The organism is Massilia sp. KIM (assembly GCF_002007115.1).
Taxonomy (GTDB): domain Bacteria; phylum Pseudomonadota; class Gammaproteobacteria; order Burkholderiales; family Burkholderiaceae_D; genus Telluria.
In genome coordinates, this window is record NZ_MVAD01000001.1 from 2330464 (window position 1) to 2387427 (window position 56964).

Consider the following 56964-nt stretch of genomic DNA (forward strand, 5'->3'; position numbering starts at 1 on the left):
GGCGTTCCATCTGCTCGTAGTCGATGTCTTCCTGCGCGGTCAGGCCGTAGGAAATGACGTTGAACCACTTGCCCGACATGTTCAGGGCCATGCCGTGGGTCAGGTGGCCGCCTTCCGCCAGCGACATGCCCATGATGGTGTCGCCCGGCTTGAGCATGGCGAAGAACACGCCCTGGTTGGCCTGCGAGCCCGAGTTCGGCTGGACGTTGGCGGCTTCGGCGCCAAACAGTTCCTTCAGGCGGTCGATCGCCAGCTGCTCGGCGACGTCGACGTATTCGCAGCCGCCGTAGTAGCGCTTGCCCGGATAGCCTTCGGCATATTTATTGGTCAGTTGCGAGCCCTGGGCCTGCATCACCGCCGGCGAGGTGTAGTTCTCGGAAGCGATCAGTTCGATGTGGTCTTGCTGGCGAACGTTTTCCTTCTGGATGGCATCCCACAGTTCCGGGTCGATGTTGGCGAGCGTATGGTTTTTTGCAAACATGTAAAACTCCAATCGATAGTAAACCAGGCAACGGGCAAGCCTTGAAGCGCGGGCGGGAGCCGGATGCAAACGGGCTGCCGCGCGACAGAGTCAAGCGCGAACCAGTTGAATGGCTGCCCAGGCGAACGGCGAGTGACGTCTCAGGTTCCCCGGTGGGACTCCACCTTGCCGGGCCAGGGCCAGGGGCCGGGGCGCACGGTGTTTCGCCAGTTACGTGAGACGTAGGGACTATGGATTGTATGTGATCTCGCCCTCTTAGGGCAAGGAAACGGCTGACACGGCCGCAGGCAGGCCGCCCCGGGCGCCACCTCGGCGGCGCCCGGCAGCGCGATGTCGTTTCGGCTACAATTTCCAGTCTTATACGCCGCAAGGGACCTTCACCATGATCGTATTTATCACTGGCGCCTCGGCCGGCTTCGGCGCAGAGATGGCGCGCGTCTTCGCCCGCAATGGCCACCGCGTCGTGCTCGCGGCGCGCCGCGCCGAGCGCATCGCCGAGCTGGCGGCCGAACTGGGCGACGCCGCCCTGCCGCTGACCCTGGACGTGACCAGCCGAGCCTCCATCGACGCCGCCCTGGCCGCGCTGCCGGCAGACTGGAAGCCGATCGACGTCCTGATCAACAATGCCGGCTTGGCCCTGAACACCGCCCCGGCCCACGAAGTGCCGCTGGAAGACTGGGAAACCATGATCGCCACCAATTGCCAGGGGCTGGTGACGATGACCCGCGCCGTGCTGCCGGACATGGTGGCGCGCGGCAGCGGCCTGGTGATCAATCTCGGTTCGGTGGCCGGCCACTACCCTTATCCGGGCGGGAACGTGTACGGGGCGACCAAGGCCTTCGTGGAGCAGTTCACGCTGAACCTGCGCGCCGACCTGGTCGGCACCGGGGTGCGCGCCACCAACCTGGCGCCCGGCCTGTGCGGCGGCACCGAGTTCTCGAACGTGCGTTTCAAGGGCGACGACGCGGCCGCGGCCAAGGTGTACGAGGGCACGGTCCCGCTGACGGCCAAGGACATCGCCGACACCGCCTACTGGATCGCCACCCTGCCGCCCCACGTCAACGTCAACCTCATCGAGCTGATGCCGACCTGCCAGGGCTTCTCCCCCTTCGCCATCAAGCGTAGCCAAGGCTAAATCTGAAGCCGTTAGCTCCAGAACGTCGTCCCGGCGAAGGCCGGGACCCAAGTTTGCGGGAGCAGCCGTGCATACAAGCTTGGGCCCCGGCCTTCGCCGGGGCGACGGTTTTTCTGCTAAGCCGGGGCGACAGCTTTTCTGCTAAGTCAACACCATTACGCTAACTGCTCCCGTGTACGTCTACGCTCCTCCACCCGCCCATGTAACGCGCGCTCTCAATTTGTGAGAAAGTGTTACAGTCATTGGTCTTCAGGCACTGTTTCACGTCTACTACTGCCCACCCATGCATGCCTGATGGCAGAGGCAGGGGCGTTTTTGTCTTTTTATGTATGTTAGCGTACATAATTCAGGCAGAAATCGCGTAAAATGTTTCCTATTTACATTTAATGGCAGGGGAAATGCCTTCAGCTTTTGACTGGCCAGTCCGGGTCTATTACGAAGACACCGACGCCGGTGGCATCGTGTTTTATGCCAATTACCTGAAGTTCTTCGAACGCGCGCGCACCGAATGGCTGCGCGCTGCCGGCATTGCCCAGCAAGCATTGCTCGACGCCGAAGGCGCCGGATTCGTGGTCAAGAGCGCGCAGCTCGACTACCACGCCCCGGCGCGCCTGGACGACGAACTGAACATCCGCACCACGGTGGAGAAACTCGGCCGCGCATCGGTCCAGTTCGCCCAACAGGCCTGGCGCGGCGACACGCTGCTGACCAGCGCCATCGTCAAGGTCGGCTGCGTCGACCTCGCCAGCATGCGTCCCCGTTCCCTGCCGGAACATGTCGCTGATAAAATGCGTGCCGCATAGTGCGCCGCCTGAACACATAAACAACATTCACCCATGACCGCGACCCAAGACCTTTCGTTTATCGCCCTGATCAGCAACGCCCACTTCCTCGTGCAACTGATCATGGCCTTACTGCTGGCCTTGTCCGTGGTGAGCTGGACCTATATCTTCCGCAAACTGTTCACGATCCGCGCCGCGCGCGCGCAGACCGAGCAGTTCGAGCGCAGCTTCTGGGCCGGCGGCAACCTGCACACCCTGCACCAGAGCGCCAGCAGCCAGCGCGACCAGAGCGGCCCCCTGGCCCGCATCTTCGAGGCCGGCATGGGCGAATTCATCAAGGGCAAGCAGGCCTCGCGCGACGCCCTCGACATGGGCGCGGTGCTGGACGGCGCCCGCCGCGCCATGCGCGCCTCCTTCCAGCGCGAACTGGACATGCTCGACACCCACCTGAACTTCCTGGCCTCGGTCGGCTCGGTCTCCCCCTACATCGGCCTGCTCGGCACCGTGTGGGGCATCATGAACGCCTTCCGTGGACTGGCCAACGTGCAACAGGCCACCCTGGCCGTGGTCGCCCCCGGCATCGCCGAGGCCCTGATCGCCACCGCGATCGGCCTGTTCGCCGCGATCCCGGCCGTGGTCGCCTACAACCGCTTCACGCACGACATCGACCGCCTCGCGAACCGCTTCGAGAGCTTCGTCGAGGAATTCTCGAACATCCTGCAGCGCCAGGCGCGCTGATCGAGGGGACCCGGGATGGCTTTCTCCAGCAGCATGCGCGGCAACCGGCGCCGCAAGTTCAAGGCCGAGATCAACGTCGTACCCTACATCGACGTGATGCTGGTGCTGCTCATCATCTTCATGGCGGTGCCGGCCAACGAGGCGCCGAGCGTGGTCAATCTGCCGCGCGCCGAGAAGTCGGCGCTGCCGCCGGATACCTATATCCAGATCCAGGTGCAGCCGGAAGGCAAGCTGTCGATCGGCGTGGGCGGCAAGCAGAAGGTCGCCAACGAGGACGTCGCCGACCGCGCCGCCCTGCTCCAGCGCCTGCGCGCCCTGCACGAGGAAAATCCCGATTACCCGGTCTTGATTGCAGGCGACCGCGACAGCAAATACGATGACGTGATCCAGCTGATTTCCGAAGCCAAGAAGATGGGCATCACCCGCGTGGGACTCGCTACCAAGTGACCTCGAGCATGAAGCCTGCAGCCGCCGGCGCGCCGTACTACGTGCCGCCCGAACCGAAACGCCTGCCATCCTTCCTGTTGGCAGTGGGCGTGCACGCGGTCTTGCTGGCTTTCCTGTACTTCGGCATCAGCTGGCAGAGCAATACGCCGGTCGCGGTCGAGGCCGAGGTCTGGGACGTCAAGGTCGAGACCGCCGCCGCGCAGGAACTGCCGCCCGAACCCGCTCCCGAGCCGCCTCCCCAGCCCGAACCCCTGCCGACCCCGCGCGCCGTCGAACCGCCGCCGGTGGAGCAGCCTGCGCCGACGCCGCCGGACATTGCCCTCGAGCGCGAGAAGCAGCGCAAGGAAGAGCTGAAGAAGCAGCAGGAACAGGAGAAGCGCGAGCTCGCCGAACAGAAGAAGCGCGAGCAGGAAGAAGCGCGCAAGAAGGAACTGGCCGAGCAGAAGAAGAAGGAAGAGGCCGAGCGCAAGGAAAAGGAACTGGCCGCCAAGAAGGAAGCCGAGGCCAAGAAGAAGGAACAAGAACAGAAGCTGGCCGAAGAGAAGAAGAAAAAGGCCGCCGCCGCGAAAGCCGAAGCCGCCAAGCTGGAGAAATTCCGCCAGGAGGAACTCAAGCGCATCGCAGGCGCCATGGGCGCCGGCGGCAATGCCGAGAAGTCGAGCGCGCCGAAGGCCGACAGCGGCTACGTCGCCGCCATCACGGCCAAGATCAAGAGCAACACGACCTACGCCGGCAACCTGGACGTGCCGGGCAACCCGAAGGCCGTGTTCAAGGTGGACCAATTGCCGACCGGCGAAATCATGTCGGTACGCCTGGCCAAGAGCAGCGGCGTGCCGGAATTCGACCGCGCGGTCGAGAACGGCATCCGCAAAGCGTCCCCACTCCCGAAGAAGAAAGATGGTACGGTAGAGCGTAACCTCGAAGTCAATTTCTCCATGAAAGACCTCGACTGAGCCGCGCTCCCATTTTCAACAGTGAACTATGAAAAAACTCCACATTCTGCTCTTTAGTGCTTCCCTGCTGATGGGCACCGCCCAGGCCCAGCTGCGCGTCGAGATCGCCGGCGTGGGCAGCAACCAGATCCCGGTCGCCGTCGCCGCCTTCGCCGACGAGGGCGTGGCCCCCGACCAGGTGTCCGCCATCATCCGCGCCGACCTCGAGCGCAGCGGCGTGTTCAAGGTCATCGACGCCCGCCAGACCATCGGCGAGAACGCCAGCATCGACCTGGCCGCCTTCAAGGCCAGCGGCGCCGACGCCCTGGTGGTCGGCAGCGTGGCGCGCCAGCCGGACGGCCGCTTCGCGATCCGCTACAAGCTGTTCGACACCGTCAAGGGCGGCGCCATCTCGCAGATGGGCGGCGAAGTCCAGCCCAAGTACACCCGCCTGCAGGCCCACCGCATCGCCGACGACGTCTACGAGAAGCTGACCGGCGTGAAAGGCATCTTCTCGACCCGCATCGCCTACGTGAAGGAAGACCGCGCCGGCCGCCAGTACAGCCTGGCCGTGGCCGACGCCGACGGCGAGAACGAGGTGGTGGCCGTGCACGGCCGCGAACCGATCATTTCCCCGGCCTGGTCGCCGGACGGCCTGAAGGTCGCCTACGTCTCGCTGGAAGACCGCAAGCCGGTGGTCTACCTGCAGGACCTGATGACCGGCCGCCGCACCAAGGTCTCCAACCAGAAGGGCAACAACTCGGCGCCGTCCTGGTCGCCGGACGGCTCGACCCTGGCGGTGGCCCTGTCCAAGGACGGCAATACCGAGATCTACACCGTCAATGCCGACGGCAGCGGCCTGCGCCGCCTGACCACCAACAACGCCATCGACACCGAGCCCCAGTACTCGGCCGACGGCCAGACGATTTACTTCACCAGCGACCGCAGCGGCGGTCCGCAGGTCTACAAGATGGGCGCATCGGGCGGCAACGCCACCCGTGTGACCTTCAACGGCAACTACAACATCAGCCCGCGCGTGTCGCCGGACGGGAAAACCCTGGCCTGGATCTCGCAACGCGATGGCGGCTTCTCCTTATACGCGATGGACCTGGCAAGCGGCCAGGAACTTCGCCTGGCCGATGGGGCCACCGAACCGAGTTTTTCGCCTAACGGCAAGTACATCATGTATGCGACCAAAGGCGGCGGGCGAACCTCGCTGGCCGTGGTCTCGGTGGATGGACGGGTCAAGCAACGCTTAACCACCAAAGCGGGAAACATTCGGGAGCCCAGCTGGGGTCCCTTCATGAAGTAACGAAGTAACGACCACAAACCTTTACCAGAACAGGAGAATAACCATGCGCAACTTCAAGAGTGTGGCCTTCATCGTCTCGGCAGCAAGCCTGCTGGCCGCTTGCTCGTCGACCAAGCTGAACGAGACCCCGGTTGTCGAAAAATCGCCGGAACCGGCACCGGTGGCTGCCCAGCCGGACACCCGTGAAGTGAAACCGGTCGAAACCGCGACCGTCGACCCGCTGAACGATCCGAAGGGCGTGCTGGCCAACCGCAGCATCTACTTCGACTTCGACAGCTTCGTCGTGCGCGACGACGGCCGTCCGGTGGTCGAGAACCACTCGGCTTACCTGACCAAGAACACCCAGCGTAAGATCCTGATCCAGGGCAACACCGACGAACGCGGCGGCACCGAGTACAACCTGGCCCTGGGCCAGAAGCGTGCCGAAGCCGTGCGTCGCGCCATGGGCACCCTGGGCGTGGCCGACGGCCAGATGGAAGCCGTCTCGCTGGGCGAAGAAAAGCCGAAGGCAACCGGCAGCAACGAAGCGGCCTGGGCTGAAAACCGCCGTGCCGACATCGTCTACCAGTAATCGCACTGTCGTTTAAGACGGTCGATTGACAGCGGGGCGGACAGCAGTGCAGACTGCTACCGCCCCGTTTTTATCTCTGCAACCGCTTTCCCGAATTCGTAGAAAGAGCAACGCCATGATCAAACTGACCCCGTCCCGTCTTGCCTGCCTGTTCCTGGCGGCCTGGATGCCGCTGCAGGCGTCCGCCGGCCTGCTCGACGACGACGAAGCGCGCAAAGCCATCCTCGACCTGCGCACTAAGGTCGACAACATCACGCGCGAGCTGCAAGGCCGCCTCGATGGCAAGGCGGACAAGAGCGCGACCCTCGAGATGCTCAACCAGCACGAGCAGACCATGCAGGAGCTGGCGCGCCTGCGCGGCCAGATCGAGGTGCTCACCAACGAGATTTCCAAGGCCCAGAACGGTCAGAAGCAGCTGTACGCCGACCTCGACGCGCGCATCAAGAAGCTCGAGCCGCGCCAGGAAACCATCGACGGCCAGACCGCCGAGGTGATGCCGGCCGAAAAAACCGCCTACGACAACGCCACCGCCCTGTTCCAGTCGGGCGACTACAAATCCGCCGCCGCCGCGCTGCAGGACTTCGTGCGCCGCTACCCGGAGTCGGCCTATGCCTCGAACGCGCAGTACTGGCTGGGCAACGCCTACTACGCGCTGGGCGATTACAAGAACGCCATCGTGGCCCAGGAAGCTCTGACCAAGAACTACGCCACCAGCGCCAAGGTGCCGGACGCCATGCTGAACATCGCCAGCAGCTATGCCCTGCTGAAGGACAACAAGAAGGCCAGGGCGGCGCTGCAGCAGCTGGTCTCCAGGTACCCGTCCTCGACCGCGGCCCAGACCGCCCGCGACCGATTGGCATCCCTGAAATAAGTTCCCTATAGGCGGGATGGGTATTTGACAGCATCGGTGCCGCCCCCTATAATCTTGCTTCTTTCGGGTCGTTAGCTCAGTTGGTAGAGCAGCGGACTTTTAATCCGTTGGTCGCTGGTTCGAGCCCAGCACGGCCTACCAGAATCAGCGAAGAAGGCGTTACGAGCGATCGTGACGCCTTTTTTGTTTTCGGGCAGCGACGCTTGCCATGAGCGCCTGATGCTGCTTCCCGCGTGGCGCTGCCGAAGCGCCGCGCCTGCGTCGCCCCGCCCCACCGTCGGCCCGGGTTGCCGATCTCGTCTATGATAACGGTCGCGCCGGCGCCCGGCCGGCCCCAGGCTCCTGGTTTTTTTCCTTATTTCGCATCCCTTCATGTTCCGCTACTTCATCCTTGGCGCCGTGCTGGTCTCGAACACGGCTTTCGCCCAGCCCAACGCTCCCGCGCCCCGCGCCAACTGGGCGGTCGCCCGTGCCGGCGACCAGGTCTACACCTTCTACGGTCTCGGCCCCGGCAAGACCCATGCCGATATCGCCCGCGACGTCCATGCCCTCGACCTGAAGAACGGGCGCTGGCGCCGGGTGGGCGAGATCCCGGTCCCCGAAGGCCGCCTGGCGGCCGCGGCGCTGACCGTGGGCGGCAAGGTCTACCTGATCGGCGGCTACACCGTCTCGCCGCGCGGCGAGGAGGTGTCCACGCCGGAAATCCTGCGCTTCCTTCCCTCCAGCGGCGGCTTCGAACAGGAAAGCCGCATGCCGGTGCCGGTCGACGACAGCGTGGCCCTGCCCTGGCGCGAGCGCTGGATCGTGCTGGTCAGCGGCTGGCACGACAAGGGCAATGTGGCGGACGTGCAGATCTACGATACCGAGACCCGCCAATGGCTGCGGGCCACGCCCTACCCCGGCACGCCGGTCTTCGGTCACGCGGGCGGCCTGGTCGGCGATACCCTGGTGGTCTGCGACGGCGTGAGCGCCGCCAAGGGCGCCGACGGCAAGAACGTGTTCGCGATGGCCGACGAATGCTGGCAGGGCAAGCTAGATCCGCAGCAGCCTGCCAGCATCGTCTGGCAGCGCCTGCCCGCGCATCCGGGGCCGCCCCTCTACCGCGCCGGCGCGGTCGGCGACGCCGGCCGCATCCTGTTCGCGGGCGGCAGCCCGCGCGCCTACAACTACAACGGCATCGGCTACGACAAGCTGCCGGCCCAGCCCTCGGATGCGGTGTTCAGCTTCGATCCGGCGCGCGGCCTGTGGCAGTCCCATGCGCCCTTGCCGGAAGCCGGCATGGACTTTCGCGGCCTCATTCCCTTGGGCGGCCAGGAATACGGGCTGTTCGGCGGCATGCGCGCCGGCCAGCAGGTCAGCGCTGGCGTGATCCGCTTCCGCCTGCATGGGGCACGCTGAGCCGACTTGCCCTGCCGCGCCCGCCCCGCGCATGCAGGGCGGGTGACGGCGGGGCTGCGAGCGCAGGGGCAGCGCGCCATACCGTTGTTAATTAGTTGTATGTCCGAAATATTTGTGGACCAGAGCACAATGCTATCGATAAACTGGTAGCTTTTTGTCCACTCCTTCGGCCGCTCTGACGGTTCCGCTCGCCTCGCTTCCATGTCCTCTTCTTTCCGTACTCTTTTCTTGCGCTGGCCTTCGGTCCTGGCGCTTTCTCTCACACTGAGCCTGGCCGCCTGCGGCGGCGGTAGTGGCGGCGCCGGCGGCGCCGGCGGCAACGGCTCCGCCGGTTCCACCCCGACCGGCGATGCCGTCAGCTTCTCGCCCGCCACCCTGAGCGGAACCGCGATGGCCGGCGAAGCCAAGCAGCTCATGCTGACCGCCACCGTCAAGCGCCCCGCCGACTTCGCCAACGCCAGCGGCGTCTACGCGGTGATCCAGGACAGCACCGGCGTGATCTCCACCCAGGTGCAACTCGGCCAGATCTCGGCCACCTCCTACCAGGTGATCCTGCAGACCTCGCCCACGGTGGCTTTCGGCCGCTACAGCGGCAACTTCACGGTGATGCTGTGCCGCGACCCCGGCTGCAGCACCCAGTTCCCCGGTTCCCCGGTCGCCCTGCCCTTCGACATCACGATCAGCGCGCCGCCGCTGGGCGCCACCGCCAGCGGCAATACGGATCCGACCGTCAACGCCGGCAAGCTCGAGCCGGCCACGGCCAGCATCGCGATCGCCGGCCCCGGCCTGAAATGGACCGCCAGCAGCAAGGCCGGCTGGATCAAGCTCAGCCCCGCAAGCGGCACCGGCCCCGCCACCGTCAACCTGAGCTACCACGCCGATGGCCTGGCGCCCGGCCTGTACACCGATACCGTCCAGATCACCACCGCCGACGGCCAGAGCAAGTCGGTGCCGGTGTCGCTGGGCGTCGCCCCGCACAAGCTGATCGCGCTCGAAACCGGCGTGGCCTTCACCGCCACCCCGGGCTGGTCGCGCCTGAGCCGCAGCGTTCCGATCCGCGACAACCTGGGCGGCAGCGTGGCCTGGACCGCCCAGTCCGACCAGCCCTGGCTGGACGTCACCCCGAGCGGCACCACCGGCGGCGCGCTGAACCTTTCGGCCCGTCCCGAATCGCTGCCGGCCAATACCATCAGCTACGCCACCGTCACCCTGCGCTCCTCCGCGCCAAGCATCAGCCGCGCCGAAACCATCCGCGTCGCGCTGTGGAAGGGCAGCGCCACGCCCTCGGCCGTCACCTCCTTCGATCAGGCCTACCAGCGCGTCATTGCCGATCCGCTACGCCCCTACGTCTATGCCCACGCGGGCGAATCGACGATCGACGTCTACCACGTCTACACCGGCCGCAAGCTGGGCGCCCTGTCGGCGCCGGGCGCGGCCTTCCGCACCATGGCGGTGGCGCCCGACGGCGGCCGCCTGTACGCCCATGACAACAACGCCGGCGTGGTGCAGGTGTTCGACCTGGCGACCTTCGCCAAGGTCGACAGCTGGCCGGCCTACAAGGACAACAACATCGACGAGCCGGCGCGCGACATGATCGTGGCCCGGCCTGACGGCGTGCAGGTGCTCATGATCGGCGGCGGCGGCGCCTGGGTGGCGGCGACCGGCAAGCGCCTCGACAGCGGCTACATCGACGCCTCGCTGAGCGCCACCGCCGACGGCCGCATGCTGTATACCCAGAACACCGGCTTCAGCCCCTCGACCGTGGAAGCCTACCGGATGGCCTTCCGCGACGTCGGCGACGGCGTCCTGAGCCTGAGCAAGCAGCCCTACGACATCTTCAGCCCCAATGTGCGCTCGCGCTCGAACGGCCAGGATATCGCCATCACCCCCGACGGCAGCCGCCTCTACATCGCCAACGGCTCGCCCTACCGCTGCGGGATGCTCGACACCGTGACGCTCGAAGACAGCGGCAGCCTGGCCGGCGGTAGCGCCTATCCCAACAACATCAAGGTGGCCAGCGACGGCCGCGTGGTTTGCGGCATCTCCGGCGTCTACGAGCCGGAAGATGTTTGGGTGCATCGCCCCGACGGCAGCATCCAGGCCAGCTTCAAGCTGGCCAGCTACGCACGCAACATCCTCACCGCTCAGATGGTGGTATCGGGCGACGGCATGATGCTCATCGCGATCACCAACGACCCGCGCCTGGTCCTCGCCCCGGTCGGTCCATGAGCGCATGAGGCGGATGCACCTCGTAGGGTAGATGGGGGCGCGCCGGGGCCGGCGCTAACATGGCATTTTTTTTCAGCGCCGCCCCCGCCATGCCCGCCATTCTCACGCTCTTCGCCACCCTGCTGTCCCTCCTGGTTTCCTTCGCCGCGGCACCCGCCCTGGCGCAAACCCCGCGCTGGGAAACCTTGCCGCTGCCAGCGCCCCTGCCCGCGCTGGCGCGGGAAGGCCGCGTCGAACGCGGCGGCGCGAGCATCTGGTTCGGCGAGATCGGCAAGGGCAAGCCGATCATCCTGCTGCACGGCGGCCGCGCCAGCAGCCTCGGCTGGGGCAATCAGGTCGATCCCCTGGTGAAGGCCGGACGCCGCGTGATCCTGGTCGACAGCCGAGGCCACGGCCGCAGCACGCTCGGTCCCCAGGCCCTCTCCTACGAGCTGATGGCTGACGACGTGCTGGCGGTGATGGACAGCCTGAAGCTGCGCCAGGCCGATGTCGCAGGCTGGAGCGACGGCGCCAACATCGGCCTGATCATCGCGATGCGGCATCCGCGGCGCGTCGGGAAGGTCTTCGCGCTGGGACCGAACATGAATGCGCGTTTCATCACGCCGCCGGTCGCCTCGCCCATCCTGCCGCTGGTCGGCCCGCGCCTGGCCAGCGACTACGCCAGCATCGCGCCGGACCCGAGCCGGTTCGAGGCCCTGAGCGCCGCCGTGCGCGCCATGCAGTCCGGCGAACCCGACTACACCGACGCCCAGCTCGCCGCCATCCGCGGTGGGCACGTCGCGATCGTGGCGCCCGACCATGACGAATTCATCAGCCGCGCGCACTCCGCCTACCTGGCGGCCACCATCCCTGGCGCCCAACTCGTGGTATTGCAGGATGTCAGCCATTTCGCCCCCTGGCAGGACCCTGCCGGCGTGAACGCCGCCCTGTTCGATTTCCTGCGCCGCTGAAGAGGGGCGCACTGCGCCGGAGAGGCCCGGCGCCTGAGCGTGGCGCGTTTGCCACACCGGTTTGACACAAGTCGACAAACTGCGGTTTTTTTTCGCGAATTTCCCTAGGGCATCTTCCGTATCTCGTTCCGCGTGCTAGGATGGACCGAACACTCCCCATGACATGGCGCCGCGCCTAACGTGCGCCTCTTGCCTTTGGACGAGTGGGATGTAAAATGCATAACACCCGAGCGCCAGCGCCAGTGTGTCGCTGCTGCTGTGCTGCCGGGCCGTCGAACCGTAGCTGAGAACTGGCACCGCATGTCACGCATTCATTCGCATCACCCCGCCCGGCGCCCGACGCGCGCCCTGGCGCGTCGACATGCCGGTCACCTCCATATCGCTAGCTACCCTGCCGTCCACGGCGGGCAGGCCCAGGCCCGGAATGCCTGAGCCCGGCGAGCGCCATCCGCGCCTTCGCCGGGCCCGCTCCACGCGCACCGAATCACGGCGCCTGCGCGCCACGAACCCTGCCAGTCTCCAACCGAGACGGCAACCAGGAGAGAACATGGAAACCGAACACCTCGAACGTCAACACGCGCATATCCATACCGCGACCGTGGACCGCAGCGATCCGCGCGCGCCGCGCCGCACCTTTGCCAAGGGTATCGTCGACAGCGGCCGCCGCCTGCGCCAGCGGGTCACCGTCGCGGCCGGACTGTGCATCGGCCTCGCGGCCCTCGTCATCGCCTTCGAGTAACAGCACGCGCCGCCTCGCGCGGCCGCCCCGACTGCCCGCCCTGCCCGGCCGTCCGGGCGCGCGCGGCCGCAAAAACGACAACGCCAACCCGTGGGTTGGCGTTCTTCATTGTGGCGCGCGCCGGCTCAGAATTCTTCCCATCCCTCCGAAGCGGTTGCGGCCTCGGCCTTCGGAGGCTTGCGCGGCGCCGCGGCCGCAGCCGCCGTCGTGGCGCGCGCCGGCCTGGCCGGCTTGGCCGGCCTGGCGGTCAGCGCCACCGCCGTGCCGGCCGGGGCCGGGGCCGCGCGCCGTGGCGCCGCCTGCACCATGCCGTCGAGCTTGAAGGTGCCCACGGTCTGGGCCAGTTCGCGGGCCTCTTCCTGCAGCGACTGGGCCGCGGCCGAGGCCTGCTCGACCAGGGCGGCGTTCTGCTGGGTCACCTGGTCCATCTGGGTGACCGCGCTGTTGATCTGCTCGATGCCGGCGGTCTGCTCCTGGCTGGCGGCCGTGATCTCGGCCATGATGTCGGTCACCCTGCCCACGCTCTGCACGATCTCGGCCATCGTCGCGCCGGCCTGGTCCACCAGGGCCGAGCCGTGATGCACCTTCTCGACCGAGTCGTCGATCAGGGCCTTGATCTCCTTGGCGGCCGCGGCGCTGCGCTGGGCCAACGATCGTACCTCGCCCGCCACCACCGCGAAGCCGCGGCCCTGCTCGCCAGCGCGGGCCGCTTCCACCGCCGCGTTCAAGGCCAGGATATTGGTCTGGAAGGCGATGCCGTCGATCACCGCGATGATGTCCACGATGCGGGTGGCCGAGGCGTTGATCGCGCCCATGGTCTGCACCACCTGCTCCACCACCGCGCCACCCTTGCCCGCCACTTCCGAGGCCGAGGTGGCCAGGGCGTTGGCCTGGCGCGCGTTGTCGGCGTTCTGCTTGACGGTGCTGGTCAGCTCTTCCATCGAGGACGCGGTCTCTTCCAGCGACCCGGCCTGCTGCTCGGTGCGCGAAGACAGGTCGAGGTTGCCCGCCGCGATCTGGCCGGAGGCGGTGGCGATGGTGTCGGTGCCGTCGCGCACCCGGCTCACGATGCGCACCAGCGAATCGTTCATGTCCTTCAGGGCCTGCAGCAGGCGGCCCGTCTCGTCCCGCGCGTCGACCTCGATGCGCTGGGTCAGGTCGCCAGCGGCGACGGCGCCGGCGATCGCCACCGCTTTCTCGATCGGCACGACGATGGCGCGCACCAGCACGACGCCCAGCACCGCCGCCATCACCAGGCCCAGGACCAGGCCAGCCAGGCAGACCATGCGCACCAGCTCGAAGGTCGATTGCGAGCGCTCGTACTCCGCCTTGGCCTCGGCCTGCAGCAGGTCCACCAGTTTCCTGCCCTGCTCCTGCATGGGCTTGAACAGCTTGACCATCGGGCCGGTCAGCAGTTGCTGCGCGGTCGCATTGTCATTGGCGCGGACGGCGGCCACGGCGGGGCGCAGGCCCTGGGCCAGGAAGGCCTTGCGCGATTCGGTGAAGGCGTCCGCAAGGGCCCGCTCCTCGCTGCTCAGCTGACCCGCCTTGTACTCGTCCCAGAACCTGGTGATCTGGGCGGCGTTGGCGTCGACCTCGGCCATCAGGCTGGTGCGCAGCGCGGCGTCCTCGACGAGCACGGCCTTGGCCACGTTCAACTGGTTGGTGGTGATCAGCTGCACCACGTTCCCGACTTGGCCGAGCGACATCAGGCGCTTGTCGTACATCTGCTTGAGTTCGGTATTCGCGATGCCGAGGTTGTAGATGCCGATGATCGCGCCGGCAATCAGTTCGAGGGCCAGGAAGCCGATGACGAAGATGAGACGCGACTTGATGCTCAGATTTTTTAACATGGCGTAGGTGGATGTTCTGGATCCATTTTGTTCAAGAAGGTTCATTGAATTATAGAAACGAGAATTCCGGTTGGGGCCCTTGGAAATGTTTCCTTTGCGATATACCTGATGTATTGCTATCGTTTCGTCGCTGCGCTGCAACAACGGCCCCCGCTGTCGGAAACGAACGGCGCATCGGGTCAGCAAGACTGTGGCAAGAGCGGTAACAGCAGTTTGCCTATAGAATGCTGCGATTGTTCTGTAGTGCTATAAAACATCGACAACATGACCCTGCCGCTGATCCTCAACCTGGCCATCGCCTTCCTCGTCTGCCTCCTGTTGTGGCGCATGCAGGTCGCCCACGTCTCCTTCACCAAGCGGGTGCTGGCCGGCCTAGGCCTGGGTGTGCTGCTCGGCGCCGGCCTGCAGGCGGTGTACGGCACGCCCTCGCCCGAGATCGCGGCCACCAATGCCTGGCTCGACGTGCTGGGCAGCGGCTACGTGAAGCTGCTGCAGATGATCGTCATCCCCCTGATCATGGTCTCGATCGTCCAGGCCATCCTCAAGCTGCGCACCGCCGGCGCGCTCGGGAAGATCAGCTTCCTCACCATCGGCATCCTGCTCGTCACCACCGTGGTCGCGGCCGCGATCGGCGTCCTGATGGCGCGCCTCTTCGACCTGTCCGCCGTGGGCCTGACCGCCTCGGCGGCCGAGGTGGCGCGTGGCGAGTACCTGCAGGGCAACCTGGCGGCGGCGAAGGAGATTTCGCTGCCCTCGATGCTGCTGTCCTTCATCCCGGCCAATCCCTTCCTCGACATGACCGGCGCACGCAAGACCTCGACCATCGCCGTGGTCGTGTTCTCGATCTTCATCGGCATCTCGGCCACCGGCATCGCCGGCAAGAAGCCCGAGGTGTTCGCCTCCTTCAGCCAGTTCGTGCACGTGGCCCACGTGATCGTGATGCGCATGGTGACCCTCGTGCTGCGCCTGACCCCGTTCGGCGTGTTCGCGCTGATGGCGAAGGTGGTGGCCGGCTCCAGCCTCGACACCATCCTCAACCTGCTCGGCTTCGTGGTCGCCTCCTACTGCGCGCTGGCCCTGATGTTCTGCGTCCACCTCCTGATGGTCGGCGCGGCCGGCTTCAATCCACGCCGCTACCTGACCAAGATCTTCCCGGTGCTGGCCTTCGCCTTCACCTCGCGCACCAGCGCCGGCGCGATCCCGATGAGCGTGGCGACCCAGACCGCGCGCCTGGGCACGCCGGAAGGCGTGGCCAACTTCGCCGCCTCCTTCGGCGCCACCATCGGCCAGAACGGCTGCGCCGGCATCTACCCGGCCATGCTGGCGGTGATGATCGCGCCCACGGTCGGCATCGATCCGATGTCCGCCTCCTTCCTGCTGCCGCTGCTGGCGGTGATCGCCTTCGGCTCGATCGGCGTGGCCGGGGTCGGCGGCGGCGCCACCTTCGCGGCCCTGATTGTGCTGTCGGCGATGGACCTGCCGGTGGCGCTGGCCGGCCTCCTGATCTCGGTCGAACCGCTGATCGACATGGGCCGCACCGCGCTCAATGTGAGCGGCTCGATCGCGGCCGGCACGGTCACCAGCCGGGTCCTCGGCGAGACCGACATGCGGGTGTTTCATAGCGACGCGGAAATCAATCTGGACAGCGAAGAACAAGCGGTCTAGAAACTGCTGAGCACGCATAAGTGCTTGTTTTCAATAGGATGTAAGAGCAGGCCGACATCGTGAAGAGCCTGTCTGGAAAGGCCGCAATCGTGCGCTGACGCGCCGCAGAATCCGTCTATGATGACGCCATGTCAATATCAACGACGGGCTGGTGATGGAACAAAAGTGGCCGCAGGAAATCTGGCTGGTCAGGCATGGACAGAGCGCCGGCAATGTCGCGCGTGAGCTGGCGGAAGCCGCCGCCGGCCATCACATCGACATCGCCGAACGCGACGTCGACGTGCCCCTGTCCGAGCTGGGCATGCGCCAGTCCGAGGCCCTGGCGTCGTGGTTCGCCGCGCTGCCGCCGCAGCAGCGGCCCAACGTGGTCCTGCACTCTCCCTACCGGCGCGCGCGCGAAACCGCCGACATCCTGCTGCAGCGCCTGGAGCGCGGCCGCATGCTCGAGGTGCAGGCCGACGAGCGCCTGCGCGAAAAGGAATTCGGCATCCTCGACCGCCTCACGACGCACGGCATCGCCCACCATTATCCCGACCTGTATGAGCAGCGCCGCCACGTCGGCAAGTTCTATTTCCGCCCGCCGGGCGGCGAGAGCTGGTGCGACGTGATCCTGCGCCTGCGCAGCGTGATGGATACCATGGAACGCGAGTTCTGCCGCGAGCGCGTGCTGATCGTCGCCCACCAGGTGACGGTGAACTGCTTCCGATACCTGTTCGAGCACCTGGATGAGGCCACCATCCTCGAACACGACCGTGCCGGCGACGTGCCCAACTGCTCGGTCACCTCGTACAGCTTCGACCCGGCCGCCGGCAAGCGCGGCGACCTGGTGCTACGCCTGGTCAACTTCGTCGCCCCGCTGGAAGCCGCAGGGACCCCGATCACCGCCGGCAAGGACCTGCCCGCCGCACCGAAGGCATGAGGCCATTCCCATGGATCCGACCGTTCGCGCCCTCGCCGTGCACGACATCGACGCCGCCCTGCTGGCGCGCTGGCCCCTGCCCTGGCCCGACGCCGAGGGCGACAAGGAATTGCGCGGCCACGTGCTGGTGCTGGGCGGCTCGTCCGAGATGCCGGGCGCCGTCATCCTCGCGGCCACGGCCGCGCTGCGCGCCGGCGCCGGCAAGCTGACCGTGGCCACCGGGGCCAGCGTGGCCCAGCTGGTGGCACTGGCCATGCCCGAGTCGCGCGTGATCGCGCTCGAGGAGCACGCCAGCGACGGCTTCAGCCTCGACGCCGTCGCGCGCCTGGATCCGCTGGCCGAGCGCATCGACGCCATCCTGATCGGGCCGGGCATGCGCGACGAGCCCTGCACGGCCAGGCTGGTGCACGCCCTGCTGCCGCGCATGGACGCGGCGAGGGTCGGCGTCGTGCTGGACGCCTGCGCCATGGGCGCGCTGCGCCATCCGCCGCCCGGCTGGCCGCCCGGGCGTCCCTACCGGTTCGAGCGCCCGGTGGTGCTGACCCCGCACGCCGGCGAGATGGCCCACCTGACCGGCGCTGACAAGGCCGACATCGTGGCGCATCCCGACCCGCTGGCCCTGGCCTGCGCGCGCGACTGGAACGCGGTGCTGGCGCTCAAGGGCGCGCGCACGGTGGTCGCCGCGCCCGACGGCAGCTTCTGGCAGCACGAAGGCGCGGGCAACATCGGCCTGGCCATCTCCGGCTCGGGCGACGTGCTGGCGGGCATCATCGCCGGGCTGGTGGCGCGCGGCGCGCCGCTGGAACAGGCGACCTGCTGGGGCGTGGCCCTGCACGCGCGCGCCGGCGACCGCCTGGCCGAGCGCATGGGCACGCTTGGATACCTGGCGCGGGAAATTTCGCAGGAAATTCCCGCGCTGCTGGAACAGACCGGCGGGCAAACCGCCGCCGGCGACAAGACCATCCGGCCAGTGCCGGGAGGGCAGGAGGCGGCGCCTGGCGTCGTCTCCTGACGAGTTCCGCATGCGGTAGTGCGGAAAAAGCAGAAGTGTGCAATCCGGCGAACTGGCCGCCTGGCGGTCAGTCTAAATTCCACGCTGGATTCGTGCACTGACCGGGGCCGCGTATTGCGTCGGTTCCCTGATGGTTCCACCGCCGGGCATGTCGCCCATGGAGGAACTGAACTGGCGCCGTTGTCCCTCCAGCGCCTCACCTGGAGGCTTCGGCACAAGATAGACGTGAACGAGGAGTATAAACAATGAAAGCTTTGACCAAGGCACCAAAAATCCTGCTGACTGCAGCTCTCCTGGCTACCATGCTGGGCGCCTGCAAGAAGAACGACACCGCTGGTACCGCTGGCGACACCTCGGCGACTTCGCCGAGCTCGACCTCGGGCACCGCCGGCACCACGGGTGACACCGGCACCGGCGCCACCGGCACCGGCACCACCGGCGCGACCGGCGACATGGGCACTGGCGCCACCGGCACGACTGGCACCACCGGCACCACCGGCACCGATGCCACCGGCACCGGCGCAACTGGCACTGGCGCAACCGGCACCGGCACCGACGCTACCGGCACGGGCACTGGCACTGGCACCGGTACTGGCACTGGCACCGGGACTGGCACCGGCACCTCGGGCAGCTCGGGCACCGGCACCACCGGCTCGGGCACCGGCACCACCGGCGGCACCACCGGCGGCTAAGCCGCCGAACGCAAACGGGCGGGGCCTGCCCTTGCTGGCCCCGCCACCGCGTTCCCCGAACGCGTCTGCGTGTTTCTCACCCGACAGGGTCGATTGCCAGTCCGGCAGGGCTGGCTTTGGGCCGAGGTTCGGGTTTTTGGCGTTGGACGTCGGCGCTTGATTGAAATGGGTCGTCACGTCGGCGCACCGGCGCATCGGCGCATCGGCGCATCGCCGCATCGCCGCATCGCCGCATCGGCGCGTCCGGCATCGACAGCGCCTGCATTCACGCTCTACAAAACAACGTCATTCCGGCGAAGGCCGGAATCCAAGTTTCCTCGCGTTGCAACCAACTTCAAACGCAGTCGGTACGCGACGAACTTGGATTCCGGCCTTCGCCGGAATGACGTTGGTGGGGTTCGCCGCAGGAGCAAGCGGCGTGACTTCGGTTGCTTGCCCCCCCTGTGTTTTCCCTCTCCCCTAGTGCTCTTCCTTCTTCCTGCTACTCACCGCAAAACCTAGGCTCTTCCTTCTTCCTGCTCCTCACAGCAAAACCTAGGCACTTCCTTCTTCCTGCTCCTCACCGCAGAACCTAGGCTCTTCCTTCTTCCTGCTCCTCACAGAAAAAAAAGCGGCCAGCCCGCAGGCTGGCCGTCCGGAAAACGACAGGCGGGCCGGAGCCCGCCTGGGCATCATGCGGGCTGAGGCGTGCCGCGGCCGCGGCCGGTCGCCATGCCGACCAGGCGCATGATCATGCGGAACACGAAGCGCACCATGACGATGGTCAGGACCGCCTCGACGAAGGTCATGATGAAGGCGAAGGCCGGGTTCATGCGCTCGGCGCGGCGGCCGAACTTGGCCAGCATGCGGTCGCGCGCGATCTCGATGCTGTCATAGAAGGTCGGCACCACCAGCAGGGTCAGGAAGGTCGAGGTGATCGTCCCGCCGATGATCGCGATCGCCAGCGGCTGGTAGAACTGGCCGGCATCGCCCAGGGCCAGCGCCACCGGCAGCATGCCGGCGATCAGCGCGAAGGTCGTCATCAGGATAGGACGCAGACGCTTGCGGCCCGCTTGCATCAGCGCTTCCTCGCGGTCCATGCCCTCCTTCTCCAGCGCGCGGGCGGCGTCCAGCAGCAGGATCGCATTCTTGGCCACCAGGCCCATCAGCATGATGACGCCAATCAGGCTCATCAGGTTGAGGGTGTTCTTGGTCAGCATCAGGGCCAGCACCACGCCGATCAGCGACAGCGGCAGCGACAGCATCACGCCCATCGGCGCCGTGAAGGAACCGAACTGCATCACCAGGATCAGGTACATCAGGCCGATGCCCGAAACCAGGGCGATGCCCATCTCGGTGAACACTTCCTGCTGGTCTTCACCGGCGCCGCCCAGCGACAGGCCATAGCCCGGCGGGAAGTCGAAGCTGCGCGCCAGCTTGAGCGCGTCGGCGGTCACTTCGCCCGGCGAACGGCCCTCGGCGTTGGCCGACACGGTGATCATGCGCTCGCCGTTCTTGTGGCGGATCGCCGACGGGCCCTTGCCCATGGTGATGCTGGCGATCTGCTCCAGCGGCACCATCATGCCGGTGCCCGACACCGCGATCGGCAGGCGCTCGATGCTGTCGGTGTTGACGCGGTCGTCCGGGTGCAGGCGCACCGCGACGTCGCGGGTCTCGCTGCTCGGGTCGACCCAGTCGCCGACCTCGATGCCGGCGAAGGCCACGCGCAGCGACTGGGCGGCGTCGTTGATCGAGATGCCCATCGCATTGGCCAGGCCACGGTCGAGCACGATCTGCAGCTCGTTCTTCGGATCCTGCTCCGACAGGGTGACGTCGACCGCGCCCGGCACTTCGGCGCGCAGGCGCTCCATGTAGGCATTGGTCAGTTCCATCAGCTTGCGCGAATCCGGGCCCATGAACTCGATCTGCACCGGCTTGCCGTTGCCGTTCAGGTCGTCGATCACGGTGTACTCGGCGCCCACCAGGCGGCTCACGCGCTGGCGCAGGTCGGCGGCGATCTCGGCGGCGCCGCGCTTGCGGGTGCTGCGCTTGCCGATGTCGACGTAGACACGGCCGCCGCTCAGGTTGACGTTGCTGTTGGTGTCCTCGGTCTCGGGGATCTGGCGCGCCAGCTCGGCGGCCGCCTCGACCTTGCGGCGCGAGTATTCCAGGCTCGACGAGGCCGGGGTGCGCACTTCGACCATGATGGTGCCGTAGTCAGATTTCGGCAGGAAGCTCGAACCGCCGAACTTGGCGTGCAGCACGATCGCGCCCACGAAGCTGGCGACGGCGATCGCGGCCATCCACTTGCGGTGGTGCAGCGCCCAGGCGATCACGTTGCCGTAGCGGTCGGCCTGGTGGTCGAACCAGTGGTTGAAGCGGTCCAGCGCCTTGCCGATGCCCTTCTTGGGCGCGTTGTGGTGGCCCGGCGGGTCGCCCCAGTAGGCCGACAGCATCGGGTCGAGGGTGAAGGAAATGAACAGCGACACGATCACCGAGCAGGTCACGGTCAGGGCGAAGGGCGCGAACCACTCGCCCGAGATGCCCGGCATGAAGGCCACCGGAATGAACACGGCCATGATCGAGAAGGTGGTCGCGGCCACGGCCATGCCGATCTCGGCGGTGCCTTCGAGGGCCGCGGTGCGGCGGTCGGAACCCAGTTCCATGTGACGCACGATGTTTTCACGCACCACAATCGCATCGTCGATCAGCACGCCGATCGCCAGCGACAGGCCCAGCAGGGTCATGAAGTTCAGGGTGAAACCGCACAGCCAGACGGCGATGAAGGCGGCCAGCACCGAGGTCGGCAGCGAGAGCGCGGTGATCAGGGTCGAACGCCAGGAATTCAGGAAGGCGTACACCACGAAGATGGTCAGGATCGCGCCCAGCACCAGGGCCTCGATCACGTTGTTCAGGCTGCTCTGGGCGTCTTCGCCGCCGTCGCGCACCACTTCCAGCTCGGTGCCCTTGGGCAGTTCCTTGTTGGCTTCCTTGACCACCTCGTGGACCTTCTTGGCCAGCGACACGGTCGAGGCGTCGCGCGACCGCGAGATCTGCAGGCCGACGTTCGGCTTGCCGCTGCGCATGGACAGGCTGTTGATGTCGGCGTAGCCGTCACGGATCTCGGCGACCTGGTTCAGGCGCACGATCTGGTCGCCGTTGCGCTTGACCACCACCTGGGAAAAGTCTTCCGGACGCTCGATGCGGCCGACCAGGCGGATGCCCTTCTCGTCCAGCTCGCTACGCAGCTTGCCCACCGGGGCGTTGGTGTTCTGGGTGCGCAGGGCGTTGGTGACGTCGGCCACCGACACGTTGAATTCGCGCAGCTTTTCGGCGCGCAGCAGGACCGACAGTTCGCGGCGCAGGGCGCCGTTGACGTTCACGGTCGAGACACCGTCGATGGCGCGGAACTTGTCGGCCAGCACGTCCTCGGCATAGCGCGAGATCTCGGCGTGGCTCTGGGTGCTGGACGACAGGGCCAGCGACATCACCGGCTCGGCCGAGGGGTCGATGCGGCGCAGGATAGGCTCGCGCATCTCGACCGGCAGCTTGTAGCGCACCGCCGCGATGGCGTTGCGCACGTCGTCCGAGGCTTCGATCAGGTTGCGGTTGAAGTCGAATTCCATCCAGATCGAAGCGCCGCCTTCGTAGGAGTTGGAATTGACTTCGGTCACGCCCTGGATCGCCTGCATCTGCTTTTCCAGGCGGTTGGTGATCTCGCGCTCAGAGGTCTCGGGCGAGGCGCCCGGATACGGGATGTCGACCACGATGATCGGCACCTCGACGTCCGGGTTCTGGTTGACCTTCAGCTTGGACAGGGCCAGCAGGCCGAAGGCCATCATCGCCACGATCATGACGACCGTCGCGACCGGGTTCTTGACACTGAAATTGGAGAGGAACATGTTCTTATTTTCCTTGTACCGGAGCGGCGCTGGCGACGCGCGCCGAGGCCAGGTCGACCTTCTGGCCGTCCTTCAGGTTCGAGGTCGGCGAGCGCAGCACGACGTCGCCGGCGGCCAGGCCCTGCTTGACTTCGAAGTTGCCGGTGCGCTGGTCGCGCGCGCCGATCACCAGGTCGACCTTGCTCAGGGTCTTGTCCTTGACGCGCCAGGTATAGGTCTTGTCGCCGGCCTTCACCAGGGCCGCCTCGGGCAGCATCAGGGCCGCGCTCGAGACCGCGTCGACGCGGCCTTCGGCGTACAGGCCGGCCACTTTCGGCTGGGCCTTGTCGGCGAACTCGACCAGCACCTCGACCTGGCGGGTCACGGCGTTGGCGGCCGGGTCGATGCGCTTGACGACGCCGGCGAACTGCTGCTCGCCGTAGCCGTTGACGCGGAAGTTGACCTTCTGGCCGACCTTCACGGTGGCGATCGAGTCGGCCGAGACGCGGCCCTCGAAGCGCATGCTGTTCGGGTCGATGACCTTGACCAGTTCCTTGCCGATGTTGGCGGTGTCGCCGTTGGATACCTTGCGGTCCGAGACGATGCCGTCGAAGGGCGCGCGCACCACGGTGCGCGCCAGTTGCTGGCGGGCGCTGGCGACGCGGCTCTTGGCGGCCGACAGCTCGCTGAGGGCGTTGTTGCGCGCCATTTCGGCGTCGTCCAGGGCCTTCACCGAGGTCATGCCCGAGGCGCGCAGGGTTTTCAGGCGCTCGAGCTGGCGGTTGGCCTGCTCCAGCGACAGGTTGGCGGCGCGCTGGGCCTCCTCGGCCGACAGCATGGTGTCGCGGATCGCGGTTTCGTCCAGGCGCACCAGCACGTCGCCGCGGCGCACCGGCTCGCCGTTCTCCTTGAGCACCTGGAGCACGATGGCCGAGACCTCGGCGCGCAGGTCGGCGCGGCGCTCGGGCTGGATCGAACCGGTGATCACCGGACCCGAGGAAATCGAGTCGGTCTGGACGGTGAGCACGTCCTCCGGGGCCACGGTGAGCTGCGTGGGCTTGTTGTCCTTCGCCTGGGCTCCGGGGCCCTTGGCGGGTTCCTTGCCGCAGGCAACGAGCGCCGAAGCGATGGCTAGAACGAGTAGTGGTTTGCGCAGCATGTTGTGGTTCTCCGGAAATGGACTCGGTAAGCTTTGTAAAAATTAGAATATATACAGCCAGCGCGCAGTATTCAGGAGTGCCCCTCCCCCGTCAATTGACGAACCTGCGACTTGCGGAATTCGTGGGATGAAATGCGTTTTTTGGCGATGAGCTGCATTCCAGCCCGCTTGAAACGACCCCGGTTTTACCCCTTGGCGGACGGTTTTCGGACAGCCGGACGTCCGCCCGGCCCCTCCCCCACCCGCTTGTCTCCTCGGTTCTCCCCGGAGGGCTTGCCTCAGCCGCCCAGGACGGCGTTGATCAGGAAGCCCATGCCGATGCCGGTGGCGATGCCGCCGCCGATCTCGACCAGGGTATGGCCCATGCGCTCGCGCAGGATCACGTAGTCGGTCTTGCCCTCATGCAGGCGATTGATGGCCACCGCGTGGCGTCCCACGTGCTGGCGCAGGCTGTTGGCGTCGATCATCACGATGAAGGCCAGGGTCACCGCCACCCCGAACGCCGGATGGCCCATCCCCTCGCGCAGGGCGATCAGGGTGGCCATGCTGGTCACGACCGAGCTGTGATTGCTCGGAAAGCCCCCGTTCCCGACCAGGTTGAACGCCCAGCGGCGCTGGCGTGCGCTGGTGATGAGAAACTTGATCGGACCGACCACCATCCAGGTCAGTACCGGGGTCACGAGGTAGATAAATTCCATAAATTTCCAGATAACGAATTTCGTGCGAAAATGCCACGCGGAATTATCTCAGATGCAAGCCTCCGCGGCGACCTTCCGATGCGCCTGCGTTGTGTCTGGAGCAGTAATATTCCTCTACTCGAACAACACAGACAAGGGGATCCAATGCAGCATTTCCGGTGGTCGATCATCGTCACGGTGGTCCTGATGGCAGTGGCCGGCTGGTGGGGCTTCGAGCGCAATGGGATGGCAGGTCTGCTCCAGGCGCTATGGATCACCGCCATTCTCGGCGTACTGGAAGTGTCGCTTTCCTTCGACAATGCCGTCGTCAATGCGTCTGTTCTGCGCAACTGGAACGAGTTCTGGCGCAAGCTTTTCCTTACCGTCGGCATTCTGGTGGCCGTGTTCGGCATGCGCCTGCTCTTCCCCCTGGTCATCGTCGCGGTCGCCACCGGCCTGGGCCTGCTCGACGTCTGGCAGATGGCCCTGAATACCCCGGATGAATATTCGCGTCACCTGACCGAGCACCACGCCGAGGTTGCGGCCTTCGGCGGCGCCTTCCTGGCCCTGGTCTTCCTGAACTTCCTGTTCGACGAGGAAAAGGAATTGCACTGGCTCGGCTGGATCGAGGAAAAGGTCGGCAAGTACGGCAGCGAGGGCCTGGCCATCCTGCTGACCCTGCTCGGCGTGCTGTTCTCGATGAGCCTGATGCCGGAGGCGCGCAAGCTGGCGGTGCTGCTGGCCGGCGTGGTGGGGGTCCTGATCTACATCGGCGTGCAATGGCTGAGCGGCCTGCTCGAGAGCAAGGAAGAAGATCCCACGGTCGGGACCATGATCTCCCAGGGCAGCATCGGCGGCTTCCTGTATCTGGAAGTCTTGGACGCCTCGTTCAGCTTCGACGGCGTGATCGGCGCCTTCGCCATCACCACCGACGTGGTCATCATCATGCTGGGCCTGGCGATCGGCGCCATGTTCGTGCGCTCGATGACCGTGTTCCTGGTCTATAAAGGCACCTTGCAGCAGTTCGTGTTCCTGGAGCATGGGGCGCACTATGCGATCGGCATCCTGGCCATGATCATGTTCGCCAGCGTGCACTACCACATCCCGGAGTGGTTCACGGGGCTGTCGGGCCTGGCCTTCATCATGGTGTCGCTGTGGTCCTCGGTCCGCTACCGGCGCCGCATGGAAGCCGAGGAACTCGCCCACCCGGCCGGCTGACGCGCACGTTTGGTGTCCGCGCTCGTCCATGGCAGAATGGGCGCGGCAACCATGCTGCCATCCTGACAATCCTTACTGGACCTTCGTATTTCGACCATGACCATGCCCAAGCGCGCTACCGCCATCCTGCTGTCCGTCATCGCCACCCTGCTCGTGCTGTTCGCGCTCTACACCTGGTTCACCCTGAGCTGGTCGTATTCGGAAGGCGAGCGCGCCGGCTACCTGCAGAAATTCTCCAAGAAGGGCTGGCTGTGCAAGACCTGGGAAGGCGAGATTTTGCTGTCGAGCATGCCGGGGGCGATTCCGGAGCGCTTTGCGTTCACTGTGCGGGAAGAGGCGGTGGTCAAGCAGTTGCAGAACGCGATCGGGCAGCGGGTGCAGATCACGTATGAACAGCACCGTGGGGTGCCGACCAGCTGCTTTGGGGAAACCGAGTATTTCGCGACCAAGGCCTCGACCGGACCCGTGAATCCGGTGTCGCCGAGCGAGGCGCCGGCGGCGCAGTAAGCCGACCGTTAGGGTGCGGTCGGCAGTCGGCAGTCCGCAGTCCGTAGTCCGCAGTCCGCAGTCCGCAGTCCGCAGTCAGCAGTCAGCAGTCAGCAGTCAGCAGTCAGCAGTCCGCAGTCGGCAGTCCGCAGTCGGCAGTCCGCAGTCAACAGTAAACATTCGCCACCAGCCCCAAAACCGTCATTCCGGCGAAGGCCGGAATCCAAGTTTGCGTGCGGGGCCACTTCGGCGTCCTTTAGCTCTGTGCGAAGAAACTTGGATTCCGGCCTTCGCCGGAATGACGGTTTTGGGGCTGGTGGAATGACGGGTTAAAGCCGGTGGAATGACGGGTTAAAGCCGGTGGAGTGACGGACTAAAGCTGGCGAAATGATGTTGAATCAGCACTGGCCAGCCCGCCCGTCGCCGCCCTACTCCTTGAACCCGCGCTGCTGCGCGATCGCATCCGCCAGCCGGGCCGCCGCCTCGGTCGCCGAGGACGGCGCCGACGGTTGCTTCAGGCGCCCCAGCACTTCGCGCGTCAGGTCGGCCGACACCGAACGGTAGCTCGCCTCCTGCTTGCGCTCGCCGATGGTGCGCTGAGTCGCCGCCAGTTCAGCCGCCTGCTCCTCATGGTGCTTGCTCTCCAAGTTCAACAGATGCTTGCGCGCATCGGCCATCTGGCGGGTCGCCTGGGCCGCCTTGCGCTGCATCTCGGCATGCGCCTGCGCGTGCTCGAGCAAGGCGCGCTGGGCCTCGCGCTTCTCCACCGCCGCCTGCATCGCCGCCGCTTCGGCCAGCTCACGCTCGCGCGCGATCCTGGCCTGCTCTTCCTCGGCGCGGGCGCGCGCCTCGGCCGCCTGGGCGGCGGCATGCTCCGAGGCCAGGCGCGCGGCCGCCGCCTCGTTGGCGCGGGTGTCGGCCTGGGCCTGCTGGCGCTGGGCCGCCAGCTTGCGCTCGACCAGGGCCAGCGATTCGCGCGCAGCCTGGGTCGCGGCGCGCTCGGCCACGATCGCTTCCTCGGTCACCTCTTGCTGGCGCCGCTCGACCTCGGCCCGCTCGGCCTGGGCCTGGGCCAGTTCTGCCGCCCGGCGCGCCTGTTCCTGCTGGGCGCCGGCGGCCTCCTCGGCCTGCTCGGCTTCCTCGATCGCTGCGCGTGCCTGGGCCTGCTGGGCTTCCCAGGCCGCGCGGCCGGCCGCCTCCAGCCGACGCTCGGCGTCCAACTGGATGCGCAATTGCTCGGACGCCTCCGTTTCATGCTGCATCCGAACCCGGGCCGTCTCGGCCAGCTCCCGTTCCAGCGCCAGCTTCTCCTGCAACTGGGCCAGGGCCGCTTCCTCGGCCTGGGCGCGCTCGCGCTCTGCCTCGGCCAGGCGCACGGCTTCCTCCGCGCGGCGGGCGGCGGCATCGGCCGCCTGGCGCTGCAGATCCGCCTGCTCGGCCAGGGCGGCCACCGCCGCCGCTTCGGCCGCGTTGGCGGCCGCGCGCGCGTCAAGCTCGGCCTGGATGTGGGCTTCGCGTTCCTCTGCCAGCGCGCGCTGGCGCCGTTCTTCCTCGGCCTGGCGCTGGGCCGCCCGCGATGCGGCCTCGTCCGCCGCGGCGCGCTCGCGCGCGGCCTGGGCGGCCAGCTCCTCGGCTTCCAACCGGGCCTGCGCCTGCTGGCTGGCTTCTTCCTCGGCGCGCGCGCGGTCCTCGGACACCTCGCGCAGCTTGCGGTCGGCTTCGATGCGCGCCTCGGTCGCGGCCAGGATGCGCGTTTCGGCCTCGCGCCGGGCCTCGGCGCTGGCGGCGGCCATCTGCTCCAGGCGCTCGCGGTGGGTGGCGGCGTCGCGCAATTCCTTTTCGGTCTGCAGGCGCATGCGCAGCGACTGGGCCGCCACGCGTTCGGATTCGGCCTGGGCCAGCGCGATCGCCTCGCGCTCCTGTTCGATATGGGCCAGGGCGCGCGCCTCTTCCAGCGCGCGCGCCTCGGCCGCTGCACGCGCGAAGGCCGAGGCCAGGGCAACCTGATCGGCGCGCTCGCGCTGCAGGGTCAGTTCGAGGGCCTCGGCCTCGGCCTGGGCCAGCTTCTCGGCAGTGGCGCGGGCGGCGCGCTCGGCACGCTCGCGCTCGCGCGCCAGGATTGCCACCCGGGCGTCGGCGCTGGCGTTGTGCAGGACCTCTTCCGTGGCCGCTTCCACCGCCGCCATGCGCTCGGCCGCCTGCAGGCGCGCCTGCTCGGTCTGGGCCAGCAGCTCGTCGGCCGCGCGCGCGGCCTTGGCGGCCAGCTCGTTCTCGGCCTCGATGTGCTGGGTGGCGCGGCGCCGCGCCTCTTCCTCGGAACGGGAGCGTGCCTCGGCGGCAAGGCGGATCTCGGTCTCGGTGCGGACCCGTTCACGCAGTTCGGCGGTTTCCTGGCGGATCGCTTCGAGCCGCTCGGCCGAAGCCTGGGCGGCCGCGCGCAGGGATTCCAGGCGGTCGCGGTTGGCCGCGATCGCCTCTTCCGAAGCCTGGGCATTGGCCAGCGCCGCCGCCGCGGCGGCGGCGTCCATCGCGGCGCGCTCTTCGGCCAGGGTGCGGGCGCGGTTCTCGGCATGGGCGCGGCTCTCGGCCGCCACGTTGGCCTTGGCCTCGGCTTCCACCCGCGCGATCGCTTCCTGGATCTCGCGCATCTCGAGCGGCCCCCTCCTTGCTGCTGCCTGGGGCGCCCCCTGGGCCGGCGCGGGCTCGGCCGGCGCATCCGGCGCGGGCGCCGGGCTGGCGGCGTGCGACAGGTCGATCAAAAAGTCGGCATCGTCAGGTTTGGGAGTGAGGGGTTCCATGGTCTTTCTCGCAGCGGTCCCGGAGGCGGGAGGGGTCCCGGCCATTATCCGGGAAATCTCCCGCGCGTGCCACGCGGAACTGGACCGGGAAAACGCCCCAGTTCTTCCTTACAACGACCAGTCGCCGTCGAACAGATACTGCTGGGCGCAGGGCTGGCCCTTGCAGCGCGCCGGCTTGTAGCGCTCGTTCATCATGACCGAAGCGACGTACCGGGTAACGCGCTCGTCCGGGGTGGCGTAGACCTGGGCAGAGGTGGCCTTACCCTCGGCATTGACCTCCACGATGATGCGCACGTGACCGTGCACGCGCATGAGGTCGCTGGCCTTGACGAAGGCGTTCCAGATCTTCTTGGTGCCGTTGAGCGGATACGGAGGCTCGTCCCCCGGCCCCATGGATTCGTAGGGCGCCATGATCTCGGCCTGCTGCTCGCGGCTGAGCTTTTCCCAGGGCTGATCGAAGGGAATGGAGGACTTGGCGCCGGCGACGCGCATGCGCGAGCCGGTGGGCGGGGTGTCGCGTTTCAGTTCGTATTCGGTCTGCTGGGCCTGCGCCAGACCGCAGGCCGCCAGCAGCATGAAAGTGATGATGGTGCGCATGGGCCTCCCGTAAAAGCCGCCACCTTAACAGGGGCATAGCCATTCGAGATACGCGGATCCTCACCTTTGCATGCAAACATGCGCATTGCATGAGCGCCGTAGCGCAAGCGACACGCTGTAGGCTAGACCGGCCACAGCGGCGGCTCGTCCATCAGCGCCACCTGCTCGCGCAACTCGAGGATACGGTCTTGCCAATAACGTTGCGTATTAAACCAAGGAAAAGCCGCCGGGAAAGCGGGATCGTCCCAGCGCGCCGCCAGCCAGGCCGAGTAATGGATCAGGCGCAGGGTACGCAGGGCCTCGACCAGGTAGAGCTGGCGCGGGTGGAACTCGCAGAAGTCCTCGTAGCCGGCCAGCACATCGCTCATCTGGCCCACCATCTCCTGGCGCTCGCCCGAGAGCAGCATCCACAGATCCTGGACCGCCGGGCCCATGCGGCTGTCGTCGAAGTCGACGAAGTGCGGGCCGTCGTCGGTCCAGAGCACGTTGCCGCCGTGGCAGTCGCCGTGCAGGCGCAGCAGGGGCAGCTCGCCGGCCCGCTCGTAGCAGCGCGCCACGCCATCCAGGGCCTGCTCGGCCACGCTGCACCAGGTCGCCTTCAGCTCGGGCGGCAGGAAGTCGCGTTCGCGCAGCCACTCGTAGGGCGTGCGGCCGAAGCTGGCCGGATCGAGCGCCGGCCGCTGGGTGAAGGGCCGCACCGCGCCGACCGCATGAATGCGGCCGATGAAGCGGCCGATCCATTCCAGCACCCGGGGGTCGCCCAGCTCAGGCGCGCGCCCGCCGCGGCGCGGGAAGACCGCGAAACGAAAGCCGGCGTGGGTGTGCAGGCTGGCGCCGGCGATCGTCAGGGCCGGCACCACCGGCACCTCGGCCGCTTCCAGCTCGGCCACGAAGGCGTGTTCCTCGAGGATGGCGGCATCGCTCCAGCGTTCGGGACGGTAGAACTTGACGACCACCGGCGGCCCCTCCTCCATGCCCACCTGGTAGACCCGGTTCTCATAGCTGTTGAGCGCCAGCAGGCGGCCGTCGCCGTACAGGCCGACGCTTTCCAGCGCCTCCAGCACTAGTTGCGGATCGAGACGCGAGAAAGGATGAGAAGCAAGGGAATCGGGTTTGTCCATGCACGCATTGTAAGCGGCGGCGAGCGAACGTGCCGGGCACGATTTTTCCGCCGCCGCGGGCCGCAGGCGTTACACTGGCGGCTTCAACGCAACAAGAGTCCCCCATGCATCTCGAACAACCCCTTTCCGACAAAGAGTTCGACGAACTCGACCGTTTCCTGCTGTCCGACCGCTGCGCCGACGACGCGATGACGATGGACACCCTGCACGGCTACCTGACCGCCATCGCCATCGGCCCCGAATCCATCATGCCGGCCGAGTGGCTGCCGCGGGTCTGGGGCGAGGACGGCAAGAGCGCGCCCAAGTGGAAGAACGCCAAGGAAGAAGAACGCGTGATCAACCAGATCATGCGCTTCATGAACGAAATCCTGATCACCTTCGAGGTGGCGCCCAAGGATTTCGAGCCCTTGTTCGTTGAGCACGAGGTCGAGGGCAAGAGCCTGATCGACGCCGAGGCCTGGTGCTGGGGCTTTTGCGAGGGCATGGAACTGCGCCCGGGTTCCTGGGACGAGGTCTGGGAATCCGAGATCGGCGAGTTGATGCGTCCGCTCTACCTGCTGGGCGCCGACGAGATCGAAGAAGAGGAACTGGCCGAGGTCGAAGACCCCTTCAAGGCCCACCAGCTGGCGCTGCAGGTCGAAGCCAACCTGCCGGCCATCCACCGCTACTGGCTGACGCGCCGCAAGGCGCCGGTCGAGACCGTGCGCCGCGAGGAGCCCAAGGTCGGCCGCAACGACGACTGCCCCTGCGGCAGCGGCAAGAAGTACAAGAAGTGCTGCGGGGCCGAGAACGCCTGAGCGGCTTCAAGCCACCTGTTCCATCCCCAGGCCGTGCAGGGCCGCCAGCAGCTCGGCCGGCCCGGTCATGCCGGCCAGCCGGCCTTTCGCATCCACCACCGGCACCCGCGCCAGTCCGTGGCGCGCGGCCAGGGCCGCCGCCTCGGACGCCGGGCGCGCGGCGTCCACCGCCACCCCCGAGGTCATCAGGTCGCCCACGCAACGGCCGGCGCGCTTGCCGCCCAGGGACGCCAGCGCCAGCCGGGCGCGCGCGCCCATGCTGCGCGCCTCGCTTTCCGAGGCCGCGCGCAGCAGCTGGCTCTGGGTCAGCAGGCCCAGCAGGCGGCCTTCGCGGTCCACCACCGGCAGCGCCGGCACCCCATGCCTGAGCAGCTGTTCTCGCGCCGTCTCCAGGCTTTGCTCGGGCGCCAGGCGCGCCACCGGCGGCGAGGCCACTTCGCCCGCACACAGGCCGCGCGCCCGGCGCCCGGCTGCATGCTGCTCGACCTCGCTGACGATGGTCGCCAGGTCGGCCCGGCTGACGTCGAGCGCTTCGCCGAACTGCTCCAGGGCGGCGTCGATGTCCTCGTCGGCCACCGTCGAAGGCTGGGCCGGCGCGTGCGCGTGGTGGGCGCCGGTGAGGCGGTTGTAGGCCAGCGCCGCCGCCGTCAGCAGCACCGCGTTCAGCCCGACCGGCGCCAGCGCGAAGGCAAAACCGGCCTCTTGCACGGCGGCCCCGCCCAGCACCGCGGTCATGGCCACCGCCCCGCCCGGCGGGTGGAGACAGCGCAGCAGGAACATCGCCACGATCGACAGGCCGCCGGCCAGCGGCGCCGCCAGCATCGTGTCCGGCACCAGCTGGGCGCAGGCGACGCCGGTCAAAGCCGAGACCATGCTGCCGCCGATCACCGGCCAGGGCTGGGCCAGCGGGCTGGCCGGCACGCAGAACAGCAGCACGGCCGAGGCGGCCATCGGGGCGATCAGCCAGGCGATGTGGGCGCCGGGCGCGGCATAGGTCAGGGCCAGCTGGCTCAGCACGCCGGACAGGAGCAGGCCCAGCAGCGCGCCGAAGGCGGCGCGCGCCTGGCCCTGCGGCGGCAAGGCGACGGGATGCGGCGGAGGACGGCGCAGGCGGCGGAGGAAGTCGTCGAGCATCGCGCAAATGATGGATGTCAAAGGTTTCTATTACATCATATTTGCACATACTTGGTGCGGACTCGTCCAATTCGGTGCAGGATGCTCCGGACAGGTGCGCGCATGGCTCCTCTGGGTGATAGCCTGATTCCAGTATTCCGCCGGGCAATCATGTAAGATCCACAACATTCACAGTTTGCGCAACGATCAAGACAAGGACTTCACGATGACCCGTTTCAAGCGCACCGCCACCTCCCTCCTGGTTGCCGCCCTGGCCGGCGCCTGCTTCTCCGGCGCGGCCCTGGCCGCAGCGCCGATGGCCAAGAGCCCGGCGCCGGGCTGGTACCGCATCATGCTGGGCGACTTCGAGGTCACCCCGCTGTCCGACGGCACGGTCGACCTGCCGGTCGAGCAGCTGCTGGCCGACAAGCAGGACAAGACCAAGGCGACCCTGGCCAAGCACTTCCTCAAGACCCCGCTGGAAACCTCGGACAATGCCTTCCTGGTCAACACCGGCAGCAAGCTGGTGCTGATCGACACCGGCGCCGGCAGCTTCTTCGGCCCGACCCTGGGCCGGCTGGTGGCCAACATGAAGGCGGCCGGCTACAGCCCGGAACAGGTGGACGAGATCTACATTACCCACTTCCACGGCGACCACGTCGGCGGCCTGGTGAACAACAGCCAGATCGTGTTCCCGAACGCGGTCCTGCGCGCCAGCAAGCGCGAGGCCGACTACTGGCTGAGCCAGGCAAACATGGACAAGTCGGAGGACAAGGGCGGCTTCCAGGCCGCGATGGCCGCGATCCAGCCCTACGTCAAGGCCGGCAAGTTCAAGGCCATCGAGGGTGACGTGGAACTGCTGCCGGGCATCCGCGCCCAGGGCACGGGCGCGCACACGCCGGGGCACATGACCTATGTGGTGGAGAGCAAGGGCGAGAAGCTGGTCCTGATCGGCGACCTGATCCACGTGGCGGCGGTGCAGATGGCCGAGCCGGGCGTGACGATTTCCTTCGACAGCGACCAGAAGGCCTCGGCGCAGGCGCGCAAGCGGGCCTTCGATGCGGCGGTCAAGGGCAAGTACCTCATCGGCGGGGCGCACCTGGCGTTTCCGGGCCTGGGGCACCTGCGCAGCGAAGGCAAGGGTTATCGCTTCGTGCCAGTGAATTACACGCAGATGCGCTGACGTTGCCGCGAAGGCCGGAACCCAACTTATCTCGTCGTACGCGCCACTGGCGCCTACGACTTCCCGCGAAGGCGGGAACGACGTGATATAGCAAAGGGATGCCTATGCCGTAATGTCGTTAAGTTAGCGCCCGCACGTCGTCCCGGCGGAGGCCGGGACCCAATTTGCATGCGCGTCTGCGCAGGAGAACTTGGGCCCCGGCCTTCGCCGGGGCGACGTTTTTTCTGCTAACTGAACACCATCAGGGCCTACGCCGCCGATTGCCCCTCACGCACGCTGTCCAGCACCTGCAGCAGGTGATCGAAATTGACCGGCTTGACCAGGTGGTGCTGGAAGCCGGCCGCGAAGGCCTCTTCGCGGTCTTCCGGCCGCCCGTAGCCGGTCACCGCCACCAGCAGCGCCTCGCGCGTTTCGCTCTGCTGCCGCAGGCGGCGCGCCAGTTCCTTGCCGTCCATCTCGGGCAGGCCGATGTCGAGCAGGCAGACGTCGGGCCTGACACTGCGCGCCCGCTCCAGCGCGCGCAGCGAATCGTGTTCGATCACCACCTCATGACCCTGGGACGCGAGCAGCATGCCCAGCATCTCGGCGGCGTCGGCATTGTCGTCCACCACCAGCACCTTCAGCCGCCCAGCAACGGGCACGCTCGGCGCGGACGGCAAGTCCTCGGCCAAGACCGCGTCGTGCTCCAGGGGCAGCGTGATCACGAAGGTGCTGCCCTTCCCCAGGCCCGGGCTGGAACAGCCCACCGTGCCGCCGTGCAGCTCGACCAGGTGCTTGACCAGCGCCAGCCCCAGGCCCAGCCCGCCCTGCGAGCGGTCCGACGAGCGCTCTGCCTGGGTGAACAGGTCGAACACCCGGCCGGTGAGCTCGCGGTCCATGCCGATGCCTTCATCGCGCACCGACAGCACCAGGCGCGGGCCCAGCGCCTCGGCGCGCAGGTCGATGCGCCGCCCTTCCGGCGTGTACTTGCTGGCGTTGCCCAGCACGTTGGCCACCACCTGCACCAGGCGCGCCTTGTCGCCCAGCACCACCGCGCCATGCGGCGGATGGCGCACCGTCAGCTGCTGGGCGCGCGCGTCGATCATCGGCCGCACCTGCTCGACCGCCTCGTCCACCACCACGCGCGCGTCCACCGCCACCCGCGCCAGGGTGATCAGGCCGCGGGTCACCCGCGACACGTCCAGCAGGTCGTCCACCAGGCGCGTCATGTGGCGCACCTGGCGCCCGATGATGGTGCTGTTCTGGTGCACCCGCTGCTCGTCCAGCGCGCCCAGCTTGAGCAGCTCGGCGGCGGCGCTGATCGGCGCCAGCGGGTTGCGCAGCTCGTGGGCCAGCATGGCCAGGAACTCGTCCTTGCGGCGGTCGGCCTCCATCAGCTTGTCCTCGGCCAGCTTGCGGTCGGTGATGTCGCGGAAGAAGGAGGCGATGCCGCCGTCCCGGGTCGGGTAGGCGCGGATCTCGGTCCACACCCGGCGCCCGCCCTCCAACACGCGACAGTCCTCGACGCTGCCGGCCGCCCGGCTGCGCATCACCTCGCGGTACATGCGTCCGCCTTCGGTGTCGGTCGAGTCGGGGAACAGTTCCCAGTGGTTGCGGCCGATTACCTGGCCCGCCTCCAGGCCGCAGATGCGCAAGCCTTCGGCATTCATCTGCAGGATGGTCCAGTTGCGGTCGAACAGGGCGAAGCCCTCGGTGATGGCGTCGAAGATGTAGCGGCTGCGGTCGCGCTCCTCGCGCAGCTCGGCCTGGGCACGCGCGGCCTCGGCCGCCGACCAGGTGCGCTCGGCGACGTCGCGCGCCAGGCGGGTGTCGTGGTCGCTCCAGTGGCGCGGGTGCGGGGTGTGGATCGCCAGGCAGGCGATCAGGCGGCCGCGCTTGACCAGCGGGACGGTGAGCAGCGCGCCGATGCGCTCGGCCACGTAGGCGCTGCGAAAACCGGCGATGCGCACGTCGCGGGCGCTGTCGTCGATCCGCACCACGCTGCCGGCGCGCAGCTCGGCGGCGATGGCGGGGCCGAAGTCGTCGAGCTGGAATTGGGGCCGCAACTGGGGACGCCGGCCGTCCTGGGTCCAGAGGCGCGGCACCGAGAAGCTCCCGCTGGCGTCGCTCATTTCGGCGTACAGCACGCGCGCGGCGCGCAGCTCGCGCCCGAGCAGGCCGCTGGCGGTCTCGATCACCTCTTCCGGATCCAGCAGCGGCCGGATCGCGTCCGACACCCGCAGCTCGAAGGCCGCGCGGCGCTCGGCCAGCACCCGGGCCGTGGTCTCGATGCAGGTGCAGAACAGCCCGCCCACATCGCCGCCCGCCAGGTGCAGCGGGGCGAAGGAGAAGGTGACGGTGGCGCGCTCGACATAGCCGCGCCGGCGCAGGCTCAGCTCCATGTCTTCGTGGTAGACCGGCTTGCCCGACAGGGCGCGATCGACCATCGGCACCAGGTATTGCCAGATCTCGGGCCAGACCTCGGACAGGCGGGCGCCGAGGGCGGCCGGATGGCGCTCGCCCAGCAAGGGAATGGTGGCGTCGTTGTAGAGGAAGACGAGCTCGGGTCCCCAGGCGACAAACATGGGGAAGGACGAGTGCAGCATCATGTCGGCCGCCGTCTTGAGGGCAGGCGGCCAGGTAGAGGGCGGTCCGAGCGCGCTGGACGACCAGTCATGGCTGCGCAGCAGCCCAGGCATCTGGCTGTCGCCCGCGGAACCAGAAGTGAACGGGGCCATGGTCCCGATTGTCGCATAACTCCCGGACAATGCCCTGCCCTTTTTTTATGCATGTAGGGCAGAGTTATCGCTAACCGGCGCGCGCAGCGGTTCAAGACTACGGCGCAGCCGGCCGGTTACGCCCCTGCTTACAGCTTGATGAAGTGCTCGCGGTAGTAGCGCAGCTCCTCGATCGACTCGAGGATGTCGGCCAGCGCGGTGTGCTTCTGGTGCTTCTTGAAGCCCGAGGCGAGCTCCGGCTTCCAGCGGCGGCACAGTTCCTTGAGGGTCGAGACGTCCAGGTTACGGTAGTGGAAGAAGGCTTCCAGCTTGGGCATGCCGCGCGCCATGAAGCGGCGGTCCTGGCAGATCGAATTGCCGCACATCGGCGACTTACCGGCCGGGACGTACTGCTTCAGGAAGGCGATCAGCTCGGTTTCGGCCTGGGCCTCGTCCACGGTCGAAGCCTTGACGCGGTCGATCAGGCCCGACTTGCCGTGGGTGCCCTTGTTCCAGTTATCCATCTTGTCCAGGGTCTCGTCGCTCTGGTGCACGGCGAACACCGGACCTTCGGCGATCACGTTCAGGTCGGCGTCGGTGACGACCACCGCGACCTCGATGATGCGGTCGTTGTCCGGATCGAGGCCGGTCATCTCCATGTCGACCCAGACCAGGTTGAACTCGTTCGGGCGCTGGGCAGGGACAGGTGCGGCGTTTTGGGTGGCTTGTGACATAATTCTCTCTTTGCTACTTTGCTGGATGATTTGGCAATTTAATCCTGCATTTTCTCACAGGCACACATGTCTTCACTCGGGTTTTCGGTTTTGTTCGTCGTTTTTCTGTTGCTCACGCTCGGCTTGCGCTTCTGGCTGGCCAACCGCCACATCCGCCACGTGCTGCGCCACCGCGCCAGCGTGCCGGCCGAATTCGCCGAGAAGGTGCCGCTGCGGGCGCACCAGAAGGCGGCCGACTACACCGTGGCCAAGACCAGCCTGGGCATCGTGAACATGTTCTGGAGCGGGGTGATCCTGGTCGGCTTCACCCTGCTGGGCGGCCTGCAGCTGCTGTCGGTGGTCCTGCTGCAGTGGACCGGCCCGGGGATCGTACACCAGATGGCGCTGGTGATCGCGTTCGCCATCCTTTCCGGCCTGCTCGACCTGCCGCTCGACTGGTACCGCCAGTTCGTGCTCGAGGAGCGCTTCGGCTTCAACAAGATGACGCCGCGCCTGTGGTGGTCTGACCAGCTCAAGGGCGCCCTGGTCGGCGCCGTGATCGGCCTGCCGCTGCTGTGGGTCATCCTCACCCTGATGGAAAAGAGCGGCGAACTGTGGTGGTTCTACACCTGGCTGGTGTGGAGCGGCTTCCAGCTCCTGATGATGGTGCTCTACCCGACCGTCATCGCGCCGCTGTTCAACAAGTTCACCCCGCTCACCGACATGAGCCTCAAGGAGCGCATCGAGGGCCTGATGGCGCGCGTCGGCTTCGCCTCCAAGGGCTTGTTCGTGATGGACGGCAGCAAGCGCAGCGCCCACGGCAACGCCTATTTCTCGGGCTTCGGCGAGAACAAGCGCATCGTCTTCTTCGACACCCTGCTGTCCCGCCTCGAGCCGCAGGAGATCGAGGCGGTGCTGGCCCACGAGCTCGGCCACTTCAAGCTGCGCCACATCCTCAAGCGCATCGTGGTCATGTTCGCGCTTTCGCTGGCCTTCCTGGCCCTGCTCGGCTACCTCAAGGGCCAGGTCTGGTTCTATACCGGCCTGGGCGTGCAGCCCTTCATGAACGCCTCCAACGACGGCATGGCCCTGATCCTGTTCGCGCTGGTGCTGCCGGTGTTCACCTTCGTGCTGGCGCCGCTCAACTCGATCACTTCGCGCAAGCACGAGTTCGAGGCCGACGCCTTCGCGGCGAAACACACCGATTACCGCCACCTGGTCTCGGCCCTGGTCAAGATGTACGAGGATAATGCCTCGACCCTGACCCCGGACCCGCTGCACTCGGCCTTCTACGATTCGCATCCGCCGGCCTCGGTGCGGGTGAAGCACCTGACCATGGCGGCCGCATGAAGCTCGCCGACAGCCACTGCGTTTGCAACGCACAAGCCCTGGAGCCCGCCGCCATCGAGGCCTTGCTGCCCCAGGTTCCCGACTGGCGCGTGGCCGGCGGCAGCCTGGAGCGCGAGTACGCCTTCCCGAACTTCCGCGCCACCATCGCCTTCGTCAACGCGGTCGCGACCATGGCCGACGGCCAGCACCACCATCCCGAGCTGCGGGTCGGCTACGGCCGCTGCGGCGTGAGCTGGACCACCCACTCGGCCGGCAACGCGATCACGAAGAACGACCTGATCTGCGCGGCCCGCTGCGATGCCCTGTACCGCGCGGGAGCTTCGGCATGAGCGCGCTGACCGGCACCATCATCGCGGCCCACGGCCGCCACTACCTGGCCGACGCCGATGGCGAAAAGCTGCAATGCGTCACACGCGGTAAGAAGACCAATGTCGCCGTGGGCGACGTGGTGATCCTCAAGAAGACCTCGGACGACCAGGCCGTGATCGAGCGCATCGCCGACCGCAGCACCCTGCTCTACCGCTCCGACCAGTACAAGTCGAAGCTGCTGGCGGCCAACATCTCGCGCCTCTTCATCGTGGTCGCCACCGAGCCCAGCTTCGCGGACGACCTGGTGTCGCGCGCCCTGGTGGCCTGCGAGGCGGCCGGGATCGAGGCCCACCTGATCCTCAACAAGGTCGACGTCGAGGACAACCTGGCGCGGGCGCGCGAACGCGCCGGCGTGTACGCCGGGCTCGGCTATCCCCTGCACGAGGTCTCGGCCAAGGCCAGGCCCGAGGAAACCGTGGCGGCCTTGAGGCCGCTGCTGGACGGCCACTCTTCGATCTTCATCGGCCAGTCGGGCATGGGCAAGTCCTCGCTGATCAACCTGCTGGTGCCGGACGCCGACATCGCGGTGCGCGAAATCTCGGAAGCCCTCGACACCGGCAAGCACACCACCACCTTCACCCGCCTCTACTGGCTGGACGGCCCGGGCGAGGGACGCGCCTCGATCATCGATTCGCCGGGCTTCCAGGAATTCGGGCTCTACCACCTGACCGAGGGCATGCTGGAGCGCGCCTTCGTCGAGTTCAAGCCCTACCTGGGCGGCTGCAAGTACTACAACTGCCGCCACCTGGCCGAGCCCCAGTGCGCGGTGTTGACCGCGGTGGCCGAGGGCAAGATCGCGAAGATGCGCCACGAGCTCTACGCCCAACTGCTGCACGAGTCGTCCCAGACCCTGTACTGAGCCCATGTATTGACCGGATGAATGGACATCAAACATCCATTCATTGGCGAAATAATCCGGTATGCTTGCCGATTTGTCCCACTTTCCCTAACGGCAAGCAAAACCCTTATAATCCAAGGGATAACAGCGAGCAGATACCATCATGCCAGGCACCACTCCGATCAAGCATTTCCTGCAGTTCTCCGATTTCACGCGCGACGAGTTCGAATACGTGATCAAGCGCGCCGAGGTCATCAAGCGCAAGTTCAAGAACTACGAGGTCTACCACCCGCTGGTCGACCGCACCCTGGTGATGGTGTTCGAGAAGAGCTCGACCCGCACCCGCCTCTCCTTCGAGGCCGGCATGCACCAGCTGGGCGGCGCCGCGATCTACCTGAACACCCGCGACAGCCAGCTCGGCCGCGGCGAGCCGGTCGAGGACGCTGGCCAGGTGATGTCGCGCATGTGCGACATCATCATGGTGCGCACCTTCGGCCAGGACATCATTGAGCGCTTCGCCGCCCATTCGCGGGTGCCGGTCATCAACGGCCTGACCAACGAGCACCATCCCTGCCAGGTGCTGGCCGACGTCTTCACCTACTACGAGCACCGCGGTCCGATCAGCGGCAAGACCGTGGCCTGGATCGGCGACGCCAACAACATGCTGTACTCCTGGCTGCAGGCGGCCGAAGTGTTCGGTTTCCACCTGAACATCTCGACCCCCAAGGGCTACGAGCTGGACCCGAAACTGGTCTCGACCTCGCGCTACACCCTGTTCGACAACCCGTCCGACGCCTGCGAAGGCGCGCACCTGGTCAGCACCGACGTCTGGACCAGCATGGGCTACGAAAAGGAAAACGCGGAGCGCCTCAAGGCCTTCGACGGCTTCATCGTGGACGGCGCCAAGATGGCGCGCGCCGCGCCCGACGCCCTGTTCATGCACTGCCTGCCCGCCCACCGCGGCGAGGAAGTGGCGGCCGAGGTCATCGACGGCCCGCAGTCGGTGGTCTGGGACGAGGCCGAGAACCGCCTGCACGTGCAAAAAGCCCTGATCGAGTACCTGCTGCTCGGCCGTATCGAGGATAATTAAGCTTTCTTTTACCACCCCCGAGTTTGATCGTTGGCCGTCCGTCCCGCCCGCGGGACGGTCCCAAGCGGCCAGCTGACCATCTATACCACCACCTCCCCCTTCATCACTGGAACTCCCATGAGCGACATCAAAAAAGTAGTTCTCGCCTACTCCGGCGGCCTCGACACCTCGGTCATCCTGAAATGGCTGCAGGACAATTACAAGTGCGAAATCGTCACCTTCACCGCCGACCTGGGCCAGGGTGAAGAGCTGGAGCCGGCGCGCGCCAAGGCGCTCAAGTTCGGCATCAAGCCGGAGAACATCTACATCGACGACGTGCGCGAGGAGTTCGTGCGCGACTTCGTGTTCCCGATGTTCCGCGCCAACACCGTGTATGAAGGCGAGTACCTGCTGGGCACCTCGATCGCGCGTCCGCTGATCGCCAAGCGCCTGATCGAGATCGCCAACGAGACCGGCGCCGACGCCGTCTCGCACGGCGCGACCGGCAAGGGCAACGACCAGGTGCGCTTCGAGCTGGGCGCCTATGCGCTCAAGCCGGACGTCAAGATCATCGCCCCGTGGCGCGAGTGGGACCTGCTGTCGCGCGAGAAGCTGCTGAAGTACGCGGAAGAAGCCGGCATCGAGATCGACATGAAGCACAAGAACGGCGGCGCGCCGTACTCGATGGACGCCAACCTGCTGCACATTTCCTTCGAGGGCCGCCACCTGGAGAACCCGAGTGCGGAAGCCGAGGAATCGATGTGGCGCTGGACCGTGAGCCCGGAGCAGGCGCCGAACGAAGCCGAGTACCTGGACATCGAATTCGAGCAGGGCGACATCGTGGCCCTGAACGGCAAGCGCCTGTCGCCGGCAGCCGTCCTGACCGAGCTGAACCGCCTGGGCGGCAAGCACGGCATCGGCCGCCTGGACCTGGTGGAGAACCGCTACGTCGGCATGAAGTCGCGCGGCTGCTACGAGACCCCGGGCGGCACCATCATGCTGCGCGCCCACCGCGCGATCGAGTCGATCACCCTGGACCGCGAAGTGGCGCACCTGAAGGACGACCTGATGCCGCGTTACGCTTCGCTGATCTATAACGGCTACTGGTGGGCGCCGGAGCGCGTGGCGCTGCAGACCCTGATCGACCACACCCAGAAGGGCGTCAACGGCTGGGTGCGCGTGAAGCTGTACAAGGGCAATGTGATCGTGGTGTCGCGCGATTCGAAGACCGATTCGCTGTTCGACATGAACATCGCGACCTTCGACGAGGACGGCGGTGCGTACAACCAGGCGGATGCGGGCGGCTTCATCAAGCTGAACGCGCTGCGCATGCGGATCGCGGCGAAGGCGCGGGCCAAACGTGGGCAGTAAGCGGGCTGCGAGGCCGTGAGAGAGAGCCGCCTTCGGGCGGCTTTTTTAATCAGTACGCGGGCTGTGAGGCCGTGAGAGAGAGCCGCCTTCGGGCGGCTTTTTTATTGCGGTTTTTTTCGGTATGCGAAGGGTCGGGGTCGGGGTCGACAGTGCCGGTATGCGACCGACTTGGGTCCCGGCCTTCGCCGGGACGACGCTGGGGAAGTACTGCTACCGTCCGTGGCCCTGCAATCCGTCCCATCTAGGGAACAGCGAACGATATTCCATTGTTGGACGTAGAACGTCGTCCCGGCGAAGGCCGGGACCCAAGTTTGTTTGCGCCCCCGCAGCCCCTCCACCATCTGGCGGCGCCACCATACCACTATGGAAAAAACTTCCTTCGTCTACATCCTCGCCAGCCGCCCCTACGGCACGCTCTACGTCGGCGTCACCTCCGACCTGATCAAACGCATCTGGCAACACAAAAGCGGCTTCGTCCCGGGCTTCACGAAGAAGTACAAGGTCCACACCCTGGTCTGGTACGAAACACACGCCGACATCACCGCGGCGATCACCCGCGAAAAGCAGATCAAGGAATGGCCGCGCGCCTGGAAAATCAAGCTCATCCAATCCACCAACCCCGCCTGGCAAGACCTCTACCTCACCCTGGTCTAGCCTCCTGCGCGCCCCTTCCCCACCCCACACGCCCACGCTACAATCGGCGTCCATGAACGCTCCCGTGGACAATCCCTGCCTGGCCTGCGGCGCCTGCTGCAAGAGCTACCGCGTGTCCTTCTACTGGACCGAAGCGCTCCCCCTGCCCGACACCTATACCGAGCAGCTCACCGCCCATCTCTCCTGCATGAAGGGCACCAACGCCGCGCGCCCGCACTGCATCGCCCTCGGCCGTGGCGAAGCCGGCCCGATGGCCTGCGGCGTCTACGAACAGCGCCCCCAGCCCTGCCGCGAAGTCGAGATCGGCGACGACAAATGCCGGCGCGCGCGCCAGCTGCACGGGCTGGCTGCGCTGCCGGACCAACTGCCCGCCTAGCTACCCGCCCAACTGCCCGCCTAACTGACCGCCCTACTGCCCGCCTAGCGCCCCGCCCTGTTACGCAGATCGTCCACCGGCTCGCCGCCGAAGCCGGGCGCCAGCAGGTAGTCCACCAGCGCACGCGCGCACACGGGCGGCGAGACCAGCACCCCGCTGTCCTTCATGTCCACGAAGCGCTGGCGCAGCGGAAAGCGCTGGTCCGGCGTGGCGCGAATCTCGGCCTGCATGTCGGTGTCGACCACGCCCGGCGCCAGGCTGACGGCGCGCACCTTCGGATCGTTGTCGAGGGCGATGGCGCGCGCATGCTGGTCGAGCGCGGCCTTGGTGGCGCAGTAGACGCTCCAGCCCGGATAGGCGCTGCGCCCCGCCCCGCTGGACACGTGCAGGATGCGGTGCTCGGCCCCCGGCGCCGCGCGCACCACGGCCGCGCTCAGGGCCAGCGGCGCGCCGACGTTGAGGGTGGCCGCGCGCAAGGCCTGCAGCGGATCCTGTTCGGCCAGGGGGCCGACCGGGTTGACCGTGCCCGCGTTGTTGACCAGCAGGACGGTATCGGCGCCGGCCAGGAAAGCGCGCAGCGCCTCGCCCTCCAGCCAGGCCGCCAGCGCGGCCGGATCGGCGAGGTCGAGCGCGACCTGCTCCACACCGGCATCAGGCGCATGGGCGCGCGCCAGGCCCAGCACGGTCACGCCGCGCCGCACCAGTTCGGCCGCCACCGCGGCGCCCAGTCCGCGCGTGTGGCCGGTAACAATCGCCTTCATCATGAGCTGTCCCCTAGACGAATACCGGTTCCGGCTCCAACCTTACCCCGTAGCGCTGTTCGACGTCGCGCTGGATCGCCTCGGCCAGGCGCACCACGTCCTCGCCGCGCGCCCCGCCCAGGTTGACCAGCACCAGCGCCTGCTTCGGATACACCCCGGCCGCGCCCATGCTGCGACCCTTCCAGCCGCACTGGTCGATCAGCCAGCCCGCCGCCAGCTTCTCGCTGCCGTCCGGCTGGGCATGGTGCACCAGGTTCGGATACGTCTCCAGCAGGCGCGCGCAGTGCTCGCGCGAGACCACCGGGTTCTTGAAGAAGCTCCCGGCGTTGCCGATCTCGGCCGGGTCGGGCAGCTTGCGGCGGCGGATCGCCTCCACCAGCGCGCCGACCTGGCGCGGGCTCGGCTGCTCCAGCCCGGCCTCGCGCGCGGCCTGGGCCAGCTCGGCGTAGCGCAGGTTCGGAGTCCAGTCCTTGGGCAGCGCGAAGGTCACGTCCAGCACCACCAGCTCACGCCCCTCCGGGTGCTTGAAAATGCTGTCGCGGTAGGCGAAACGGCAGTCGGCGGCGCTCAAGGTGCGCAGCTCGCCGCTGGCCATGTCGTAGGCGCTCAGGCTGTGGAACACGTCCTTGGTCTCGACCCCGTAGGCGCCCACGTTCTGGATCGGGGCCGCGCCCACCGTGCCCGGGATCAGGGACAAATTCTCCAGCCCGCCCAGGCCCTGCTCCAGCGTGTACTGCACGAAGCCGTGCCAGTTCTCGCCGGCCTGGGCGCGCACCAGCACCCTGCCGTCCTGTTCGCCCAGCACCTCCCGCCCCTGCCCCGTCATGTGCAGCACCACGCCCTCGACGTCGCGCGTGAGCAGGAGATTGCTGCCGCCGCCCAGCACCAGGCGCGGCATGGCGGCAAGGAACGGATCGGCGCGCAGCAAATCGAGCTGCCGCGCGCCCGTCACCCGGATGTAATGACGCGCGCGCGCCGGAATGCGGAAGGTGTTGAGGGCGTCGAGCGGCTGGTCGTGGAGGAGAGGCAGGTCTGGATGCATGGCGGAATGGTGTTTTTTCGCCTCATTATAGTGGCACAAGAACCGCACAAGCCGCCTTACCTTGCCTGACTGGCAAATCGGCTCGCCGCTGAGCAGGGTTGTCGGCTAAAATAGAGGGATTCGTCTAATTGCATTACAGAAAAAGGAACAGCCATGCCATCGTTTGATGTGGTCTGCGAAGCAGACATGGTCGAAGTCAAGAACGCCGTCGAACAGTCGAACAAGGAGATCACCACCCGCTTCGACTTCAAGGGCAGCTCGGCCAAGGTCGAGCAGAAGGAACGCGAACTGACCCTGTTCGCCGACTCCGACTTCCAGCTCGGCCAGGTGCGCGACGTGCTCATCAACAAAATGTCCAAGCGCAAGGTCGACGTGCGCTTCCTGGACGAAGGCAAGGTCGAGAAGATCGGCGGCGACAAGGTCAAGCAGGTCATCAAGGTGCGCAACGGCATCGAGACCGAGGACGCCAAGAAGATCACCAAGGTCATCAAGGAAAGCAAGATGAAGGTCCAGGCCAGCATTCAGGGCGAGTCGGTGCGCGTCACCGGCGCCAAGCGCGACGACCTGCAGGCCGCCATGGCCCTGCTGCGCAAGGACGTGCAGGAACTGCCGCTGGCGTTCAACAACTTCCGCGACTGAGTCGCCCACGCCGGTTGGCGCCGGCTAGACGCCGTCTGTACGGGACAATATCCCGTGGCGACTCGCGCCATGCGGCTTTTCGCTGGGGTAGAATGGAGGGCGTGTGCACACGTCTTTCTACCCTGTGCCCGACGCGGTACCCCGTAGAGATCAGGTAGTCTAAGGATAGCAATGAAACGTGTAGATGATTTCCGCTTACGACTGGGCAACAAGGAATACGTGCCCATCATGATCGGCGGAATGGGCGTGGATATCTCGACGTCCGAACTGGCGCTGGAAGCGGCGCGCCTTGGTGGCATCGGCCATATTTCCGACGCCATGGTGCAGGACGTGTCCGACCGCAAGTTCGACACCACCTTCGTCAAAGACAAGACGAAGCTCTACAAGTTCAACATCAACAACATGAACAAGGCGGTGGTGCAGTTCGACCTCGACCGCCTGGCCGAGGCGACCCGCCTCCACGTCGGCGCCACCATGGAAGCGAAGAAGGGCGACGGCCTGGTCTTCGTGAACTGCATGGAAAAGCTGACCATGAACGCGCCCAAGGAAACCCTGCGCGTGCGCCTGGCTTCGGCGCTCGACGCCGGCATCGACGGCATCACCCTGTCGGCCGGCCTGCACCTGGGCTCCTTCGAGCTGATCAAGGACCACCCGCGCTTCCGCGACGCCAAGCTGGGCATCATCGTGTCCTCCGTGCGCGCGCTGCAGCTCTTCCTGCGCAAGGTCTCGCGCCTGGATCGCCTGCCCGACTACATCATCGTCGAGGGCCCGCTGGCCGGCGGCCACCTGGGCTTCGGCATCGATGACTGGAAGCAGTACGACCTGCACACCATCATGGACGAGATCCATGCCTTCATGCGCGCCGAGCAGCTCGACATCCCGATCATCGCGGCCGGCGGCGTGTTCACCGGCAGCGACGCCGCGGGCTTCCTCGAAAAGGGCGCGGGCGGCGTGCAGGTGGCGACCCGCTTCACCGTCACCCACGAATGCGGCCTGCCGGACAACGTCAAGCAGGAATACTTCCGCGCCAGCGAAGAAGACATTGAGGTCAACGGCCTGTCGCCGACCGGCTATCCGATGCGCATGCTCAAGAACACCCCGGCGATCGGCTCGGGCATCCGTCCGGGCTGCGAATCCTACGGCTACCTGCTCGACGCCACCGGCAACTGCGCCTACATCAACTCCTACAACCGCGAAGTGCAGGCCAATCCGGACTCGAAGCACATCGTGGTGATGGACAAGACCTGCCTGTGCACCCACATGCGCAACTTCAACTGCTGGACCTGCGGGCACTATACCTATCGCCTGAAGGACACCACGCACCGCCTGGCGGACGGCAACTACCAGATCCTGTCGGCGGAGCACGTGTTCAAGGATTACCAGTTCAGCGTCAACAACGAAATCGCGCTGCCGCCCAAGCAGGACATCGTCGCGGCCTGATCGCCCCCTGCCCTCGCCCCGCCACGGCGGGGCGACGGGCCCAGCATAGCCACCATCCCACGTGCAGCCGCCGCGTCCAGTTCGACGCGGCCGCTGGCCCTCTCTCTCCTTCTGCGCTACTATTTCGGCATCCCCCGCCGACACCGCCCAGATCACGGAGACGCCCATGACCCCGAAGCTCGCCCACCCCCAGCGCCCCATCGGCGCCGACCTCCTGCGCGTGGCCCTGGTCACCGCCTGCCTGCTGCTGTTGCCCCTGGTGGCCATGCAGTTCACGCGCGAGATGAACTGGGGCCCCGGCGACTTCCTGGCCGCCGGCCTGCTGCTGGGCGGCGCCGGGTCCGCCTGGGTCCTGCTGTCGCGCCTGGTCCGCGCGCCGCGCCAGCGCAAGCTGCTCGGCGCCGCGCTGCTCGGCGCCCTGCTCCTGACCTGGGCCGAGCTCGCCGTCGGCATCCTCCACTAGTGCAGACTGCGGCAGTGCGCCGCACGCCCGCGCAACGCGGCCCTGTCAAAACCGGTGTAAGCTGGCCTCTCCACGCCCTCCGTGCGAGAGGTGACACATGCCGAGCCTCGATGTCTCCGAGCAGGTCAGCTTCCTTACCGACGACGCGGGCCGCGTCAGCGCCTGGAATCCCGCCTGCGAAGCCCTGTTCGGGATCAACGCGGACGAGGCCGTCGGCCAGCCGCTGACGCGCCTGCTGGCCGGCGGCAGCCCCGGCTGGGGCCAGCTCGCCGCCAGCCATGGCGGCGAGGTCCTGCTGCACACGGGCGGCGGCGGACGGCGCTGGGCCGTCCTGCGGCTCACCGGCCTGTACGCCGGCAGCGCCGCGCCGCGCGCCTGGGTCGCCAGCGCGCTGCCGGCTCCGGTCGCCCTCACCGAAGAAAGCGAAAGAATCGGCCTGACGCCGCTCGCGAGCGTGGTCGAACTGCTGCCGGGCACCTTCTACGCCATCAACCGCGACGGCCGGCTGGTGCTGTGGAACCATAATCTCGAGCGCCTGTGCGAGATGATGCCCAACGAAGTCGCCGCTACCCAGGTCCTCGACATGTTCGAGCTGCGTGACCGCTCGCGCGCCGCCGAGAACATCCGGCGTGTGTTCGACGAGGGCCACGAGGTGTCGATGGAGGCCGACTACGTCTCGCGCAGCGGGCGCCTGACGCCCATGCTGCTGGGCGGGGCGCGCATCTCCTGCGGCGGGCGCGACTACCTGTTCGGCATGGGCATCGACATCTCGAAGCGGCGCGACCGCGAGCGCCGCATGCGCCTCTACGAGCGCGCCCTGCACGCGGCCAGCAACGGCATCGTGATCACCGGCTGCATCGGCGCGGAACACCCGATCGAATACGTCAATCCGGCCTACGAGCGCATCACCGGCTACCGCCTCGACGAGATCAAGGGCCGCGACTCGCGCTTCATGGCCGCGCCCGGCCTCGACATGGACGAGCGCGCCCAGATCGGGCTGGCGCTGAAGGAACTGCGTTCCGTGAAAGTGGTGCTGCGCAACCAGCGCAAGAACGGCGAGCTGTTCTGGAACGACCTGAGCATCACGCCGGTGCACAATGAGCACGGCGAGGTGGCCCATTTCATCGGCATCATCAACGACGTGACCGCCGCCCGGCAGCGCACCCAGCACCTGGAACACGAAGTCAACCACGACGCCCTGACCGGCCTGGCCAACCGCAACCTGCTGTGGGACCGCCTCGGCCACGCCCTGCACCTGGCCCAGCGCCACCAGACCATGGTGGCGGTGGTGCTGGTCGACCTGGACAAGTTCAAGGCCATCAACGACGGCTTCGGCCATGACGCCGGCGACGTGGTGCTCAAGGTGGTGGCGCGGCGCCTGCTATCGGCGGTGCGCGACAGCGACACGGTGGCGCGCCTGTCGGGCGACGAATTCGTGCTGGTGCTGGTGGACCAGCCTTCGCTGCGCTTCACCCTGCGCATGGTCGAACGCCTGCGGCGCGCGCTGGTGATGCCGGTTTCCTTCAGCGGCAACGAGATCCCGGTCGGCGCCAGCCTGGGCGTGGCCGGCTTCCCGGCCGACGGCCACACCCCCGCCGAACTGGTGCGCGCCGCCGACATGGCCATGTACCAGGCCAAGCACCATGGCGGCGGGGTGCACTTCTACTCCAGCGAGATGAGCCTGGCGAGCCAGGCGCGCGCGGCCCTGGCCGACAGCATGCGCGAGGCGCTCGATCGCGAGGAACTGTTCCTGCTGTTCCAGCCGCGCATGGACGCCCGCAACGGCAAGGTGCGCGGCTTCGAGGCCCTGCTGCGCTGGCGCCACCCGGCGCACGGCGTGATGCTGCCCGCCAGCTTCCTGGGCGAGGCCGAGGAAAGCGGGCGCATCGTCGAGATCGGCAACTGGGTGCTGGACCGCGCCGGCGCCTTCGGGCGCCAGTTGCGCGACGCCGGCTTCCCCGGCTTGCCGGTGGCGGTCAACGTCTCGCACCGCGAATACAGCCGCCCCGGCTTCATCGCGGGCATCGCCGCCTGCATGGAGCGCCACGGCCTGCCGGCGGGCAGCCTGGAGATCGAGATCCCCGAGGCCGACCTGATCCGCAACCCGGGCATCGGACGCGAGCTGGCGAGCCGCCTGCGCGAGGTCGGGGCACTGCTCTCGGTGGACGAGTTCGGGCGCGGCCTGTCCGACATCTCCTTCCTGCAGCAGCTCTCGGTGCGGCAGGTGAAGCTGGCCAAGGCCGCGGTGCACGGGATCGGGGGCGATGCCGGGGCTTCGCTGGCCAAGACCCTGATCGACATCGGGCACAACCTGGAGATGAAGGTGGTGGGGGAAGCGGTCGAGACCGAGGCCCAGGTGGCCTTCCTGAGGGCGAACGGGTGCGATCAGTTGCAGGGCATGTGGTTCAGCGAGCCGCTGGCGCCGGAGGCGGCGCAGCAGATGCTGGCGCAAAGGGCCTGAGCCTTCCCGCTGCGGTGCGGTGCGGGCCGGGGGCCGGGACCCGCGGACCGCGGACCGCGGCAAGGCCGGTCGCGCCTGCCGCGTTTCTCAGCCTTCGCTGGTGATCCTCTGGATCAGGGCGCCCAGCACCTCGTCCGCCATCTCGTTCGACACCTGGCAGGTGCCCGCGTTCTCGTGTCCGCCTCCGCCGTATTCCAGCATCAGCGCCCCGATATTGGTCCTGGAGCTGCGGTTCAGGATCGACTTGCCGGTCGCGAACACCGTGTTCTGCTGCTTCACGCCCCACAGCACGTGGATCGAGATGTTCGTCTCCGGGAACAGCGCATAGATGATGAAGCGGTTGCCCGCATAGATCACCTCTTCGTCGCGCAGGTCCAGCACGACCAGGTTGCCATGCACCCGTGCGCAGCGGCGGATCTGTTCCTTGCACAGCTCGCTATGCTCGAAGTACAGCGCGGTCCGCTCGCGCACGTCCGGCAAGGCCATGATCTCGGGGATCGTGTGGGTGGCGCAGTGGTCGATCAGCGCCATCATGAGCTGGTAGTTCGAAATGCGGAAGTTGTGGAAGCGTCCCAGCCCGGTACGGGCGTCCATCAGGAAGTTGAGCAGGTTCCAGCCCTGCGGGTCGAGCACTTCCGCGCGCGAGAAGCGCGCCGCGTCGCCCTTGTCGACCGCCTCCATCATGTCGGCCCAGGCGGGCGGGAAGCTGGCCGCGCCGCCGTAGTGGTCGTACACCACCCGCGCCGCCGAGGGCGCCTCGGGGTGGATGATGTGGTTGTCGCGCCGGCCGCTGTTGCGCAGGGTCTCGGACAGGTGGTGGTCGAACACCAGGTGGGCCGCCGCCACGTAAGGCAGGTTGGTCGTGATGTCGCGCCCCGTGATGGCGATCTTGCCGTCTTGCATATCCTTGGGGTGGACGAACAGGATGTCGTCGATCAGGTCGAGATGCTTGAGCAGGACCGCGCACACCAGGCCGTCGAAGTCGCTGCGGGTAACGAGGCGGAATTTTCCAGGAACTGCGGACATCGGCACACCCTTTCATCATCGGTGGAAGACTGGGTCCGGCACTGTCGGCCGGAACCGCGTGGACGGGCGGAATCATCATACCTTGCAATGTTTCCAAAAGGTAGCTATTGAGCCAACTCATTCCGCCGGGGTTGCGCCGTCCATTCCCCGATTCCTGCAGACTGTCGCAGGAGTGTGGCGGACAGGGCGGCCTGGGGGTAAAGTTGCAACATCCCAACAGTCGGATTGGCGAGGAAAGGGCTTTTCCTAATGCCAACAGTGCGCCAGGCGCTACACTCATCCTTTGGCGGTCGCCGCGAGGCGCCAAGTGCGGGACGCACAGTAAGAGAAAACGACCACGATATGCAATCACGCAGCACCAACCAGCATCCATTTTCGAGCATCCTGACCTGGCTGTACCGCTGCTTCGACGCCGTGGCCACCTGGGTCACGCAGTTGTCGTGGTGGAAATTCTTCCTGTTCGCCGCCCTGACCCTGACCGCCGGCGGCATCCTGCAGGAAGAATTGTTCAACCGCCCGGCCGCGGAGGAGATCGCGCGCGCCGAACGCGACGCCGGCCGCCGCAGCGACGCCAGCATCATGATCGACGAGAGCGGCATCCACTTCAATCCGCGCAAGTCGCGTCCCGGCGCCGCGCCGGAAGCGCCGGCCGCCCCGCAAGCGCCGGAGGCGCCCGCATCCCCGGAATCGCCGGTGTCTCCCCCGTCGCCGCCCTCGCCCACCCAGGCCGGCGTGCATCCGAACGGCGATTCGGTCCACATCGAGCTGCCGCCGCAGATCGGCGAAGAGCTCTCCAACGCGATCGAGGCCGCGGTCGAGGACGCGGCCGAGCAGAAGGTGTCGCGCTACCACAAGCAGGCCTCGACCTGGTTCATGAATTTCGTCCTGCTGCTGGTGCTGGCCCTGTTCGGCACCAAGGCCCTGGTCGGCGGCAAGAAGCGCGCCGAGGCCCAGTCCCAGGTCGCCAATGCCGCCGCCGAGCGCGAGGCGATGCAGCGCCAGCTGTCCGAGACCAAGATGCAGATGATGCAGGCCCAGGTCGAGCCCCACTTCCTGTTCAACACCCTGGCCTCGGTCGAGCACCTGATCACGGTCGACCCGCCGCGCGCCTCGGCCATGCAGCGCAGCCTGATCCAGTACCTGCGCGCCGTGCTGCCGCAGATGCGCGACAACGCCGTGGTCACCGGGCTGGGACGCGAAGTCGACATGGTCAAGGCCTACCTCAACCTGCTCAAGATGCGCATGGAGGAACGCCTCACGGTCGACCTCCAGATCCCCGAGGGCCTGCGCAGCGCCGCCTTCCCGCCCATGATGCTGCAGTCGATGGTGGAGAACGCCATCAAGCACGGCCTCGAGTGCAAGCCCGAGGGCGGCACCCTCAAGATTGTCGCCGACGTGGTGGACAGCAAGCTGCGCGTGACGGTGACCGACGACGGGGTCGGCTTCGGCGTGGTGCCCAGCGACGGCACCGGCCTGGGCCTGGCGACCATCCGCGAGCGCCTCAAGCTGCTGCACGGCGACGCCGCCAGCCTGCACATCGGCGCCAACAGCCCGAGCGGCGTGATCGCCACCATCGAGGTGCCCTACCAGCTGTCGAAGTAAGGCCGGGGACGAGCTTGCCTGTCTCCCGGATTCGTTGAATAATTGTCACCCCAAGAGAGCGACGAGAAGACCATGCCTACTGCGATTATTGCCGATGACGAAAGACTGATGCGCGACCAGCTGCGCATGCGCCTGTCCGAGGTGTGGCCGGACCTGCAGATCCTGGGGGAAGCCAAGAACGGCGAGGAGGCGGTGGAGCTGGTGGACCAGCTCAGGCCCGACCTGACCTTCCTCGACATCCGCATGCCCGGCAAGACCGGCATGGAAGCGGCGCGCGAGATCGGCGAGCGCAGCCAGATCGTGTTCGTCACCGCCTACGACCAGTACGCCGTGGAAGCCTTCGAGCGCGGCGCGATCGACTATGTGCTCAAGCCGACCGAGCCGGAGCGCCTGAAGATCACGGTGGAACGCCTCAAGGAACGTCTCGAGAAACCGGGCGCGAGCGTGAACGACAGCGTGACCGCCATGCTGTCCCAGCTGGCCGAGAAGATCGCCGCGCCCAAGCCCAAGCACCTGCAATGGATCCAGGCCAGCATCGGCCAGGACCTGCGCATGATCCCCGTGGAGGACATCCTGTTCTTTCGCTCGGACGAGAAATACACCTGCGTGCAGACGGCCTCCTTCGAGGCCCTGATCCGCAAGCCGGTGCGCGACCTGGCCGAGGAGCTCGATCCTTCGCTGTTCTGGCAGATCCACCGGGCGACCCTGGTGAACGTGAATGCGATCGAAGGGGTGACGCGGGATATCCGCGGCCGGCATTTGGTCCAGATCAAAGGCCGGCCAGAGAAGTTGGAAGTCAGCCGGAGTTTCCTGCACCTGTTCAAGCAGATGTGAGGCTTGCGGCGTCGCGTCAGCGGCGCGCATGCAAACCTGTATTCGGACCTGCGCCGGCAGCCATTCCGGACGATGTCGGGAATGGCGGTTTCACTGCTGCGCACCAATGCTTTTGCGGCTGCGTGCCGACCGGCTGCGTATGACGCGCTCGCCCGGCTAGCCTCCGACGGCGCGTCCGCGCAACTTTCAGCCGGCGGGTCGCGGCCGGCTTTCATCACGCTACCCTAGCCCGTCGTTCCGGCGGAGGCCTGGTCGGCCACGCCGGAACCCAAGTTCGCCGCACACCCGCGCGCGTCCTCTCCCCCCAAGCCTTAGCCCCCCTCAACACCTTCGCCGATCTTCCCCGGTACTGTAGAGGCCCACCCCCACGTCTTTCCGGGCCACGCATGGGCAGAATCCGCAGCACCCCGCTCCCCACCTACCGCCGGCGCGCCCCGCGCCAGGCGGCCCTGGTCGCCGGTTTCCTCGGCGGCTATTGTGCCGGCCATCTGGCCGCCGCCATGCGCCGCGTGCGCGCCCGGCGCAAGGGCACGCCGACCTTCGACGAGACCCGCGTCAACGGCCGCCGCATCCTCCAGAACGCCAGCGACGCCATCCTCTCGATCGACGAGCACAACGTGATCCTGCTGGCCAACCCGGCCGCGGCCGCCATGTTCGCCACCAGCGTGGGCGCCATGCAGGGCAGCCCGCTGGAGCGCTACATCCAGCCGCCGGTCCCGGCCGCCCGCACCCCGCTCGATTACTTCCCCGCCGGCAGCGGACGCGCCGGCCGGCGCGCCACCGACTACGCCGTCACCGGCATCCGCGCCAACGGCCACCTGTTCCCGATCGAAGGCTCGATCTCCAGCGTGCGCCACGACGGCCAGGACATCTACACCGTGATCCTGCGCGACGTCTCCGAGCGCCACCTGGTCCAGCAGACCCTGGCGCGCTCGCACGACCAGTTGCGCCAGCTCTCGGCCGCCCTGCAGACCATCCGCGAGGAAGAACGCACCCACATCGCACGCGAGCTGCACGACGACCTCGGCCAGCTGCTGGCCTCGCTGCGCATGGACCTGACCCTGCTGGGCCGCACCGTCGACCTGCCCGAGCCGGGGGCCCGCCTGGTCCTCGGCATGGAGGCCAACCTCCTCACCGCCATCGCCTCGCTGCGCCGCATCGCCACCAACCTGCGGCCGCGCGCCCTCGACGAAGGCGGCCTCTATTTCGCGCTGCAGGGCCTGCGCGAGGACTTCGTCGAACGCCACGGCATCGCCTGCACCCTGCTGGCCGACGAATCCGAACTGCGCCTGGACGACGCCGCCAGCACGGCGGTGTTCCGCATCGTCCAGGAAGCGCTGACCAATGTGGCCCGCCACGCCCAGGCCGCCAACGTGCTGCTCAACCTCTACCGCTCCAACGACGAGCTCCTGGTCACCATCCGCGACGACGGCCGCGGCATCCGCGACGAAGACATGGACAAGGCGCAGTCGCTGGGCCTGGTCGGCATGCGCGAACGGGTGTGGAACATGGGCGGCGAGATCGCGATCAGCGGCGACGAGCCGCCCGGCACCCGCATCGACATCGTGCTGCCGGTCGCCGGCCACCTGGTGTGAGACGCACGCAAGGCAGGAAAAAACTTGCTATTGCGAAATAACAACATGGACTGAATGTCATCAAGCAGACATATTGCCTCGATAAGATCCCGGTCGATCTGAGTTGACTTGCCAACTCAACATCTTGTCCAAACCAAACTGGAGATCTTCATGAAGTATAAATTCCTGGCCGCCGCACTGGTGTCGTCCTTCCCGCTGTTCGCTCAAGCCCAGACCAACGTTCAGGTCTATGGCGTGATGGACGCCGCCATTGCCGTCGAGGATACCGATGCACCGGGCGAAGACCGCCGCACCGTCATCAACTCGGGCAACCAGTCGAGCAGCCGTATCGGCTTCCGCGGTACTGAAGATCTGGGCAACGGCCTGAAGGCACTGTTCAACATCGAAGCCGGCGTCGCCCTGGACACCGGCGCCGCCGATTCCTCGCTGTTCGGCCGCCGCGCCGTGGTCGGCCTGCAGGGCAACTTCGGTACCGTGACCGTCGGTCGCGAGTACAGCCCGATCGCCGCCGTGGCTGCCGCCACCGACATCCTGGGCCAGGGCATGTTCGGCTCCAACCTGTCGGCCTTCGCCACCAACCGCCTGACCCGCCGCCTGGCCAACTCGGTCAACTACAAGAGCAACAGCCTGGCCGGCTTCACCGTCAACGCCGCCTACTCGGCCGGCGAGCGCACCGTCGATCCGTCGGGCGACCTGAGCGGCGTGTCGGTCGAGTACAAGAACGGCGGCTTCTACGTCGGCGGCGGCTACCACGTCCTGGAGCGCCTGGCGACCGGCGACGACAAGGAATGGGGCGTTGGCGCGGGCCTGTCCTTCGGCGACTTCGAGATCAAGGGTAACTACCTGGTGGCCGACCAGACCGGCGCCAACAACGAGTACAAGAACGCCAACATCGGCGCTTCCTACGCGACCGGCCCGAACAAGTTCTTCATCAACTTCCAGCAGCAGAAGATCGAGACCGGCGCCAAGGGCAACACCGTGTCGCTGGCCTACACCTACTCGCTGTCGAAGCGCACCAACATCTACACCACCTACGCCCAGCTGCGCAATAACAACCGCGGCGTGTTCGGCATCAGCTCCTCGTCGACCGCGGTGACCCCGCCGGCGACCGCCCTGGGCGCCGATCCGTCGGTGTTCACCGTGGGTGTGCGTCACTCGTTCTAAGAACGGTCCACCGGACGCGCGGCCTGCGTTGCGCGTCACGGGCACCGCAGGCTCGCCCGTCCGGGCGGGCCGCTCAGATGCCGGCTGCGCCGGCATTTTTTTTGGCGCTGCTCGCCGAATCAGACCGAGCTTGGGTAGATCAAATCCTCGATGCGGCAGTGCGCGAGCAGCAGTTCCTTCATCGACTTCCAGACCTCGGCCTGCTCCGCCCCCACGTCCCGCACCGCCTGCGCCAGCGCGGCGCACGCGCCCTGCGTACCGATGTCGAAACGCTGGTAGCGCAGCAGCGGCCCCGGATCGTGGATGCGTCCGCGCGGCGCCGGGTCGGCCACCAGCACGGTGCGCTCCAGCACGGCGCCATCGGGCGTCGCCCTGCCCGTCGCGTAGTCGCTGCGCAAGCTCTGGTACCACTCGCTCTTCGGCTGCAGGTGCGCGCGCAGGCGCTCGCGCAGGGCCGCGTCCTCGAGGTGGCACAGGGTATTGCGCGACACTTGCCACAGGCGGTGGATGAGCGAGGTCAGCGCCGGGCCGAGGGGCGAACAAGCCTCCTCCACCCAGTCGGCGCGCTCACGCTGGGTCAGCGTTTGAGCGTCGCCGCCCGCCAGCGCGAGCGGCTCCGCCTCCAGGCTGCCGGCGATACGCTCGAGCAGCCCGGAGAGCTGGTCGAGGTCGACGTACAGCAGATAGAAGGTCGGCCAGTGCCAGCGCACCGTCTGCGGCGTGGCGACCAGCTCGCGCACCCATCCGTGCACGGCGCGGACCTCGG

The 56964-nt window shown here is 67.0% G+C and carries 50 protein-coding genes, 1 tRNA gene and 1 riboswitch (2 of these 52 cut by a window edge); of the genes, 36 read left to right on the forward strand and 15 right to left on the reverse strand.

Features of this window, described 5'->3' with window-relative positions; all coding sequences use genetic code 11:
* Window positions 1-481, reverse strand: the start of a protein-coding gene (glyA, locus tag B0920_RS10130) for a serine hydroxymethyltransferase (protein WP_078032376.1). 767 nt of this gene lie to the left of the window's left edge; 481 of the gene's 1248 nt are visible here — the first part of the coding sequence; it begins with the start codon at window positions 479-481; the stop codon falls past the left edge of the window.
* Window positions 482-589: 108 nt separating this feature from the next.
* Window positions 590-705: riboswitch (ZMP/ZTP riboswitch) on the reverse strand.
* A 158-nt stretch (window positions 706-863) separates the two neighbouring features.
* Here glyA and B0920_RS10135 point away from each other — a divergent pair.
* From B0920_RS10135 to B0920_RS10195, 13 genes are all read left to right on the forward strand, one after another.
* Window positions 864-1616 (forward strand): SDR family NAD(P)-dependent oxidoreductase, encoded by a 753-nt coding sequence (locus B0920_RS10135; RefSeq protein ID WP_078032377.1) that lies wholly within the window; start codon window positions 864-866, stop codon window positions 1614-1616.
* Between the two features lie 398 nt (window positions 1617-2014).
* Window positions 2015-2419, forward strand: a complete 405-nt coding sequence (gene ybgC, locus B0920_RS10140) for a tol-pal system-associated acyl-CoA thioesterase (protein ID WP_078032378.1) — start codon at window positions 2015-2017, stop codon at window positions 2417-2419.
* 33 nt (window positions 2420-2452) lie between these two features.
* Entirely contained in the window at window positions 2453-3136 is a 684-nt protein-coding gene (tolQ, locus tag B0920_RS10145; protein ID WP_078032379.1) for a protein TolQ, read from the forward strand.
* A 15-nt stretch (window positions 3137-3151) separates the two neighbouring features.
* Window positions 3152-3583 carry an ExbD/TolR family protein gene (locus B0920_RS10150; protein WP_078032380.1) on the forward strand — a complete coding sequence of 144 codons (432 nt, stop codon included), beginning with the start codon at window positions 3152-3154 and terminating at the stop codon, window positions 3581-3583.
* 8 nt (window positions 3584-3591) lie between these two features.
* Window positions 3592-4536, forward strand: coding sequence for a cell envelope integrity protein TolA (tolA, locus tag B0920_RS10155; protein WP_078033371.1), 945 nt, complete (start codon window positions 3592-3594; stop codon window positions 4534-4536).
* A gap of 28 nt (window positions 4537-4564) precedes the next feature.
* Window positions 4565-5827 (forward strand): Tol-Pal system beta propeller repeat protein TolB, encoded by a 1263-nt coding sequence (tolB, locus tag B0920_RS10160; RefSeq protein WP_078032381.1) that lies wholly within the window; start codon window positions 4565-4567, stop codon window positions 5825-5827.
* Between the two features lie 43 nt (window positions 5828-5870).
* Window positions 5871-6398, forward strand: a complete 528-nt coding sequence (pal, locus tag B0920_RS10165; RefSeq protein WP_078032382.1) for a peptidoglycan-associated lipoprotein Pal — start codon at window positions 5871-5873, stop codon at window positions 6396-6398.
* A 115-nt stretch (window positions 6399-6513) separates the two neighbouring features.
* Window positions 6514-7269, forward strand: coding sequence for a tol-pal system protein YbgF (gene ybgF, locus B0920_RS10170; protein WP_078032383.1), 756 nt, complete (start codon window positions 6514-6516; stop codon window positions 7267-7269).
* A 65-nt stretch (window positions 7270-7334) separates the two neighbouring features.
* Window positions 7335-7410, forward strand: a tRNA-Lys gene (locus tag B0920_RS10175).
* Between the two features lie 231 nt (window positions 7411-7641).
* The gene (locus B0920_RS10180; protein WP_078032384.1) at window positions 7642-8667 is read left to right on the forward strand and encodes a hypothetical protein; all 1026 of its coding nucleotides are present in this window, start codon (window positions 7642-7644) and stop codon (window positions 8665-8667) included.
* A gap of 228 nt (window positions 8668-8895) precedes the next feature.
* Window positions 8896-10896, forward strand: coding sequence for a BACON domain-containing protein (locus B0920_RS10185; protein ID WP_078032385.1), 2001 nt, complete (start codon window positions 8896-8898; stop codon window positions 10894-10896).
* 59 nt (window positions 10897-10955) lie between these two features.
* Window positions 10956-11846, forward strand: a complete 891-nt coding sequence (locus B0920_RS10190) for an alpha/beta fold hydrolase (RefSeq protein WP_229455342.1) — start codon at window positions 10956-10958, stop codon at window positions 11844-11846.
* 547 nt (window positions 11847-12393) lie between these two features.
* Window positions 12394-12585 carry a hypothetical protein gene (locus B0920_RS10195; protein ID WP_078032386.1) on the forward strand — a complete coding sequence of 64 codons (192 nt, stop codon included), beginning with the start codon at window positions 12394-12396 and terminating at the stop codon, window positions 12583-12585.
* Window positions 12586-12710: 125 nt separating this feature from the next.
* Here B0920_RS10195 and B0920_RS10200 read toward each other — a convergent pair whose 3' ends face one another.
* The gene (locus B0920_RS10200; RefSeq protein WP_078032387.1) at window positions 12711-14438 is read right to left on the reverse strand and encodes a methyl-accepting chemotaxis protein; all 1728 of its coding nucleotides are present in this window, start codon (window positions 14436-14438) and stop codon (window positions 12711-12713) included.
* A gap of 264 nt (window positions 14439-14702) precedes the next feature.
* Here B0920_RS10200 and B0920_RS10205 point away from each other — a divergent pair, with 264 nt between their 5' ends.
* The 4 genes from B0920_RS10205 to B0920_RS10220 all read left to right on the forward strand — a co-directional run bounded on the left by B0920_RS10205 (window position 14703) and on the right by B0920_RS10220 (window position 18726).
* A complete protein-coding gene (locus B0920_RS10205) occupies window positions 14703-16103 on the forward strand; it encodes an L-cystine transporter (RefSeq protein ID WP_078032388.1) in 1401 nt (466 codons plus the stop codon).
* Between the two features lie 154 nt (window positions 16104-16257).
* Complete coding sequence (locus tag B0920_RS10210; RefSeq protein WP_078032389.1) at window positions 16258-17022, forward strand: histidine phosphatase family protein; 765 nt, start codon at window positions 16258-16260, stop codon at window positions 17020-17022.
* A gap of 10 nt (window positions 17023-17032) precedes the next feature.
* Window positions 17033-18034, forward strand: a complete 1002-nt coding sequence (locus tag B0920_RS10215) for an NAD(P)H-hydrate dehydratase (RefSeq protein WP_078032390.1) — start codon at window positions 17033-17035, stop codon at window positions 18032-18034.
* 245 nt (window positions 18035-18279) lie between these two features.
* Window positions 18280-18726, forward strand: a complete 447-nt coding sequence (locus B0920_RS10220; protein ID WP_078032391.1) for a hypothetical protein — start codon at window positions 18280-18282, stop codon at window positions 18724-18726.
* A gap of 671 nt (window positions 18727-19397) precedes the next feature.
* Here the strand turns inward: B0920_RS10220 and B0920_RS10225 are convergent.
* The 3 genes from B0920_RS10225 to B0920_RS10235 form a co-directional block, all read right to left on the reverse strand.
* Window positions 19398-22607 (reverse strand): efflux RND transporter permease subunit, encoded by a 3210-nt coding sequence (locus tag B0920_RS10225; protein ID WP_078032392.1) that lies wholly within the window; start codon window positions 22605-22607, stop codon window positions 19398-19400.
* A gap of 4 nt (window positions 22608-22611) precedes the next feature.
* Window positions 22612-23745, reverse strand: a complete 1134-nt coding sequence (locus tag B0920_RS10230) for an efflux RND transporter periplasmic adaptor subunit (protein WP_078032393.1) — start codon at window positions 23743-23745, stop codon at window positions 22612-22614.
* A gap of 278 nt (window positions 23746-24023) precedes the next feature.
* Window positions 24024-24443, reverse strand: a complete 420-nt coding sequence (locus B0920_RS10235; RefSeq protein WP_078032394.1) for a divergent PAP2 family protein — start codon at window positions 24441-24443, stop codon at window positions 24024-24026.
* 144 nt (window positions 24444-24587) lie between these two features.
* On the opposite strand from B0920_RS10235, the gene B0920_RS10240 reads away from it, so the two are divergent.
* Together B0920_RS10240 and B0920_RS10245 are read left to right on the forward strand one after the other, a co-directional pair.
* Window positions 24588-25640, forward strand: a complete 1053-nt coding sequence (locus B0920_RS10240) for a DUF475 domain-containing protein (RefSeq protein WP_078032395.1) — start codon at window positions 24588-24590, stop codon at window positions 25638-25640.
* 96 nt (window positions 25641-25736) lie between these two features.
* Window positions 25737-26147 (forward strand): hypothetical protein, encoded by a 411-nt coding sequence (locus B0920_RS10245; RefSeq protein ID WP_373887880.1) that lies wholly within the window; start codon window positions 25737-25739, stop codon window positions 26145-26147.
* A gap of 407 nt (window positions 26148-26554) precedes the next feature.
* Here the strand turns inward: B0920_RS10245 and B0920_RS10255 are convergent, their stop codons facing one another.
* The 3 genes from B0920_RS10255 to B0920_RS10265 form a co-directional block, all read right to left on the reverse strand.
* Window positions 26555-28924: a hypothetical protein gene (locus B0920_RS10255; RefSeq protein WP_078032396.1), complete on the reverse strand. Its 2370-nt coding sequence runs from the start codon at window positions 28922-28924 to the stop codon at window positions 26555-26557.
* 108 nt (window positions 28925-29032) lie between these two features.
* Window positions 29033-29521, reverse strand: coding sequence for an energy transducer TonB (locus B0920_RS10260; protein ID WP_078032397.1), 489 nt, complete (start codon window positions 29519-29521; stop codon window positions 29033-29035).
* 122 nt (window positions 29522-29643) lie between these two features.
* Complete coding sequence (locus B0920_RS10265; RefSeq protein ID WP_078032398.1) at window positions 29644-30642, reverse strand: serine/threonine protein kinase; 999 nt, start codon at window positions 30640-30642, stop codon at window positions 29644-29646.
* A 104-nt stretch (window positions 30643-30746) separates the two neighbouring features.
* Between B0920_RS10265 and B0920_RS10270 the strand changes: the two genes are divergently transcribed.
* A complete protein-coding gene (locus B0920_RS10270; RefSeq protein ID WP_078032399.1) occupies window positions 30747-31439 on the forward strand; it encodes a UPF0149 family protein in 693 nt (230 codons plus the stop codon).
* 6 nt (window positions 31440-31445) lie between these two features.
* Here B0920_RS10270 and B0920_RS10275 read toward each other — a convergent pair whose 3' ends face one another.
* Entirely contained in the window at window positions 31446-32594 is a 1149-nt protein-coding gene (locus tag B0920_RS10275; RefSeq protein ID WP_267873364.1) for an HPP family protein, read from the reverse strand.
* 184 nt (window positions 32595-32778) lie between these two features.
* Between B0920_RS10275 and B0920_RS10280 the strand changes: the two genes are divergently transcribed.
* A complete protein-coding gene (locus tag B0920_RS10280; protein ID WP_078032401.1) occupies window positions 32779-33735 on the forward strand; it encodes an MBL fold metallo-hydrolase in 957 nt (318 codons plus the stop codon).
* A gap of 248 nt (window positions 33736-33983) precedes the next feature.
* Here B0920_RS10280 and B0920_RS10285 read toward each other — a convergent pair whose 3' ends face one another.
* Window positions 33984-36413: an ATP-binding protein gene (locus B0920_RS10285; RefSeq protein WP_078033374.1), complete on the reverse strand. Its 2430-nt coding sequence runs from the start codon at window positions 36411-36413 to the stop codon at window positions 33984-33986.
* Between the two features lie 167 nt (window positions 36414-36580).
* The gene (orn, locus tag B0920_RS10290) at window positions 36581-37165 is read right to left on the reverse strand and encodes an oligoribonuclease (RefSeq protein WP_078032402.1); all 585 of its coding nucleotides are present in this window, start codon (window positions 37163-37165) and stop codon (window positions 36581-36583) included.
* Window positions 37166-37231: 66 nt separating this feature from the next.
* On the opposite strand from orn, the gene B0920_RS10295 reads away from it, so the two are divergent.
* The 7 genes from B0920_RS10295 to B0920_RS10325 all read left to right on the forward strand — a co-directional run bounded on the left by B0920_RS10295 (window position 37232) and on the right by B0920_RS10325 (window position 43171).
* The gene (locus tag B0920_RS10295) at window positions 37232-38494 is read left to right on the forward strand and encodes a M48 family metallopeptidase (protein WP_078032403.1); all 1263 of its coding nucleotides are present in this window, start codon (window positions 37232-37234) and stop codon (window positions 38492-38494) included.
* Window positions 38491-38823, forward strand: a complete 333-nt coding sequence (locus tag B0920_RS10300; RefSeq protein ID WP_078032404.1) for a 4a-hydroxytetrahydrobiopterin dehydratase — start codon at window positions 38491-38493, stop codon at window positions 38821-38823. Before B0920_RS10295 ends, B0920_RS10300 begins: the two co-directional genes overlap by 4 nt.
* Window positions 38820-39722: a ribosome small subunit-dependent GTPase A gene (gene rsgA, locus B0920_RS10305; protein ID WP_078032405.1), complete on the forward strand. Its 903-nt coding sequence runs from the start codon at window positions 38820-38822 to the stop codon at window positions 39720-39722. Before B0920_RS10300 ends, rsgA begins: the two co-directional genes overlap by 4 nt.
* 142 nt (window positions 39723-39864) lie before the next feature.
* Window positions 39865-40791, forward strand: a complete 927-nt coding sequence (gene argF, locus B0920_RS10310; RefSeq protein ID WP_078032406.1) for an ornithine carbamoyltransferase — start codon at window positions 39865-39867, stop codon at window positions 40789-40791.
* A gap of 117 nt (window positions 40792-40908) precedes the next feature.
* Complete coding sequence (locus B0920_RS10315) at window positions 40909-42141, forward strand: argininosuccinate synthase (RefSeq protein ID WP_078032407.1); 1233 nt, start codon at window positions 40909-40911, stop codon at window positions 42139-42141.
* A 363-nt stretch (window positions 42142-42504) separates the two neighbouring features.
* Complete coding sequence (locus B0920_RS10320; RefSeq protein WP_078032408.1) at window positions 42505-42795, forward strand: GIY-YIG nuclease family protein; 291 nt, start codon at window positions 42505-42507, stop codon at window positions 42793-42795.
* 52 nt (window positions 42796-42847) lie between these two features.
* A complete protein-coding gene (locus B0920_RS10325) occupies window positions 42848-43171 on the forward strand; it encodes a YkgJ family cysteine cluster protein (RefSeq protein ID WP_078032409.1) in 324 nt (107 codons plus the stop codon).
* Window positions 43172-43215: 44 nt separating this feature from the next.
* Here B0920_RS10325 and B0920_RS10330 read toward each other — a convergent pair whose 3' ends face one another.
* Window positions 43216-43935, reverse strand: coding sequence for an SDR family oxidoreductase (locus tag B0920_RS10330; RefSeq protein ID WP_078032410.1), 720 nt, complete (start codon window positions 43933-43935; stop codon window positions 43216-43218).
* A 10-nt stretch (window positions 43936-43945) separates the two neighbouring features.
* Window positions 43946-44974, reverse strand: a complete 1029-nt coding sequence (gene murB / locus B0920_RS10335) for a UDP-N-acetylmuramate dehydrogenase (RefSeq protein WP_078032411.1) — start codon at window positions 44972-44974, stop codon at window positions 43946-43948.
* Window positions 44975-45127: 153 nt separating this feature from the next.
* Here murB and B0920_RS10340 point away from each other — a divergent pair, with 153 nt between their 5' ends.
* The 4 genes from B0920_RS10340 (at window position 45128) to B0920_RS10355 (ending at window position 49977) form a co-directional block, all read left to right on the forward strand.
* On the forward strand, window positions 45128-45613 hold the full coding sequence (locus B0920_RS10340) for a YajQ family cyclic di-GMP-binding protein (protein WP_078032412.1): 486 nt from the start codon (window positions 45128-45130) through the stop codon (window positions 45611-45613).
* Between the two features lie 171 nt (window positions 45614-45784).
* Complete coding sequence (locus tag B0920_RS10345) at window positions 45785-47053, forward strand: nitronate monooxygenase (protein ID WP_078032413.1); 1269 nt, start codon at window positions 45785-45787, stop codon at window positions 47051-47053.
* Window positions 47054-47219: 166 nt separating this feature from the next.
* A complete protein-coding gene (locus B0920_RS10350) occupies window positions 47220-47516 on the forward strand; it encodes a hypothetical protein (RefSeq protein WP_078032414.1) in 297 nt (98 codons plus the stop codon).
* A 97-nt stretch (window positions 47517-47613) separates the two neighbouring features.
* Window positions 47614-49977, forward strand: coding sequence for an EAL domain-containing protein (locus B0920_RS10355; protein ID WP_078032415.1), 2364 nt, complete (start codon window positions 47614-47616; stop codon window positions 49975-49977).
* Between the two features lie 87 nt (window positions 49978-50064).
* Here B0920_RS10355 and B0920_RS10360 read toward each other — a convergent pair whose 3' ends face one another.
* Window positions 50065-51003: an exopolyphosphatase gene (locus tag B0920_RS10360; protein WP_078032416.1), complete on the reverse strand. Its 939-nt coding sequence runs from the start codon at window positions 51001-51003 to the stop codon at window positions 50065-50067.
* Between the two features lie 342 nt (window positions 51004-51345).
* On the opposite strand from B0920_RS10360, the gene B0920_RS10365 reads away from it, so the two are divergent.
* From B0920_RS10365 to B0920_RS10380, 4 genes are all read left to right on the forward strand, one after another.
* Window positions 51346-52605, forward strand: coding sequence for a sensor histidine kinase (locus B0920_RS10365; RefSeq protein ID WP_078032417.1), 1260 nt, complete (start codon window positions 51346-51348; stop codon window positions 52603-52605).
* A 72-nt stretch (window positions 52606-52677) separates the two neighbouring features.
* The gene (locus B0920_RS10370) at window positions 52678-53439 is read left to right on the forward strand and encodes a LytTR family DNA-binding domain-containing protein (RefSeq protein ID WP_078032418.1); all 762 of its coding nucleotides are present in this window, start codon (window positions 52678-52680) and stop codon (window positions 53437-53439) included.
* Between the two features lie 386 nt (window positions 53440-53825).
* Complete coding sequence (locus B0920_RS10375; protein WP_078032419.1) at window positions 53826-55034, forward strand: sensor histidine kinase; 1209 nt, start codon at window positions 53826-53828, stop codon at window positions 55032-55034.
* Between the two features lie 150 nt (window positions 55035-55184).
* Window positions 55185-56198, forward strand: a complete 1014-nt coding sequence (locus B0920_RS10380; protein WP_078032420.1) for a porin — start codon at window positions 55185-55187, stop codon at window positions 56196-56198.
* A 119-nt stretch (window positions 56199-56317) separates the two neighbouring features.
* Here B0920_RS10380 and B0920_RS10385 read toward each other — a convergent pair whose 3' ends face one another.
* A protein-coding gene (locus B0920_RS10385) for a hypothetical protein (RefSeq protein ID WP_078032421.1) crosses the window boundary here: on the reverse strand, window positions 56318-56964 show its 3' portion. Its footprint extends 40 nt past the window's final position; 647 of the gene's 687 nt are visible here — the last part of the coding sequence; its start codon lies beyond the right edge, outside the window; its stop codon occupies window positions 56318-56320.

Coding starts and splice junctions, on each gene's coding strand:
- ybgF (WP_078032383.1), top strand. CDS start 6,514: ATGATCAAACTGACCCCGTCCCGTCTTGCCTGCCTGTTCCTGGCGGCC.
- B0920_RS10150 (WP_078032380.1), top strand. CDS start 3,152: ATGGCTTTCTCCAGCAGCATGCGCGGCAACCGGCGCCGCAAGTTCAAG.
- B0920_RS10235 (WP_078032394.1), bottom strand. CDS start 24,443: ATGGAATTTATCTACCTCGTGACCCCGGTACTGACCTGGATGGTGGTC.
- ybgC (WP_078032378.1), top strand. CDS start 2,015: ATGCCTTCAGCTTTTGACTGGCCAGTCCGGGTCTATTACGAAGACACC.
- argF (WP_078032406.1), top strand. CDS start 39,865: ATGCCAGGCACCACTCCGATCAAGCATTTCCTGCAGTTCTCCGATTTC.
- rsgA (WP_078032405.1), top strand. CDS start 38,820: ATGAGCGCGCTGACCGGCACCATCATCGCGGCCCACGGCCGCCACTAC.
- B0920_RS10340 (WP_078032412.1), top strand. CDS start 45,128: ATGCCATCGTTTGATGTGGTCTGCGAAGCAGACATGGTCGAAGTCAAG.
- B0920_RS10225 (WP_078032392.1), bottom strand. CDS start 22,607: ATGTTCCTCTCCAATTTCAGTGTCAAGAACCCGGTCGCGACGGTCGTC.
- B0920_RS10370 (WP_078032418.1), top strand. CDS start 52,678: ATGCCTACTGCGATTATTGCCGATGACGAAAGACTGATGCGCGACCAG.
- B0920_RS10350 (WP_078032414.1), top strand. CDS start 47,220: ATGACCCCGAAGCTCGCCCACCCCCAGCGCCCCATCGGCGCCGACCTC.
- B0920_RS10210 (WP_078032389.1), top strand. CDS start 16,258: ATGGAACAAAAGTGGCCGCAGGAAATCTGGCTGGTCAGGCATGGACAG.
- B0920_RS10375 (WP_078032419.1), top strand. CDS start 53,826: ATGGGCAGAATCCGCAGCACCCCGCTCCCCACCTACCGCCGGCGCGCC.
- B0920_RS10285 (WP_078033374.1), bottom strand. CDS start 36,413: ATGCCTGGGCTGCTGCGCAGCCATGACTGGTCGTCCAGCGCGCTCGGA.
- B0920_RS10260 (WP_078032397.1), bottom strand. CDS start 29,521: ATGCGCACCATCATCACTTTCATGCTGCTGGCGGCCTGCGGTCTGGCG.
- B0920_RS10300 (WP_078032404.1), top strand. CDS start 38,491: ATGAAGCTCGCCGACAGCCACTGCGTTTGCAACGCACAAGCCCTGGAG.
- B0920_RS10355 (WP_078032415.1), top strand. CDS start 47,614: ATGCCGAGCCTCGATGTCTCCGAGCAGGTCAGCTTCCTTACCGACGAC.
- B0920_RS10180 (WP_078032384.1), top strand. CDS start 7,642: ATGTTCCGCTACTTCATCCTTGGCGCCGTGCTGGTCTCGAACACGGCT.
- B0920_RS10200 (WP_078032387.1), bottom strand. CDS start 14,438: ATGTTAAAAAATCTGAGCATCAAGTCGCGTCTCATCTTCGTCATCGGC.
- B0920_RS10255 (WP_078032396.1), bottom strand. CDS start 28,924: ATGGAACCCCTCACTCCCAAACCTGACGATGCCGACTTTTTGATCGAC.
- B0920_RS10295 (WP_078032403.1), top strand. CDS start 37,232: ATGTCTTCACTCGGGTTTTCGGTTTTGTTCGTCGTTTTTCTGTTGCTC.
- B0920_RS10135 (WP_078032377.1), top strand. CDS start 864: ATGATCGTATTTATCACTGGCGCCTCGGCCGGCTTCGGCGCAGAGATG.
- B0920_RS10360 (WP_078032416.1), bottom strand. CDS start 51,003: ATGTCCGCAGTTCCTGGAAAATTCCGCCTCGTTACCCGCAGCGACTTC.
- B0920_RS10220 (WP_078032391.1), top strand. CDS start 18,280: ATGAAAGCTTTGACCAAGGCACCAAAAATCCTGCTGACTGCAGCTCTC.
- tolB (WP_078032381.1), top strand. CDS start 4,565: ATGAAAAAACTCCACATTCTGCTCTTTAGTGCTTCCCTGCTGATGGGC.
- B0920_RS10190 (WP_229455342.1), top strand. CDS start 10,956: ATGGCATTTTTTTTCAGCGCCGCCCCCGCCATGCCCGCCATTCTCACG.
- murB (WP_078032411.1), bottom strand. CDS start 44,974: ATGCATCCAGACCTGCCTCTCCTCCACGACCAGCCGCTCGACGCCCTC.
- B0920_RS10230 (WP_078032393.1), bottom strand. CDS start 23,745: ATGCTGCGCAAACCACTACTCGTTCTAGCCATCGCTTCGGCGCTCGTT.
- B0920_RS10325 (WP_078032409.1), top strand. CDS start 42,848: ATGAACGCTCCCGTGGACAATCCCTGCCTGGCCTGCGGCGCCTGCTGC.
- B0920_RS10215 (WP_078032390.1), top strand. CDS start 17,033: ATGGATCCGACCGTTCGCGCCCTCGCCGTGCACGACATCGACGCCGCC.
- B0920_RS10315 (WP_078032407.1), top strand. CDS start 40,909: ATGAGCGACATCAAAAAAGTAGTTCTCGCCTACTCCGGCGGCCTCGAC.
- pal (WP_078032382.1), top strand. CDS start 5,871: ATGCGCAACTTCAAGAGTGTGGCCTTCATCGTCTCGGCAGCAAGCCTG.
- tolQ (WP_078032379.1), top strand. CDS start 2,453: ATGACCGCGACCCAAGACCTTTCGTTTATCGCCCTGATCAGCAACGCC.
- B0920_RS10345 (WP_078032413.1), top strand. CDS start 45,785: ATGAAACGTGTAGATGATTTCCGCTTACGACTGGGCAACAAGGAATAC.
- B0920_RS10330 (WP_078032410.1), bottom strand. CDS start 43,935: ATGATGAAGGCGATTGTTACCGGCCACACGCGCGGACTGGGCGCCGCG.
- B0920_RS10365 (WP_078032417.1), top strand. CDS start 51,346: ATGCAATCACGCAGCACCAACCAGCATCCATTTTCGAGCATCCTGACC.
- B0920_RS10270 (WP_078032399.1), top strand. CDS start 30,747: ATGCATCTCGAACAACCCCTTTCCGACAAAGAGTTCGACGAACTCGAC.
- B0920_RS10380 (WP_078032420.1), top strand. CDS start 55,185: ATGAAGTATAAATTCCTGGCCGCCGCACTGGTGTCGTCCTTCCCGCTG.
- tolA (WP_078033371.1), top strand. CDS start 3,592: ATGAAGCCTGCAGCCGCCGGCGCGCCGTACTACGTGCCGCCCGAACCG.
- B0920_RS10265 (WP_078032398.1), bottom strand. CDS start 30,642: ATGGACAAACCCGATTCCCTTGCTTCTCATCCTTTCTCGCGTCTCGAT.
- B0920_RS10195 (WP_078032386.1), top strand. CDS start 12,394: ATGGAAACCGAACACCTCGAACGTCAACACGCGCATATCCATACCGCG.
- B0920_RS10240 (WP_078032395.1), top strand. CDS start 24,588: ATGCAGCATTTCCGGTGGTCGATCATCGTCACGGTGGTCCTGATGGCA.
- orn (WP_078032402.1), bottom strand. CDS start 37,165: ATGTCACAAGCCACCCAAAACGCCGCACCTGTCCCTGCCCAGCGCCCG.
- B0920_RS10280 (WP_078032401.1), top strand. CDS start 32,779: ATGACCCGTTTCAAGCGCACCGCCACCTCCCTCCTGGTTGCCGCCCTG.
- B0920_RS10320 (WP_078032408.1), top strand. CDS start 42,505: ATGGAAAAAACTTCCTTCGTCTACATCCTCGCCAGCCGCCCCTACGGC.
- B0920_RS10205 (WP_078032388.1), top strand. CDS start 14,703: ATGACCCTGCCGCTGATCCTCAACCTGGCCATCGCCTTCCTCGTCTGC.
- B0920_RS10245 (WP_373887880.1), top strand. CDS start 25,737: ATGACCATGCCCAAGCGCGCTACCGCCATCCTGCTGTCCGTCATCGCC.